Source organism: Chamaesiphon sp., from assembly GCF_041738855.1.
Taxonomy (GTDB): Bacteria; Cyanobacteriota; Cyanobacteriia; order Cyanobacteriales; family Chamaesiphonaceae; genus Chamaesiphon.
Genome location: NZ_JBGSPA010000074.1, coordinates 1 through 41,114, shown reverse-complemented (window position 1 = coordinate 41,114; position 41,114 = coordinate 1). Strand labels below are relative to the sequence as shown.

Genomic DNA, 41,114 nt, shown 5'->3' with positions numbered 1-41,114 from the left:
CAGCCGCAGTAAACCCCGATGTTCTTCAATTGTTACTTTCATGGTGGTAAATATGGTGGTAAATTTCAAACCAACCTGACCACTTCTGAACACTTCAGCAAAACCTTTTGGATCGCAAAAAGGTTCCTCGATCGCGCGATGTGCGTTCAAAGAACCCTTCTGTGTCTTAATTTCAGCCAAGTCGGAACGAGAGGATTTGAACCTCCGACCCCTACTACCCCAAAGTAGTGACAGCTATGATTGAAAGCCTTGCAGCAAAAGGCTTTTAAGCGTTATTCAAAATAAACAGTGGGTGAAACAGTGGGAAGCACCGATTTTATGGCATTTCCTTTTTGATTATATAAGTAGATCGAGCCACTAACTCAGTAAATGTCGAAAAAAAGCTAAAATATCGACATATTAACTCGACGTGTCGATTTGCTCGACATATCCCATACATGGCTAATTTCGATCCCGAACAACCCTACAACGATCTACCCCTACTACCGCCATCGGTCGAGATTGAGACAAAAAAAGTCTTGAAAGCCTGTATTGAAGCTCGTGCGGCAGTAGCGGAGCTAAAACAGTGTGGTGAGTTGATTCCTAACCAAGCGATGTTGATTAACACTATCCCCGTGTTAGAGGCTCAAGCTAGTTCTGAGATCGAGAATATCGTCACGACAGCCGATCGATTGTTCCAGTTTATCAATTCCCCAGATGCTCAAATCGATGCTGCCACTAAAGAAGCATTGCGCTACGGCAATGCCTTATACTCCGGCTTTGAATCACTCAGTACCCGTCCGTTAACCAAACAGACAGCGATCGAAGTCTGCTCGACCATCAAGGGGGTAGATATGGAGATTCGGCGCGTTCCTGGTACCACACTGATTGAAGCCAATAGCGGGCGGGTGATTTATACACCTCCTTCAGGAGAAGCCATCCTGCACGAAAAGCTGACTAACTGGGAAAAGTTTATTCATGAGGCGATCGAGTTCGATCCGTTGGTAAGACTAGCAGTGATGCACTATCAGTTTGAGGCGATTCATCCGTTTACAGATGGTAATGGACGAACGGGACGGATTCTGAATATTCTGTTTTTGGTAGATCTGGGTTTGTTAGAGATTCCGGTGTTGTATCTCAGTCGATATATTATTCATCACAAGCAAGATTATTACGATTATCTGAATCGGATTGCCACAGAGGGCGATTGGGAAAGTTGGATTCTATTCATGCTTGATGCCATTCGGGAAACAGCCCAGTGGACGACTCAGAAGATTCGGGCAATTCGCCAATTAATGGAAATTACCACGGAATATGTCAAAGAAACCCGACCCAAAGTTTACGATCGGGATCTGCTCGATCTGATTTTCGTTCAACCCTATTGTCGGATTGCCAATGTTGTCGATGCGGGTATCGCTCACCGCCAAACTGCGGCGAATTATCTCAAAGAACTCTGTGAGATTGGGGTATTGAAAGAAACTAAGGTCGGACGCGACAAGCTATTTATCCATCCCCGTTTTCTCCAATTGCTGACAGCGGAAAGTCATACTGTGATTCCCTATTAAGAGATAAATTTAATTGAAACCGATAAAAACATTTATAATTGAGGCTTATTATTTTTTAGTTCTGTAAGTGGTAAGCACTTGCCCTTATTTATTAGCAATAGTTAGATCGTTGTGGATCGAACGATTCTCATTCTGAGAGACTGCGTCAACGAGATTCACTCGATCGTTTAGCCGCATCTCAGTTCACCTAAATTTATGCGAAATCTGCTGATTGTTGAATCTGCTGGCAAAATCAAAAAGCTTAGGAGTATCCTCGGCTCCGACTGGGATGTCAAGGCTTCAATCGGACATATCCGCCAACTCGCCAACGATGGAGATGGTTCGTTAGGGTTCGAGCTGGGAACGGACACGATCGATTGTCGCTATATTCCCCGCGATGATCGCGCCAAACAAACGATCGCCGGACTTATTGCCGCAGCCAAGCAAGCAGATCGAGTATTCATCGCCTCAGATCCAGATCGGGAAGGTGAAGTCATCGGCTGGCATATCGCCCAGGTATTGAAACTCAAACAGCCCCAGCGAGTGGTCTATCAAGAGATTACTGAGTCCGCAGTCAAAAAAGCGATCGCTAGTCCGCGATCGCTCGATATGGCTCTAGTAGAGGCAGGGAGATGTCGCGATTGTCTGGATAAATTGGTGGGTTACAAAGGATCGCCCCTGATCTGGCGACTTAACAATGGAGCCAAAAGCGTCGGTCGCGTACAGTCCGCCACCCTCCATCTCGTCTGCCAACGAGAGCGGGAAATTCAGACCTTCATACCCCAAGATTACTGGTCGGTATTTGTAGATTATGCTGAAGGATTCAGAGCCTTTTACAACGGCACTACCCAATCTATTTCACCAGCCCCAGTCGAGGAAACTAGCGATGATGCTGGCGCAACAGAAAAAGTTGCCGAATCGACACGGGTATTGAGTCAATTTGAAGCCGACAGGTTAGTAGAGATCGGAAAATCTCATCCCCATCAAGTTAAATCGATCGAAGGTAAACTCGCTCCCAAAAAGCCTCCCGCTCCATTCATCACCTCTTCACTACAACAAGCCGCAGGTTCGCGGTTGAAGTTCAGTCCCGAACATACAATGTCAGTCGCCCAGAAACTCTATGAGGCTGGGCTAATTACTTACATGCGGACTGATTCGGTCGAACTCAGTCTGGATTTTTGTAAAGCCGCACGGGAATGGTTGTTATCCCACGATCCAGACAATGTGCCGAACAAAGTCTCTACACAGCGCAGTTCCAAAGACGCTCAAGAAGCCCATGAAGCCGTCAGACCGACGGATATCACCAAAGCCTCCAGCGAACTCAAACAGCAGCTTTCCGAGGATGAATTCGCACTGTACCTAATGATTTGGATGAGATCGATCGCCTCTCAATGCAAACCCGCGCAGATTCGGAAAACCACGATCGTTACCCAGTCTGGCGAGATCCAGTGGCAAGCCAGAGGACAAATGCTCGAATTTGCGGGATATGCCAAATATTGGAAAGATATTAGCGGTGATGCCGTATTGCCTAGCTTGCAACCCAAACAATCACTTACCGCAGATAATATCAGTTACGAGCAGAAACAAACCCAACCACCGCCGCGCTACTCCGAACCAAAACTCGTTCAACTGATGGAACGGCGAGGCATCGGTCGTCCTTCGACTTATGCGCCGACAATTGCCACCCTCAAACAACGTAATTATGTGGAGTTAGTCAAGAGCAAAGTGCAACCGACGACTGTGGGTTTGCAAGTGGATGATTTTCTGATGCAAGCTTTGCCAGAGTTGATTCAATCGGAATTCACCGCTGGGATGGAAACTCAACTTGATGCGATCTCGAAGGGTCAGCAGGAATGGCAAAGTTACCTGATTGAGTGGAACCGGAGCTATTTTGCACCAGCATTAAGTAAGGCTACTAAGAATCTACCGGAGCAGGATTATGGATCGTTCCAAGGTAAAGAGCTGGAAAAATCGCGCTCTAAATGTCCGACTTGCAGTAAACCCATGTCCAAAGTACCAACCAAGAAGGTGAAGAAGGGTTATTTTCTCAAGTGTGAGGATGGATGCAAAGATTCTGAGGGAAAAGGATTGGTGATGTTTTGGTCGGATCGATCCAATGAATGGCAGATTCCACAGGCGAAAACCGAACAGTCATCGCTAGCAAAACTAACCGAACATCCTTGTCCAGTTTGCCAGAAGCCGCTAGAAGAATATAGCTACAATAAGGATGGTCAATCCAAGTCGATGTTAAGGTGTTCGGATGCAGTAGCTCGGAGCAAGCCCAAACACAAGGATGTTGCCTATTTTCGCGGCAAGGAGGGGGCGTGGTGGAGTCCGAAATTGGGTAATCTTGGTACAAATGTGGCTTCCTGACAGGCTTGAATGGATGGTAGATAATGAGCGAGCGAACAGATTCAAAAATCAAAAATTGGCGGATAAATTATCGAGATCGAACTGAGTGTTATGATTCTCAGCAAGCGGCTATAGTTGCAGCAGATCTAATTATATCTAGCTGTGAAAGTGGATTTTGGGGGGGGAATTCTAATTTGTACCTGAGTCGCGATTTCGGAGAAGCTACAGACACAGATCTACTTAACAGTCATTACTCCGCTAATGTCCTGCTCCCTACTGGTTTTGATGGCATGTTTCGGATCGATCTGTTTGTTAAAAATAAAGAAGACTGGATCTTTAAGTATGGTTCCGACTTACTTCAACAGTCAATCCTTGCTGGGTATGAATGTAATGATGGGTACTTAGCAGAAAGAGTAGCCCGCGATTATCCTGGCTTTAAAGTTAACGATCGCCAGTACAAAAGGATTGATACTCCTAGCGAACGTTGTCTTTATGCCTGTTTGGGTTATGAAAATGCTTATTGCTCGTCGAATAATAGTAGCTATTATATTACGATCGATAATTTCCTGGGTAAGTATCAACTGATTAAAATCATTAGTGTTTTTACTGAGATAACTAAATTGGATGATCTCGGTGGTGCAGTAGTTGATACTTTACTGAGAAGTACGGATATTAGGCGATACCAATCTTCAAATATCGTTCCAATGGTTATACTAACAAGCTCATTGTTTACAATATTGCTAATTCTTTTATATGCCGCTCGATTGGGATTGCTGTCATAAAGTGTCACGACCGCCTTGCGGCGCGCTTACGCGTTCGAGAACTATTTTCCATGCCTCTCCGAGCGAGATCTATAGTGTCCACTTATCAGACAAACACACCAGGAGATTCTTCAGTTGCACCCCAGGTTTCGCTGACTGGGGTAGTAGAGCGAATTACCTTTCATTCTGAAGAAAGTGGCTACACCGTTGCTCGCCTCCAATCACCCCGCGCTCGTGAATTAACCACGATCGTTGGTAACTTCGCGAATATTCAAGCGGGACAAACCCTGCAACTCCAAGGCATCTGGAAAGAGCATCTTCAATATGGGCAACAGTTTCAGGTTATCAAATATAGCGAAACTAAACCTGCGACGCTGACGGGAATTGAGAAGTATTTGGGCAGTGGTTTGATAAAAGGAGTCGGCCCCGTTACCGCCAAAATGATTGTTGCGCATTTCGCGCTGGATACTCTAGAAATTATCGAGCAAGATAGCGATCGACTCATCGAAGTCCCAGGCATCGGCAAAAAGCGCGTCAAGATGATTCAACGCGCCTGGGTGGAACAGAAGGCAATTAAAGAGGTGATGCTATTTCTCCAAAGTCATGGAGTTTCGACGACTTATGCGGTGAAAATCTTCAAGCAATATGGGGATAAATCGATCGATATTGTCACCAATAATCCCTATCAACTGTCAGAAGATATCTTTGGGATTGGGTTTCTTACCGCCGATCTCATCGCCCGAAATTTAGGCGTAGATCCTGCTTCTACGTTCCGTTATCGAGCAGGGATCAAACACGTTTTGGGTGAAGCAGCGGAAGATGGACATTGTTTTCTCCCGCAGCCGGAATTATTAACAGCGGCAACCATTAAGCTGACGACGAACGAACATACTGCGACTGAGAATGCGGTGTTAGAAGTGTTGAGGGCAATGGGCGTAGAACAGGATTTAATTCTGGAAACAGTCGAGGAAATCCCGTTATATTTCCAACCTAGTTTCTACTATACAGAACAGAATTTAGCTATTTCCATTCTCAAACTTCTCGAACAACCTCAGTCGGTAGATTTACCCCGCGTCCGCAGTTGGATTGACAGATTTACTCAAAGTCACAAGATTACCCTCTCGCCCGAACAACAGCAAGCGGTGGAAATGGCAGCGACGCAACGGGTGATGATTCTCACTGGTGGCCCTGGCTGTGGTAAAACTTTCTGTACCCGCACTATCGTTGCACTATGGAAGGCAATGGGGAAGAAAATCGCCCTCGCCGCACCGACGGGGAGAGCCGCTCAGAGGCTCTCAGAAATGGCGGGAATCGAAGCGAAAACTATTCACCGTCTATTGGAGTTCGATCCGGCGACTAGAGGGTTTAAACGGGGTGTAGATGAACCTTTACCCCATGATGCGATCGTGGTGGATGAGGCTTCGATGCTGGATCTATTCCTGGCGAATTCGCTGATTAAAGCGGTTCGGACTGCTGCCCATTTACTGCTGGTGGGAGATATCGACCAATTGCCCTCAGTTGGCCCAGGCAGCGTGTTGGGAGATCTGATTAAATCCGAGCGCATTCCCGTCATTAGGCTCACTCAAGTATTCCGTCAAGCCCAATCGAGTGGGATTATCCGCGCCGCTCACCAAATTAATCGGGGACAATATCCGAGTATCGAAGCGATTACCGATGCACCGCAGTCGGATTGTCTGTGGCATAGTGGTGGCTTCGAGCCGGAACATGGGGTGCAAGCGATTTGTGAGTTGATTCGAGATTTTATTCCTAGTTTGGGGTTTAATCCCGTTACCGATGTCCAGGTGTTGTGTCCGATGACGAGGGGGATTGTGGGAACACGGAATTTGAACCAGGTGTTGCAAGAGTTGCTCAATCCTCCCGCGCCGGAGAAGCCACAAATTAATCGGGGTGGGGATATTTTACGGGTAGGAGATCGAGTGATTCAACTCAAGAATGATTACGAGCGGGAGGTATTTAATGGGGATTTGGGTGTGGTTGGGGCGATCGATTCCACCGAGCATGAGGTGATGATTCAGTTTGATGGCAGAGCGGTAATTTATGACTATGCAGATTTGAATGAGTTAGGCTTGGCTTGGTCGATTAGCATCCATAAATCTCAAGGTTCGGAATATCCGGTGGTAATTTTGCCTCTCTATATGCAACATTATCTGTTGTTGTCGCGGAATTTGGTTTATACCGGACTGACACGGGCGAAGAAATTGGCGATCGTAGTTGGTTCTAATAAGGCGATCGGGTTGGCTGTTAGACAAAACCAGGTTGGGAAAAGGTATACTCGTTTACCACAGCGATTGGGGTTAATCTCAATTTGACAGGTTTGATTACTGAGCAGTGTGAAAAAACTATCTATCCAATTCAAACCGATCGCTTGCTTGAATTTATTCTGCTTCCCGATCGCAAAGCTCCTACATGTCGATTACTATCGGTAAATTTAGACTGCCAGGATCGGCTTTAAACAACCGTTCGATCCTACCAGAGGATAGGAGGTAGTATAATCAAAGGAGCTAAAAGTTAATCCAGAGCAGTCTTTGGAGGCATTGCAATATGATGACCGACCGAGAAATCATTCAGGCGATCGAGAGTCTCCCTATTGAAGATCGGGATAGTCTACTCGAACGACTCCACCAACAACAAATCGAGCAACAACGGAATGAAATTGCTGCTAATGGCAATCGAGTTCGTCACACCACAAAACTGAGCACGTCTCAAAGCTCTACAAATATCGAAGATTTAAAATCGGATCTAGAAGACTCTCAGGCGGAAGATATCATTCATGCTGTCGATCGAGATGGCAACCCTTTCACCTATACCGTCCGAGACTTATTTTGGAGTCAGGATGCTTATGATTACCTCAAAGAACAAGAAAAATCCTTCGAGGTTCATCTTCCCGAATTAATCGATCGATACGGCGGACAATTTATTGTATTTGAAGATGGACGGGTCATCGATGCCGATCTTAGTGAAGATACTTTGTTAGATCGGATATCTGAAACTGACTTTTTTAAGGATAGAGAAGGAATTCTCTGTACTTTCGTTCCTAATCGAGAAGTTAATGCCTAGTTTTTCATATATTGAGATTGGTGATAAACCTGCAATTCCAGCTACTATAATTTATTTTGTTAATTTTGAAGAGCCTGAAAAAACGGCTGCTAATGATTGTGGAATATTAGACACCGGATCTGATGTAACTGTCGTGTCGATGTCACTGGTATCGAGCATTAAAGCAAGATCTATCAAAACAGAACCTTCTACATTTAAACTGCTGGGGGAAGTAGCTGTTGGAGTTCCCTTCTTTCTGAAATTGAGCTTCGATAATAGTACCTTTATTAAAACTAAAGTATTCGCGGTTCCAGATCGGATTCTTAACGGTGAGGCAATTATAGGCAGGAATGTTCTTAACCGTCACGTAATTACTTTTGATGGTTTAAATAAGATTTTTACAATTGCTTGAAGCAAGAGACTTGTAGCTAAATCACTATATAAACTGCTCGAATCGAATCATGCGATCGATCCCCTAGATTCGAGCGAATCATCTCCACTTTAAGCCGCATTCCCGCCTTCTTCAGTAGCTAGAGTCAAAATCTCACCACACCGCGCCCATCCAAGCAACCTGTTGAAATCCACCGCCAGACGCAATCCCGACTCACGATCGTATTGCAGCACCTAAATGTAGCGATGCCCATGCCTTTAAACAAAAAATAGTATTTTTGTTCTATAATAAGTGTGAAATCTAGTTGCTGGAGATCGAGATGAACACATTTACTATCCATAACGCTAAATCCCAGTTCTCCAAATTATTATCCCGCGTGGAACTAGGAGAAGAGATAATCATCTCCAATCGCGGTGTCGCGGTGGCTAGGTTAGTACCTGTGGAAAATAAGCGATCGCGCAGTCGCAGTATGGGTGTCGATCGTGGCTTATATTACATCCCCTCCAGTTTCAACAATCCACTGCCGCCTTATTTATAAGCCCTCTTCTCCGGTATTTCAGCTAAACAAGAGTAAAGAATCTATCGCGAGTGAAAATACTAATCGATGCTCAGTGTTTTTTATGGTGGTTTGTCGAGCCAGATCGCTTGAGTGCAGAAACAATCGCCGCAATCTCTGACGAAACTAACTCAATCTGGTTTTCACATTCGTCACCGAGCGAGTGGAACACGATCGATCCTAATCTAGATTGGCTAGGGCACTCGAATGTATCGGGAGATATCGAGATCGATACTCGGAAATGATTTGCACCAATTTACTTCAATCGATCGCCTTTTTCCTAGCAAACATTCCTGAGAATTTGCTGAGAGCAGCATAAAAAATTTAGATCTAAAAATTCAGGAAACTATAAGCCTCGTTTCAGGTGTGGCTCAAACCTTGTTGCGATTATATAGGTAATCGAATCGCTCTTACATCTTTTACAAACCAACACCAGGACAAACAACATGAAACTTACTTCTCTTCTCGCTACCACGATCGTTCTCAGCGGCACCGCAGTTTCGATAACTTCTTTACCAGCATTCAACCCTAATTCTTTCCAAGTATCTGCTCAAAGTATGAGTGAAAGCAACAGTGAAAGCCAAGGAAAAATCGACCAAATCCTTGCCGTCAAAGGTAAGCCTGGAAGTGGGGATTTGCTTCGTAAACTATATGAAAAAGATCTCACTCCGATTGGAGTTCAACCAGGTGGGGCGGGTATGGTAGTTAACTTATATAGCAAAAAAGATAATACAACACTATCATTGTGTACGGTTTATGATGTTGTTGTCGCGGCGAAAAAAGGTCGGATTGCTAAGTTCAAACCTGCTGAAGTCAAGTAATCCAATCTGCGATCAAATTAGGAATTCACGATCTCTGAACCAAGATTTATCTATAAAGATTGTGCGATCAATAGCTTGAGGTTTTTATACATTATCCCAAACGAGACAATTCATATTGCCTTACTTGAGGGCTAATTTTCGATAATTTGCCGATCGATTAATTTAATCCTCATTCCTAATCACAATTGAATTCAGTAACATCATTGCCAACTTAACTCGACTCTCGTAGAGAAGATCCACCAACGAGGCATCAAATGACAATCGAAAGTATTAGAGAAATATCCAATCCCATCCTCAGAGCGATCGCGGCTGGCATCGTTGTTGGCAGTTTAGTCACAATTCCGGCTGCACTGGCAGTTCAGTTGGTAAAATCTCCCAAAGATTCTAATGTGGAATCGAACAGTCAATTAGCTGTTTATGCTTCTTTGGCAAGTACGGCAATCGGTGCAGCGATCGGTTTAGGATCGGGAAAACGCAAAGACGATCGCGAGCGATCTCTTGACGATCGGATCGTCCAAACGAATGATTCAGTGGCGATTGCATCCTCAAATAATGGATGGATTGACTGGCGAAAATTTATCGTCATGCGAAAAGTAAAAGAAAGCGATGGCATTACCTCTTTCTATTTACATCCTGAAGATAATGGATCGATTCCTGATTTTATGCCCGGACAATTTCTGACGATTAAACTCGATATTCCTGGACAATCGAAACCAGTAATTCGGACTTATTCACTGTCTGATTACGATCGATCGCTGATGAATTATCGGCTGTCAATTAAACGCGAACCCGCTCCAGCCAATCTGAATGTTTCGCACGGTATTGCTTCCAACTTTATGCACGACAGCATTCATGAAGATTCCATAATTTGGGTGAAACCTCCGGCTGGCAAATTTGTACTCGATCTGCATAGTCCCAAACCTGCGGTATTAATCAGTAATGGTGTCGGGATTACACCGATGATTGCAATGGCAAAAGCGGTAATTCTGCTCAATCCATTGCGACAGATCTGGTTCTTACATGGTGCTAGAGATGGCAGTAATCATGCTTTTCGTGATGAAATTAATGGACTTTGTGCGAGTAATCCTAATTTACACGTTATCTATTGTTATAGCAAACCGACGGCAACAGATACCGGAAATTACCACCAGCAAGGATACGTCGATAGTGCATTAATCCAAAATATTGTTGCACCAGAAATGCAGCAATTGTGTGGCTCGACTGAAGCCGATTATTTCTTATGTGGCTCACCATCATTTATGGACGCACTCAGAACTGGATTGAGAGCATGGGGCGTACCAGACAGTAATGTGTTGTTTGAATCCTTTGCGAAGGCAATGCCAAAAGCCTCACAAGTAGTTGGAAATATAACAACATCAAGTGATGCGGTGGAAGTTGTCTTTAGTAAATCGGGTAAAACTCACACCTGGAATCCAGTCGAAGGGACGATTTTAGACTTTGCTGAAGCAAATGGTCTTAATCCCGATTATAGCTGTCGGGCGGGGGTCTGCGGTACTTGTGCGTGTCGAATTGCGACGGGGGAGGTGGAGTACGAAGAGGAGCCAACAGCCAGTGTCGATCCTGGTTCGGTGCTGATTTGTATTTCTAAACCTAAAACAGCCAGAGTTGTCCTCGATCTTTAGATTTATCTGTTTGGGGTTTTTCCTAATGGTTAAAAACATCATAGTATACGCGATCGAGGCTCTATGCTTGGGCATCTTTATGGTTGTGGCTACTTTAGCGACAGCCGCGATCGAACTGCCAACTTCGCCGATTTATCAAGCGATCTCCGATCCGTTGCTCCGCCGCTTGTTAATTGGCATTTTTGTCGGGATGACAGCGATCTCGATTATCTATTCCCCTTGGGGTAAACGATCGGGAGCACATCTTAATCCGGCGGTGACATTGACATTTTGGCGACTCAAAAAACTTCGCACGATCGACGCGGTATTTTATATCTTGTCTCAATGTCTGGGTGGTATCAGTGGGATGTGGATCGCGGTTTTATTGCTTGGTAAAACTATCGCCGATCCTGCGATTAACTTTATTGTGACAGTTCCAGGTGTTGCAGGTAAATCGATCGCTTTTGGGGCTGAATTTCTCCTCTCCTTGGGATTGATGACTTTAGTTTTGCAGGTGTCAAATCGCCCTCGTCTGTCTCAACTAACAGGTGTATTTAGCGGCATCTTAGTTGCGACATATATCACCCTTGAAGCCCCGTTGTCAGGGATGAGTATTAATCCTGCTCGAAGTTTAGCTTCGGCTGTACCTGCGGGAATATGGAATGGATTTTGGATTTATTGCATCGCCCCACCATTGGGAATGCTATTAGCCGCAGAGATCTATTTTAATAGTAGTAAAAACAAAACAAAAAGGCAAATTTGCTGCAAACTTTGCCCGAACGATACAACTGATTGTATCAGTCCGATCTGCTGTCAAACTGTAAACTCAAAATAGGTATTTATTTATGAAACTGAACGGAAAAGTTGCCTTAGTCACAGGAAGTAGTGGCGGTATCGGTCAAGGTATTGCCATCCGGTTGGCAGAGGAAGGAGCTAAAGTTGTCGTCAACTATCGTTCCAATCCTCAAGGAGCCGAACAAACCCTGGATGCAATTCAAAAAATCGGTGGCGATTGTAAAATGCTCGATGGATTTTGCGATTACGATCGCGGTTATGCGATCGGTGCAGACTTAGGCATGGTTGATGATGTGAAAAAATTGATTGCCGAAAGTATCGAATATTTCGGCGCGATCGATATTCTAGTTAATAATGCTGGAATCGAAAAACATGCCGACTTTTGGGATGTAACCGAGCAAGATTTTGATGCGGTAATGAATATCAATTTCAAAGGTGTTTTCTTTGCTACTCAATTTTTTGTGAAACATCAAATCGAACAAGGTAAGCAAAATGGTCGAATTATTAATATTAGTTCCGTCCATGAAGACTTACCATTTCCCCACTTTACTTCCTACTGTGCTAGTAAAGGTGCTCTGAAAATGATGATGCGAAATCTCTCCGTAGAACTCGGTGCTTTGGGGATTACGATCAATAACGTGGCTCCAGGGGCGATCGAAACACCGATCAATAAACAGTTACTAAATAACCCAGCTCAATTGGAACCTTTACTGAAAAATATTCCCTTGGGTCGGTTGGGGCAACCAGATGATGTCTCTGCCGTAGTAGCTTTTTTAGCCTCAGATGATGCGCGATATATCACGGGTTCTACGGTTGTTGTCGATGGCGGATTATTGTGGAATTACCAAGAACAGTAATTTAGTAGTCGGCGGCTTAAATAGGACATCATCTGACGATAAGCCTCTAGCGATATCGATCGATCCATCCGAATAGTGGAAAAATAGTCAGCAAAAATCATAATTTTTCCAGATCCCCGCCTTTTTGAATAAGGCGGGGATCTGGCCTTTTTCTCACCAAATTTTCAGGAAAATCTTAGCCGATTTGAGCTTCAGGATTGGGGAGATTTCAGATTGTGGGTATTTAATGATAGTCAACCTCAAATATATCAGTTCTTTATCGGGAGATTGACCATGAAACTTTTTAAACTTGCTCTAGGCGTATTTTTGGCGATCGCGTCCAATACTGTCAACCAGCCTGCTGCTTTATCCATCGAGCGGCCGATCTTGTCGCCGATCGTGACCGCTCAAGCAACCAAACCGACTCGCTTTACCGTTCGGATTGAAAACATCTCTACCAAAGATGAATTTACAGCTTCAAATGGGACAAAGTGGACGCTAGATTTCTCACCTGGTGCTTGGTTGGTTTCTAATAAGAATTCGTCACTATTTACAGTCGGAAAAAAGGATCGGGGACAGGGCATAGAAGCGATCGCCGAAGATGGTAATCCCAGCAATCTTGCCAAGTCTTTGAAAAGTCAGCAGGGCGTGAAATCCAGTGGCGTATTCGATACCGCCGTTGCTGCGAACAAGATGGGGGGAATTCGCCCCGGACAAGCATTTGAATTTACAGTGACAGCAAGTCCTGGACAAAAATTGTCGCTGGTGACGATGTTTGGGCAGGCCAATGATTGGTTCTACGCCCCTCGATCGGGTATCGCGCTCTTTGATACCAATGGTCAACCGATTCAGGGCGATGTTACCTCCCAAATTGGGCTGTGGAATGCTGGCACTGAAGTGGATGAGGAACCTGGGATTGGACCCAATCAAGGGCCACGTCAAAAGGCTCCCAATACAGGTGTTGATGAAAATGGTGTGGTGCAAGCAGTGCGAAGTCAAGCAGCCTATGCCAAAACTAGTCGATTAATGCGAGTAACTGTTACTCCAGTAAGGTGAATTAGGGATTAGGGGTTGAAGACTTCAACCCCGATCGGTTATCAATCGCATCAAATTAGGAACACTTCATCATGAAAACATTACTTCATAGCATCGCAGTGACACTGGTACTATTTACCGTTGCACCAAATAATCTCGTCCGAGCGATCAATAGCCAAGATTCGATCGGTTCTCAGGCTCAAGTTGTCAATAAGAAAGCACTAACTTTGGCAGGTGCGAAAACTATCATTACAACTGCCGTTGCTGCTGCCAAACAGAAAAAATCTCCAGGCGGGGCAATCGCGGTTGTCGATGATGGTGGTAAATTAATTGCCTTGGAACGCCTCGACAATACCTTTGGCGCGGCGGCGCATGTGTCGATCGGGAAAGCGCGGACTGCGGCAATTTTCAAACATCCGACTAAGTTTTTTGAAGATGCCATCAAGAATGGTCGGACATCATTAGTGGCGATGCAAGATTTCACCCCATTGCAAGGTGGGGTACCGATCGAAGTCGATGGTCAGATCGTCGGTGCGATCGGCGTGAGTGGAACCGCTAGTGCCCAGCAGGACGAGGAAATCGCGATCGCTGGAGCCAGTGGATTGAAGTCAGCGATCGGGAAAAAATCGGAGGCAAAATAATTATGAATTGGCGAATCTCTTTACTTCTAGTTTCCCTGCTGACAACATTAGTCGCTCAGAGCAGCAAAGTTTCCGCTCAGATCGCCGCCGATCTGACTGCTGCCAATCCGCAAGCGATCGTCGATCTGGCTACTCCCGCTGGAACGAGTCTGGTCAAGGGACAATGGCGTTACCGCAATGCTCAGATCGTTCCAGTTAATTTCCGTCGTCCTGGTGCAGATCGCAAAGCGTCGGGCGCACCAAATCAGACCTATGACATTACGCCCCAAGCAGGTGTCGCCAATTTTGACGATTCGGCTTGGGAGGCGATCGCGCCTAACACCCTAGACCAACGCCGCTGTGCTGGTAAACTCTGCTTCAATTGGTATCGCCTCAACCTAACGATTCCGCCCAAAGTCGGCAATTTCGATCTTACAGGTGCCGATGTGGTGTTTGAAACGGTGGTCGATGACTACGCAGAGGTGTGGGTGAATGGCAAATTACCGCTAGTTTTAGGACAGGTCGGCGGTGCCGCGATCGCGGGTTACAATACCCCCAATCGGGTCTTAATTGCGCGAAATGTCAAACCAGGTCAACAGTTTCAACTAGCAGTATTTGGGGCGAATGGCCCACTTTCTCAGCCGCCAGGGAATTTCATTTGGATGCGATCGGCAACCTTAGATTTTTACAAACCCGCTGCAATCGCTCAAATTCAGGAAAATGCTGGCGGTAAGATCCTCCGACTCGATGGAGCGTTGGATGAAATCGTGCCATCAACTGCCAAAATCGAGAAACTTGCCAGTGGTTTCCAATTTACCGAAGGGCCAGTTTGGGTCAAAGATGGCGGATATTTACTGTTTAGCGATCCCAATGCCAACAAGATTTATCGTTGGTCGCCGGATGGTCGAGTTTCGATCTTTCGCACCAAGAGCGGCTATACCGGAGTCGATGTCGGCGAGTATAAGCAACCAGGTTCTAATGGACTGACGATCGATCGACAAGGCAGACTCACGATTAACGAACATGGCAATCGACGCATCACGCGGTTGGAAAAAAACGGTGTGGTGACAGTATTAGCCGATCGCTATCAAGGAAAGCGGTTGAATAGTCCGAACGATCTGGTGTATCGATCGGATGGCGCGCTCTTTTTTACCGATCCACCGTTTGGACTGCCGAAAGGATTTGACGATCCTCGCAAAGAATTGCCCTATAGCGGTGTTTATTGCCTGAAAGATGGCAATCTCAACCTACTTACCACAGAGTTAACAGGTCCCAATGGCATTGCTTTCTCTCCCGATGAGAAATACTTGTATGTAGGCAATTGGGATGAGAAAAAGAAAGTCGTGATGCGGTATGCGATCGATGCCAATTGCCGCATATCTGATGGCAAAGTATTTTATGACATGACCAAGGCACCAGGAGAGGATGCGATCGATGGGATTAAAGTCGATCGACAGGGCAACCTTTACGTTTCTGGTCCTGGCGGATTGTGGATTTTATCACCAACTGGGAAACATTTAGGCACAATCGTCGGCACCGAGCATCCCCATAATCTGGCATGGGGTGATGCCGATGGAAAAACCCTGTATCTAGCCGCCGAAACCAGTATTTATCGGATTCGACTCAACATTCCTGGCATTCATCCTTAGATCTGACTTTGGCGATCGTGGGTGTAATACCAAGTCCAAAAAGTCGGGCTACAGATCCACATCCAGGATCTACTCCTCCCCTCAGAAAGGGGAGGCTGGGAGGGGTAAAGATCTGTAGCCGTAATTTAGAGAATTGGTGTAATCCATTCGTTGGCATAACCTACCGTAGGTAATCGTTGTGGCAACCCAAGTTTGATACGTCGAGTTAATTAGAAAGATGAGTTGATTTCTTATCAAATTCTCAGCAAACGATCGAGACTATCTCAGGTAAGAGCCTCATAGTAGTAATCAAGTTAAACAACTAAGAGCTTACCACTTATGAAACGCTTTGCACTTGTCGGTTTATCAATTCTCTGCCTATCTTTAGCTGCAACTACATCTGTAAAAGCAGGCACCCGCACCGAACGGATTGCCATGTCAGCAGAGACAGCAACAGTAACTACGATCGATACACAATTCACCTCGTCTGTATTGCCAATCCGAGCAGGAACCAGAACCGAACGTATTTCGATGACAACAGCAACGATCGGTAAGGAACCTGGCAATGTGAAACTCACCCCATTTAGCTTAGTTTCTCTTGCTTATCAAGGTGAGTATCGGAATCAAGGAATTTCTGGATTTGGTTCGTTCCGGTCTGCTGTTACTGGCACAACAATTACTGCTAAAGATCTAGTTAAAGCAGCGATCGCGGCTAATCAACTAACTCCAGATACCCAAACCGATCGCGGTTATCTCAATGCTGTTGAGCAGCAATTGTCGAGTACACGAAATTAATCGATAGAGTTACTGGCAATGAGCGATCGCAAAATTTGGATAATCGGCAATAGGTTATAAACATCGAATTCTGCGGAGTTGGGTCGGACAGGTTCCCCGTTTTTGACCCATACCCAAGCAATTGCGGATTGTCTCATCCAAAATATATTTAAGTAATTGGCAACTTAAACTAACTAATCCCAATCTGAAATATCCGAGTAAATTGTAAGATGAGTATCAAATTTGGGCGAGAAATCTGTGGCGATCTGAGTAGTACTGAGACGCGAGAATGGTTAGTCACAAATGGGATTGGTGGTTATGCTTCCGGCACTGTTGCCGGACTGCTCACCCGTCGCTATCATGGCTTACTCGTCGCAGCATTACAACCGCCTCTAGGTCGAACTTTATTACTTGCCAAACTAGATGAGACGATTGGGCTTTGCCCACACTTCGTGAACGAATATGACAATCTCACCTATGCCCTCCACACCAATCGCTGGGCAGATGGTAATGTAGAGCCGCACGGATATCGCCACATTGAAAGCTTTGCCTTAGAAGGCACTATCCCCACCTGGAAATTCGCTTGTGCGGATGCGCTATTAGAGAAGCGGATCTGGATGCAGCAGGGAGCCAATACAACTTACGTTCGATATACATTGAGCCGCGCTACTCAACCGCTCACCCTCACGCTCAAAGCACTAGTCAATTACCGCGACTATCATGGGAGTACTCAGGGTAACAACTGGCAAATGAACGTCGAGCAAATCGAAGGCGGCATTAAGATCGCTGCCTATGACAATGCTACACCGTTATATTTATCGATCGATACTGGCACTGCCACACCTGCCCATAATTGGCATTACAATTTCGATCTCGCCGTCGAACGATATCGAGGCTTGAGCGATCGCGAAGACCACCTTCACGCCGCCACTTTTGAAGTTACTCTCAATCCTGGAGAATCGCTGACATTTGTAGCTAGCACCGACCCACAGCGCAATTTAGATGGGGCAGAAGCACTAAAACTGCGCCACAACCAAGAGCAAAAACTCATTAATCTATGGAAACTCGATTCTCCCTTGGAGAGGCTCCGCCAACGACCTGAAACCATTAACCATAATCAAGATCGTCCGGATTGGATCGAGCAATTGGTATTAGCCGCCGACCAGTTTATTGTAGATCGTCCGCTCCCCGACGCACCCAATGGTAAAACCATCATTGCGGGCTACCACTGGTTTGGAGACTGGGGAAGGGATACGATGATTAGTCTACCAGGATTGACGATCGCCACGGGTCGATCTGAAATTGCGCGTTCTATTCTGCTCACCTTTGCCAAATATGTCGATAAAGGAATGTTGCCAAATCGCTTTCCCGATGCGGGCGATATTCCAGAATACAACACTGTCGATGCGACGCTTTGGTATTTTGAAGCGATTCGCAGTTACTACGATGCCACCGCTGACGATGATTTGTTAGAAGAACTCTTTCCCGTGCTGGCAGAGATTATCGATTGGCACTGTCGCGGCACTCGTTATAATATTCACCTCGATGCCAGTGATGGGTTACTATATGCCGGAGAAGCAGGCGTACAATTGACTTGGATGGATGCCAAAGTCGGCGATTGGGTAGTGACACCGCGCATTGGTAAACCGATCGAAGTTAATGCGCTTTGGTACTGTGCATTGCGATCGATAGCAAAGTTTGCCCGTCAGCTTGGCAAACCCTACAAAGAATATGAGGCGATCGCCGATCGGACTTTAATCAAATTCTCACGGTTCTGGAACGCCGACACTGGCTATTGCTATGATGTCCTCGATAGCCCCGATGGTGACGATCCTAGCTTACGTCCGAATCAAATCCTTGCAATATCGTTACCAGGAATTGGTATGAAAGGCTATGCACCACTACTCACACCCACTCAACAACGTGGGGTTGTCGATACTTGCGGTCGATCGTTATTAACTTCATACGGCTTGCGTTCGCTGGCTCCCAGTCATCCCCAATATCAAGGACATTATGGCGGCAACCAATTACAACGGGATGGAGCCTATCATCAGGGCACGACTTGGGGCTGGCTGTTGGGTTCGTTTGTGTTGGCGCATTTGCAGGTATATGGCGATCGAACCCAGGCTCGACAATTTTTGGAACCGATCGCACATCACTTGCTAGCGCATGGTTTAGGCACTTGTAGCGAGATATTTGATGGCGATGCGCCGATGACTCCACGGGGCTGTATCGCTCAGGCTTGGACAGTTGCTGAAGTATTACGGGCTTGGATCGCGATCGAACAATAACCCGATATTGAACCATCATTATCCTTTTTTATCTGGCGTTCATCCCTTTTCTGCTTCGATCCTGTCCAAAGTCCAATTCAGATTGATCGACAATTTCTCAGGATTTTCTCAGCAAAATCTCACCACAACTCTAGCAAAAAATCGCTGTTCTTTCAGGAGATTTCTCTACACTAATATCATCGAGTTAGGAAAACCAAACATGAAAAGATCTAAAGTTTTAACCAATAGTTTATTTGCAGGCTTAACCATTTTACATTTGAGTATTGCCGGGATTGCCCAAGCAGATCCCAATGCTGGGCGTGCAAGAACTTATGTTCCCATGATGGATGCAAAATTTCCCGCGATGTCAGCAAAGTTTGGGATGGGTGTCACCCCTTTTAACTTAGTCTTTTTAGCATTTCAAGGCTTCTTTTCCAGTGAGGGAATTCCATCTTCTCAAGGTCTCCAAGAAGCTTATCGAAATGGGACGGTAAACCCACAAACATTAGTTAAAGCCGCGATCGCGATGAATCGACTGCCAGCTAGTTCGATCGATGACAAAACCTATTTGGATCGAGTTAAATCGCAGTTGGATGACTTGACTCGCAACAATTAATGCGATCTGGAGGTTTGAACTTCAGTTGTTATAGTTTCCAATTATTACCGATCGCTTGCATCATTTCATCGAATTCTCATTCTACACTCAGGATTGCTTCAGGACTAGTTCAGGTCGATCGATCATGATTGTGATTGGTAGATGTGATTAAACCTAATTAATCAATTCATCGCTAGTGTGGCGATTTCGGTTAATACACCAGCTATTTCTTAGAGGTTGTTTGAAAAGGGGGATAGGTAGTAAAAAAGCTTTCAGGGGATAAGCTGAAGATACTTAGTCACAGCAACCCCGAAAGAGATATGAGTAAAGCATACTCCAGTAACTTGACCCAATGGCAATGGGAATTAATAGAACCACTAATTCCACCAGCTAAACCAGGTGGTCGAAATCGAGAAGTAGAAATATGGTCGGTGCTAAATGCGATCTTCTATCTGTTGACACAAGGCTGCACATGGAGGAACTTACCAGGAGATTTTCCGGCATGGCAGACCGTATATACGTACTTTCGGAAGTGGAGAAAAGATGGAACATGGGTTGCAATTCATGAGAAATTACGAGATTGGGTCAGAAGTCAGCAGGAGCGAAAACCAGAGCCGAGTGAAGCAATTATCGATAGTCAAAGCGTGAAAACAGCGGCAATGCTCAACCAATCAGTTGGTTATGATGCAGGGAAGAAAATTAAAGGACGTAAACGCTTCTTGACGGTGGATACATTAGGCTTGGTCTTGTCTGTATTCGTCACCGCAGCTAGTCAGACCGAGCGAGAAGGTGGCAAAGTTGTCCTCCAAAGACTCAAGGAAAAAGGCACTCGGATTGCTAGATTACACACTATTTGGGTGGATGGTGGCTTTACTGGTGACACATTTATGATGTGGGTAATGGATCTCTGTCACTGGGTTGTTCAGGTGGTTTTACGACCTCAAGAACATAAAGGGTTTGTACTCCTCCCAAAACGTTGGGTTGTAGAACGCACCTTTGGCTGGCTATCCTGGTGTCGTCGATTGAGTCGAGATCATGAAGGTTTGCCAGAAACGTCTGAGATGTGGATTTATATTGCGATGATTCGTATTATGGTTCGTCGTCTAGCATAATTTCATACCCCTTCCTGACTTTTCAAACACCCTCTCAGGTGCAAAGCAATGAAATTTCAAAAACAACTCAGTCAAATCGTCAACTCTGACGACTCGATCGCCGATTCTCCCGACATCAAAATATTTTCTTACAGTAAAGACTGTAACCATTTTAGTCGCCGCTTACAACAACGCGCAATAAATTGGGACATGATTAGAGTCGCGATCGCCTATGGTAAGTTTCAATATTATGCTCACACTCAAACCTGGACATTGCTAGATAAAAATCTCCACTTCACACCCTATGAAAGATTTATCGATCGATTAAGAGGACTGCGAATTATCGCTAATCAATATCCTGATGACGATTCACTCAGACCAGTTACAGCTTACTGGAAATACGACTTGAGAAGATAACTTCTCCAATTTATTCATCCTCAATTTATCTAAAAATCATGAACCAAATCGTTAACCTTTTACCTACCCTTTTGCTCTCCTTCACCCTCACCGGAGCAGTTACCCTGACAACGACACCACTATTCGCTAAAACCCCAACACCTATTACCGCCAGTCGCATTTACGAACGAGTAAATCCTGCTGTAGTGATGATTCGAGGGAATAACGGACGTGGGAGTGGATTTATCATCAGGGACGATGGTTTAATCGTTACTAATGCTCATGTAGTTAAAGGCGAAGCCGAAGTAGTGACAGTGATGATGGCAGATGGCAAAACCGAAATTCCCGCCGATGTCGTCGGATTTGCGAATAATGGCGTAGATTTAGCACTTCTCAAAATCAATCGATCGGCTAAATTCCCGACAGTCAGCTTCGGTAATACTGGTAGTATTAAAGTTGGCAATCCCGTCTATGCCATCGGTACGCCACTGCAAGAGCTAAATCTCAATACTTTCACCAGTGGGATTGTCAGTGCGATTCGGACTGGAGATTTGATTCAACACAATGCCGCAATTAATAGCGGTAATTCGGGCGGGCCATTGCTCAATGACAAGGGACAATTAATTGGCGTGAATGTTAGTTTATCAGTCACCAGAGTCATTGATGGTAATGGGCGAATTATTGGCATCGCTACTGGAAATGCAGGTCTTGGCTACGCCTTGAGTGTAGATTTAGTGCGTAAATTGCTCGTGGACTTCGCTCAGGGTAAAATTTCCCCTGTTTCCACTATTAAGTGATTTCGACAAATTTCTATAAATTTCTGTCAATAAGTGCATTTTCTCTAACTAGTTGCCCGATGAAGGGGATATGACAACCGACAATTACCATCCAACTGACAAATCATGAAAAATATCCTGCTGACTGTGCTGATGACAACTGGATTGGTGAGTGCTAATCTCGATCGAGTATCCGCTCAAATCATTGCTCAAAGCGGATCGCCGGAACTACAAATTTACTGCGGACAAGCTAAAGATCCCAGCAGTAAAAGCAACGTACCCGCCACCCTTGCCAAAGTAGCCGGAAAAGCAGAGCCGACAGCCCTGATCCTGTGGAAAAGTGAGTTTTTTGGCAAGAATTTTACGCCTCAAGAACGGTGTGAAAAAGTCTCGCCCAAATTCCAAACTGCGTTCCAGGAGAAACGCACTTTTCTGACCGTAGGTTTAGATAAACGTACCGGACAAGGGATGCTCTGCGGCGTAGCAACTAAAGAGGGAGTGTGCGATCGATCTCAAATGCTATTTACACTCAAATCCTATCAAAATGCGACAGACACGATCGAGAAGTTAGCTAATTTAGTCGGCGGGAAAACCAACATTCCCATTTACCAAAGTAGCAGCGGTAAATATGTAGTCAACTTACAAGATCTATTAATCCAGAAATAACAAATAGTCAACAATATGAAAACTCAACTCTGTCAGGTCGCTTTAGTAATCATTAGTACTGCTGTAACCTCATCACCTACCCTCGCCCAATCCCCAGCGGTGGCGTTCTACTGCGGACGCACCACCCAAAATGAATATGCGACTAAGGTGCAAGTAAAAGGTAGCGAAAGAGATCAAACGATCGTAGTCTGGAAAGATGGATTGCGGAATATGTCTGCTAAAAAACGCTGTGACATTGTTTCTGAAAAATTTCAGACAGCTTGGAAGCGGAGCAACTTTAGGTTAGTTCCTCGACCAGAGCCTAAAACTGGACGAGGCATACTTTGTGCTCTGTTGACAGAGAAACAGGTATGTCAGGACAAAGATATATTATTCAGTGTCAACAATGCTGCTCAAGCTGATAGTATCGTTGCGGATTTGTATCGAGCTATGAGTCCAAAAGTTAGTAGACCTATCTATCAATCTAGTTCGGCACAATCGATCGACATGCAGGAGCTAATTAAATCTATTAGCGAGTCAGCAGAAAAATAAGCAATTCTACAGGTGCCATCTACTTCAATAGTAGATCTTTCCATCAATCACTTTTTAATAAAGAGCAGGAGCGATGGCTCCGCTTGGTACATTTTCATGGATGGGAAACCCGTCCATGAAAATGTACCAACTAAATCCCCATTTAAACAATCAATTATCAATTCTCAATTATCAATTCTCAATTATCAATTAATTTAAGTATGTTTGAATTCACCGCAAAACGTCAAAGAACGATCGCCTCCTTCTTTTGTTTATCACTCTCACTTGTCATTATGGTAAGCTGTACGGCTCCTGTTGTAACTATTGCAAGAATAAGTCAGAGGGCTGATGTACTGATTGGCTTACTAGAGCTTGCCAAGCAAATATCAATTGAAACTTCTAAATCTGTTAATACTTCGTATCAAGATCTAGGTGGATATCTCCGCAGTGAAAATTTCTCTAATAGTACTATTGAGACAATGGAGTCACAACACTTAGATTTATCGACAAAACACAATAAACTAACCGATACGCTCAATAAAACAGAGACAGAAGCGGGTGAACTATTCTCTCTGCTCAAAACTAATGCAGATGCAAATACGACACCTGAGTTAAAAGCCAAGATGTCAAACGATATTAGCGTCAAGAAACAGGCATTTGAGGAGAGAATCTCCATCGCTCAAGGAGTTTCTACAAAACTGAAAACATCAATTCAGAAGTATAGAGATATCCTGGGATACCTTCAAAATAAGGCGGGAACGGAGATGATCCCGTCATATATCAAAGAAGTCGATGGATTTATCGCTCAAGCTGAATCTTTGAATCAAGAGGTGCAAACAGCCCTTGACGAAGGACGACAAATTATTAAAAAGATCGATAATACTGCCGATTCAGGCTCTGTTGGGACAACTATTACCCCTACCCCCGACCAAACTACTCCCCAACCGGAGGAAATCCCCGTGCCAACCCCACGCACATCAACTTTACCTTCTACATCTGGTGAAGCTCCAACCCAACAGCAAGTACAACGTCCTTTCTTAGGAGTGGAGATGGTAAATCTGACATCAGAACTACGCCAGAAAATCGAGGCAGATCCTAAAACTGCTGGTATTAATATCGATATTAATGAAGGTGTTCTAGTAACTAAGGTAGTTGAAAATTCTCCTGCTGCTACGGCTGGTATCAAACCAGGTGATGTGATTGTGGCAATTGATGGTAAGGCTGTGACTGAATCTAATGAGATCTCTGCCGATATTGGAAAATCACAGGTTGGTGCAGAGTTACCATTGCAAGTACATCGCGATCGCCAAACAGTAGCGATTGTAGTACGGCTTGGCGCAAATCCAAATCCATAAATAATTATCGATCGGGGAGCATCATACTTAATATTTACATCGTATCGATCTTTGGCGATCAAGTAGGAGCCGGATCGTGGTGATTGTGATGCTGGCGATCGATTAAAATAGTCACAGCAATTTAATTCTTACATGACCCGATTCCCTCACGACCAGTTCGCCAAAGACTTTCTGGAATCTTTACTATCCCCATTAGGGCAAGTCCAAACGTCCCTCAAAATTAGCGGAGAAGTCCGCGAAATGGATGTGTTCTTTACCCCCGATCCCAATTTACCCCCCGCGTCAGATTTGGGACTACTCAGTCAGTGTGCCATTACTGCGGCAGTGTTTGAACCTTATCGCAGTTCGGTCAAGGTGCCCCAGATTCGGGCTTGTATGTCCAAATTGTTCGATTTGCACAGCCATCTGATCCGCGAAGCCAAACGGCAAGATCGCCCCGAATTAGAGGACGATAAGTTACCGATGTTATGGATTTTGACACCCACTCTCTCAGCAGAACTGCTAGAGAGTTTGGGAGCCAAATTAGATCTCGAAACTTGGGGCGAGGGCGTATATTTACTAGCTCCAGCCTTGAAGACGGGGATAATTGTCATCCACCAGTTACCAAAGACACCAGCAACTATATGGTTTAGACTAATGGGTAAGGGGAGGGTGCAAGAACGCGCGATTGCTGAAGTTGCAGCATTACCAGCGGACGATCCTTACCGCCAGAATGCCTTAGATTTGTTGGGAAATCTCAAAGTTATCTTGGAAGCTAGAGCCACTATCGAACCAGAGGAGCAGGAGTTAATTATGCAGTTATCGCCACTATATTTAGAAAAGATTCAAGCAGCGGAATTGGTCGGTGAAGAACGCGGTCGTCAGGAGGGTCGTCAGGAGGGTGAATCTGAACTCGTGCTGCGACTATTGAAGAAGCGGGTGGGAGATATTTCACCAGCAGTCCAGGTGCAGATTAAGGCTTTACCGTTGGCGCGGTTGGAAGCTTTGGGTGAGGCTTTGTTAGATTTTACAGGTGCGATCGATTTAGAACGATGGTTGGATACTTAAATATGCAGTTATCGCCACTATCGAACTAATCACCCGATCGATCTAATTTGACAAAATATTCGATCGAGGATCTAACTCAATGGTTTACCTGACTTTTCACGTTAAGTCTCTAATCCACCAAATAGCAAAGGTTTTAGCCAATTACGTGTTGTCAACAAGCGTAGATTATTGACAACACATTACGAGAAAATAAGTGTTTGGGATAGGTGTATATCAAGCGATCTCTCGATCGAAAAGATAACGGGAAAAGTCAGAATGGTTTACAACCGATCGATTGGCAATTGCTAATATCAATGAGGTAATGAAATGATGACTTTTCAAGAGGTAGTAGCAGCGATTGAGACTTTATCGATAGAAGACCGCGATCGTTTATATGAATTAATCCACCACCAAAAAATTGCAGATCGAGAGGCAGAAATTTTGGCTAGTCGTCAAGAGTTAAAACAGGCGATTGCTGATGGAACAGCTAAGAAGGGAGATGTTCGGGATCTGATTGCCGAACTACTAGGAGATGATGATGCAAGTTCTCTGGAGTAGTGGCTTTACACGATCTTTTAAGAAGATAACTAAGAAAAATCCCCAATTAAAGGAGCGAATTACTGAGATATTAATACTGTTGGCAAACGATCCTTTTACCCCATCTTTAAAATCTCATAAGTTAACTGGTAATTTAGATGGTTTATGGTCTTGTTCTGTTACTTATGATTGTCGAATTATTTTTGAATTCTCCGAAAGCGAGGAAGTGTTAGAAGTATTTATTCTACTAATTAATGTCGGTACTCACGATGATGTCTATTGACAGAACAAGATTGCGAACTCAAACAAGTTTTCGATCTAGATTTTATCACTATCTGTTCGATCGAGTAGAGTATTCGTTCGGTAGCGATCGATATGATAATTTTTAGCCGCTCGATCTATCCGATTTGGTAGAACGATCAATATCAAGATACAATCCAATCAGCTCGAATCTAGAACTAGATCGACTGTTGAATAGTCGCTCGATAATACAAACTGACTCGATATTTATGAGGTATGTTTAGTAGCTGCTTCTAGTTTTTCAATTAATTGCTGATATTTTTGATAAGATTCCTGATTATACTTTTTCAAAAAACTAGCCTGTTTCTTCCAATCTTCAATTAGTTTTGGATTTATTTTTAAAGCTTGTTTGTAGTCAACCATTGCCCCCTGTTTGTTTCCAAACATCTCTTTGATGAATCCTCGACAAGCGTAACTTTCACTCTGGTTAGCATCAAGGGAGATGGATCGTTCGAGATCCGGCACTGCTTCTCTCTCTTTTCCCATGATAACTTTAAGGAATGCGCGATTATTGAAAGCAATAGCATTATTAGGACTAATTATAATCGCTCGCTCTATATCTATTAATGCGGCTAAATTGTTACCCAACTCAAATTTATTATTACTCCTTCCTATATAAGCTGTCACTAATCTAGGATTAATAGATAACGCTTTATTATAATCAGCGATTGCTTCTTTCTTTTGACCTAGATCTGATTTTGGAGCAGCGCGATTGTTGTAAGCACTGGCAAGATTAGGATTGATTGTATTAGGATTGATCGTATTAGAAATGAGTGAAATAGCTCGATCGTAATCAGCAATCGCTTCTTTGTTTTGATTTAACCGATACTTCAAAAAGGCACGATTGTAATAAGCATAAGTAAAATTAGGATTGAGTGAAACAGCGCGATCGTAATCAGTAACTGCTTCTTTTATTTGTCCTAATGCTACTTTTAAATTCCCTCTATTAACGTAAGCCTCTGCATAATTAGAATTAATCGATATCGCCCGATTGTAATCAGCAATTGCTTCCTTATATTTCTCTAAATCATATTTTGCGACACCCCGATGACTGTAAGCTTCAGTGTAGCTAGGATTAAGTGAAATAGCTCGATCGAAGTCAGCGATTGCCGCTTCTCTTTGACCCAATAAGTATTTGAAATGACCTCTGCCATAGTAAGCATATGCTTCTGGTTGCTTGCTACTAATCAAATCATAAATAGCGATTGCTTCTAGAGATTGTTTTCTCATTCCAAATAGTACTGCCTTTTCATTGAGTAATCTTAAATCGCTTGGTTCTAATTTAATAGCTACATTAATTGATTTCAGTGCAGAATCATACTTGCCTAATTCTCTAAAAACAACACTTTGATACTTCCATAAATAGTAATATTCTTTTTTTTCGCTTGCTCCTATGAATGATATTGCTCCAGAAATTGCCGCTAAAGCTTGATAATAATCTTTATTTCCGAACAAGGCTGATGCCTTACCATAAGTCCCTGCCAATTTATATTGCTGACCTCTATTAATTGCTTGCTCGAACGCTAATACTGCATCAGAATATTTATCAATCCTATATAGTTGATTGCCATACTGTAGCCATTGTTCGCCATTACTATCATCTTGGGGCTTGGCAATATTATCCCTGACAGCGATAACTGTTGCTAGATCCGCTCGATTTAAGTTTACTGATGGGTTAGTACTAATTTTAAACTGATTGGGAACTTGTAATCGATCGCTTACTCCGATAAAAGTTTTGATTGATATACCTAAGCTGTTGCCTAAAAGTGCATTATTAATTTGCTCTGCTCTACCATGTATCCCAATTACTCTGCCATCAGTATCAAATATTGCGCCACCACTCATACCTCCATAACTGATAGTGGTATAGATCAGGTCGTAACCATTCGAGAACGATTGAATATCCTGAGCTAGAAATTCTCCCCATTTTTTATCCGCAACCTTTCCAGGATTAAGTTGCCATTGCCACAGTGGACTATCAATTTTATCTCGTCCTGGATATCCTGCCGCAAATATTGTTGCTCTATCATTTGGACTATAGTTTCCTAATTTAGCCACAGGATAATCAACCTTACTAGTAAACTTAACTACTGCTAAATCCAACCCCTCAGCCAACCTAATATTACTCGGCTCAATGTCATAAATCTCCTGCTCGTGAGTAATAACCTTAATCCCCGTATGCAGTTGCTTTGGTTCTTTATCCGTCGCTGGAGTTTCCAAAACGTGCTTCGCTGTCAGCACATAATAAGTATCCCCCTGCTTCGCTACAATTACCCCCGAACCATTGCCCGCATTTGCAGTTTCGATTCTCACCGTCTGTTGACGAGTTTCGCGGTTGAGTTTTGCCATATATCCCGTCGGTGTCACTTGCCGCTGTACCTTCGGGAAATTGTCATAGTTATAGAGGATATTCGCATCGAGTTGAGTCAGGAAATTATAGATCGGTATCCCCCAATTTGCCTGTTGATATTGCACCGCTCTTTGGGCGGTGGGTTTGCTACCGTCAAAGTAGGTATAACTCGGTAACAGCGGATTTGAACCGACAGTATTGATGCCGATAACTAAGCCCCCAGCATCGATAATCGGCCCCCCACTCATCCCCTGACGGAGTTCCTTTTCGCCACGATCGATCGTATAGCCGATTTGGGTACCATCTTCCAGCGGGACATCCGAGAGTTGGGAAACCTTGCCATTGCTGAACCGGAGTCGTTCCGAGTCAAAGGGAAATCCCGCACTATAAATCGCTCTGGTGGGATCTAGAGGGGTAACACTACCACCACCTTCCTCCTGGCTATATTTGAATTTTGCAAGCTGATATTGTTTACTGCTAGTAAACTGGAGCAACGCCAGATCGTATTTGGGGTTAATTCCAGTATTGGGCACCAGTCGCGCCGCGTGTTTTTGTCCGTCGCGGGTTTGGATCTGAAACTGAGTATCCCGCCCAGTGACGTGTCTATTGGTGAGGACGAGATAGGTAGAGCCTTTTTGAGCGACAAGCACCCCAGAGCCGCCATTCTGCGCCGAAGTGACGCGGACGGTGATTTGTTGAGCGGCGGTTTGAACCTGTTGAGGTGTAGGGCTATCGTTGAGCGGATCTGATTGAGCGAGGCGGGTAGTAGTAATCGGTGGGAGATCGCCTCGATTTTGCTCGGCATCCGATCGGATTGCCAGGGTGAGCGGCAGTAGCAAAGTAATCAGAATGGAAGTTGAGAACAGATGCGGTTTCATAAATTATTCAGGTGAGAGTCCGATCTCGATAACTTATCCCTATATTAATGCTGACGATCGAATTTAATCTCGTTTGTAGTAAATATTTGCTCGTCTGTGGTGGATCGAATTTGGCGATCGAACATCCAGTTTCTAGCATCAAATTCGAGCGAATTTAATGCTAGCTCCCCAACTTCTCCAAGAAGTTGGGGAGCTGTTCGCAGCAGTTACAGAGACTACAGATTAATGCCCGATCGCCTGACCATGACGATCGCCATAAAAGGGAGAAATCGGTGCAGTTGTAGGGGCAGGAGCAGGCTCAGTTTGAGGCTCTTGGTACCGAGGCTCAATTTGCGCTGCTGTTTCATCGTCTGAAGTAGAAGAACTCGATGACGAGCCATCATCGCAGCCCACCAGCGAGATCGAGACTAGAGCTACCAGAGCCAAAGCTGATAAGCGGGTCATCAATTTGATGGAATTATTGACTTTCGAGCCGAGTTTGTTTGAGTTAATCATCGATCGTTTTATTGTTAGTTGTAAGTGGGAATGATTTGTTTTCCCTTGCTGTTTTCTAGTTCGGGCAGGTGTGAGAAAATAATGCACTAAATCCTCAATTAATTTGTCGAAATTCTCGCTCGATCGGTTAAATCCGCTTTCTCAGCTTGTTTTAGCGATCGATTCTAGAGATCTATAACTGTCTACATCGCCGCTCGATGAGAGAAATCATCAGGTGCTCTCGACCCATCGGGGTAAACTTCGTTGAGCAGAGTGACTAAGTTTTTAACCTGCCCCATCTTGGCAACGTCATCAGCTAGCGGGAGTTGCAAATGAAACCAAGAAAAAGTTTGCTATCCTAAGAGCAGCAATCTTAGACTAGGAATAGATCGTGGTTAAAATAAATTTGATCGAAGAGATTTTCTATAAAGAAGGCGACATCATCCCACCCCCGCCGCGCACCTACACCGAGGAAGAAGAAGCCCAAAATATTGAGGATGAGAAACTAATGGCTAAGGTTGACATGGAAGGATGGGCATACGAGCGTTCTTATCGCTCTGAAGACTATGACGATTTAGGCGATATGCTCGCTGACGGCATCGACATCGACGATATTCCTGAGTCCTACTATACGATCAGCAACAACAATCCGAGAGAACCACTTGGTTTTCCTGCGACGTTCATTAAAACTGTACCTGATGTAGAAGAAGATATCATCCACTTCTAGAAACTATCCTCATGCTCCAGTTTCAAGAATTCGATTTAAAGACTGGTAAAGACCTCACCGATTTTGCACCAGAAGGCAATCGAATGCCAAGGGTAAAATTGGTGGAGAATTGTTACTTAGAAAAGTGGCTCCAAACGCATCGGATCGAGCCGCAGAGATTGCATGTAGCTAACTTCTACAACGGAGTAAATGACTCAGATCGGATACGATTGGAAGTTCAAGGGAAATATCTAATTTGCACCAGTGGCAAATCTGGGTACTTTACAGATCGGACGACTGCCAATCTGATTGCTAAAGGGGACAAGAGCCGCAACATCCGATCGATTTATGCAGATGGCAAACGCAGTGCCCACAATGCAGTTGCCTATGGCTCGCTGGTTGTCAGCGATGGTAAGTCAACCACACAGACAAAATCAGGCAATTCAAAGATCTTAATTATCGATGACGAGCAAAGGTCGAGTGGTGCAGTTCCACTCATAGACCGCGAAGGACGGAAAGTACCAGCCAAAGAATTAGCTCACCTTTACGACAAGATGGGCGACGGGACGATGTTGGCATCGACCAAACTCTTGCGCGGACTGTTGTTAGATAAGGAGGTGCTACTCGCTATAGATCGCGGCTTGCAGCACAGTGAAGATATTGCCGATGACGAGTTGGGGGATTTAGGAGAGTGGATTCTCCAAAGGAGAGGCTCCGCCAACGACACAGCATTTGGAGATCGTTACGACCCAGACTTAGCCGGACAACTGCTCGAAGAATATCAGCATACGGGCAGAATCTCTAACTATTATGTTGACCTGCAAACCGCCCAAACGATCGAGAAAAAGATTGACAGGCTAGCTCGCAGTGCCGTACTCCAATTTCGTGCCGCCACGCCGGATTTACCTGGAATTGCCAAAGGGACGGTAGCTACTAGCTCCTGGTGCGAACGTTTAGGAGTAGATGCGATCGTCTCAACCAACGACATTAAGGGCGACGACGGCAGACTCAAAGAGCCAGGAATTATCGAACTAGACAGCTTTTTATGGGTAAACCGGAAGATTAAAGCTGAATACTCCAATCAATCGGTGGGTGCCCAAGTCAAAGGCACGATCCCCAATGCCACCCTCAACGAACTCAATCCCATGATGGCAGCCAAAGCCGCCGAGCTAGCCGACGTTGCGATCGATAATTGGCAAGTAGCAGATAAATTCGTAGCCAAAGAAGAAGCAAGACGCGAGCGCGAGCTAATGATCGATACACCCGAAGGCATTGATGGTGTGGAAGATGACGAACCGCGCAACAATCGATCGACACTTGCCGCACTTCTGAAAGCCGACCATTACGGACAGCTCAATCAACTCCCAAACATCAGCCGCCAGCTCAACAAATCGCTCAGACGCGACAGGTTAGATGTAGCTACTAGTGGGATCATCGTCCCTGCGGCGATCGCCCAACACCATAGTAAATTAGAGCCGTGGGAGATCTGCAATCGCGACCTACCGCACGGTGCGATCGTTGCGTACTATCGATCGCCATTTCCCAATGTCGGTGCGGCGGCAATTGCTATCAATAATTTAGAAGTACTGCGAGATCGCGACCGTGAAGCGTTTGCCAAACAGGGCGTGGTCTACTTGAATCCCTGGACAGCAAAACACATTGCCATTACTGACTTCGATGGCGATCGTAATGGCTTCTTCGTCGGCTACTTAGCAAATGACAATCTCCCCAGTCAACTCCGAGAGCGACTGAGCCATTTACCCCTCACAGGAAGCGAGCGATATGAAGTGGGTAGAGAAGTTCTCGCCCAAATAATCCTTCAGCCAAATTTAGAAGGGGGTAAATTCCCGCTGGCAGTCAAGGAATTTATCGAAGCTAATGCGCTCGATTGTAAGCCCTTACCGATCGCCAAAGCCAAGAAAGCACACCACCCTTGGCATGAGGGCGAGTCGTTAACTCAAGCTATTTGGCGATCTTGGGATATTACCGCTAACAACCCAACTGGAAAAGTTGCCAACCAGTCGATAATCCTACAATCCCTCGCATCCGAGACAGTTTATATCGAACCGCAGCGAAAGATCGGTTTACTCAAGCAAATTGGGGCTGCTTACAGTGAGATTTTGATCGAGGAGATTCCCAGCGATGAGTATCTGGTGGAGCGTGGTCTGCCGCCGATGCAGCTAGCACAGAAGGTCGAGAATATCGTCCAGGCGAGCAAACAACTCGATCGATTACCAGCAGCGGAGCGACTGGCATTTGCCGAGCAGAATTTAGGTAACATCAATCGACTTATCAAAAACTATTGTGACAGTGCGGTTGCCAAAAATCTGCAAACTGCCGTCGATACAGCCAAAAGTAGCGTTGGCATCGACGAAGAGATTCACGAATTTGGCGAACGCCTTCAATACAAGTCTCATCAGCTTCGCCAGAACGTTAAAAAACCCGATATCTATCTCAGCCGCGACCTCCCCACCAATACTCAAGAACCGATCGGCTGGGCGGTGGAGACTGCAAATCGATTTTACAATGGTGGGCAGCAGCAGAACCAGCATGAATTACAGGAGATCGAGTCAGATGATTTAAACAAGAGGTTTCGTTCGCTGGTGCCGATTACCCATAATGATGGTCAAAAAGCAGTTGTAGACGACTTTGCGCGGCGATATCGTAACTGTACTAAGGCGATCGGGGAGATTAGAGAGCGATTGTATCGGGAGTTACCCCAAGACCAGCAGCCGACCTTGACGATCATGTCCTGTAGCGGCAAGAGTCTGGTGGTTCAGCGGTTGTGCGATGCTGATGTTGCTGGTGATTCACCAATTTGGGATTTGGGTGATGGTGAAAGTAATGCAAAGTTTGAGATTTACCGCGATTTCCCAAAGGGAACGCTACGCGAACGGGAAAATGATGGTCGAGAATATTATGGCGTTTATTTAGTCACGGATGAATCGAAGCAAGTCTTAATTGGTAGGGTATCACCAGAGTCAGCCAGAGCCAATCAACTTGATAAATTTCCAATTAAAGAAATCGGCAGTACGAAATATTTATCCATATCAAAATCGACGCTAGATTTTCATCCGCCCTACGCTCTAGACAACGATGTCGATGCGGTATTTGCCAGTGCAGACAAAGTACTGAGCGAGCTGGAAAGCTCGATTCCCAACGACAAACGGATGGAGTTTGCGTCCGCTGCATGGCATTCCAGCGCAGGGATGGGCATGGCTACCAAAATCTTTGCTAACGAAATTAGCCAACACTTAGCTAAAGTACCGCCGATCGCGCTCAATCGTCCTACGGCAGCCGCACTAGAGTTACGAGATGGGGCGGAGCTGGCAATTAGGTTCGAGCGCGACCTGCACGTTAGCGCAATCTCCCCAGATGGCCGCACGATCGACTTGGGCTTGAGTACTTACGGGGATTCACCACTGCTTACCCCTGGCACGGTGGTAGCTGCTAAAATCGTTCAACCTCTCGATCCGAAAATTCACATCCGTACCGAGCTAGGAGAATTCGTCGTCAATCCTGCCCCCGCTATTAGCAAGATTCAGATCGAAGACTTCGCAGGTAAATTCGCATTCGACCGTCGGGGCCAAGATATTTCAGTCGATTATCTTGGCTCTGGGGGACGGCGCATAACGATCGGGGTGCTAGGTCGAGAGTTAATCAATAAAGAGTCTAAAGCCAAGCTCAACAGTGGCACTCATCTACTCAAAGGAACGTTATCGCGTGGCTCGAACGAGAAAATTCTTGAGATTCAAGTTCGATCCCTCATCGACCATCACCCCGTCGCCAGGATCGATCGGGGTGAACTCATCCCACTACCGCAGCAATCTACACCACTGGAGCGGGTCGATCCAGCATCTTCATCAGAGCGACGCTACTTGCCAACAGCAGGAGAGCTGCGGCAGCTCTATCAAGCTTCCGAGTCGGCTGGAGACATTGCGAAGATGTCGGAGATAAAGAGCTTGGGAGTACTGCTTAATGACATTTACCCCGATGACGATCGGGCACCGGATGATTTTTCTCATTGGGCTGTAGAAATTCCCGTGCCCGAACGAGAAATAACTGCAACTCCATCTAGATTGACAGATCGAGAACCAACTGTAATCGTACCCGTTAACAGAGCAAAGAATTCTCTCGTAGTAGACCGATCGCCAATTGAAAATATCGTTGGCGAAGCCTACCGGAGGTAATCGATCGATGTGACACTTCACTCATAAATAGATTGCTGAAGATTGTCACTTTGTCCGCTATACCTGACTAAATCTCCAATTTTAAATCGACGCAGACGATCCGAAGAGGTCGAGCGGGAATTTTTATTTTCAGTATCGTCAGCAAATCTCGAAACCCGCTCGTGTTCTGCCGTTCGATGGCTGACAATATTTTCAGCTTTATCGTCAGCAATTGAAATATCGTCGGCAATATCGTCAGCCCTAAGAGCGTTACCCTGACTAGTTTCTAGCGAAGGCAGACCCTCAACTGACGATACCGACGATAAAATTACGAGTTTGTCTAACACGATCGTCTGAGTTCCCGCTTTTTTTAAGTCGATCCTCTCGGACTTCGCTTCCCAAGTCCCTGAGAGCGGGCGATTACCTCACAGTGCGGCTACGCCAACGAGGTTTGTTAACGCTCGAACCTCCCCGATCGCCAGAGGAGTTAACTAATTTATTGGGCGGCATAGCCGCATTTAACTGAAGCAGCGCGAACGATTTTGCGCTACTTCAGTTATTTATTTGGAGCAATTATGCACATCGAAGCCGATTTACTCACCGAACAGCCGCTCGAATCCCCAGAATACTTGCAACTGGTTGAGGAATTAATGCTCGAAATTTGCGAGTCATCTCATAACGATCGCCAAGACTATTATCATTCCGACCCACAGTACTAATCGCTAATTATCCAGTTCTTAAAATCCAAATAAATTATGACTTCTAGTTCTTTAAATACCTGCGAATTTCAACACGAACTCTCCCTCTTTAACGGCTCAGGAAATTCATACTCCTACCAAGCACTCGTCGTGGGGCGTGTCGAATATACGGATGGCATTCGCTTTCTGCAACAAAATGGCTGTTGCTGGCTTATCGATGCAATTGCCAGTTACCAGACCCACGAATTCAAATTGGCTGATGAGTGCCAATTCTGGAAGCTATCTGTCGATCTCGAAACCCAGCAAGCTAAATTGATTTGCGACGATGGCAACGGCAATATCCGCATCACCCAAGAGATTGACTACACCGATTTTCCACTGAGCAAACTCGATATCTATGTCGAGATTCGCGATTGTGTCTTTATGTGTCTGATGTCCGAGTACTGATTTCAATAAACCTTGAGTGCGAGGCAGCTACTTCGCACTCAAACATCTCAATAAAAACAAATCTCATGATAGCACTACCTACTCCTCAAACTTGTTGTGAATGCCCGATGGCGCGACCGCTGTACGAAGACCGATTTTGCTGTGGCAATAACCTATCCAAAGTCGTTCGCGGTCGATTTCCGGCAACTGCTGAATGTCTCGATGCTGTGACGAACCATCCAGAACGATACTTCCAGCCGTTACCGCTCCCAGACTTACACGGACTAGAGCCTGAGTGGGTGTGCGATCGCATTCATCTCAATCTCAACTGGCTTGATGTCCATGATGATGAGCCAGGAGCCGATGGAGATCTCGCAATCGAAGTCTGTCATCAACACCTACGCATCGGTTATCTGCGCCGCGATGCCGATGTCTATTATTGCGAACGGCTAGTTGGTACGCGATCGCCAGATCCTTATTGGTTGGCACTGCATTTAATTCATCCCGACTACTTGTATCGAGTCCCTAATGAGATCGTCATCGATCAATCTCTCGTCCCCGATTACTTCTAGTTTTTGGCACTTCCGAGTAATTACTTGGAACTGCCAGCTTTTTCCGATCGATCTTGAGAAAGTCATCGGCAAAGCCGAATTTAGATGAGCGTTAAGTCGTTCGTTCGCTCTTTAGAAAGCCAGGAGAAACCAATATGTTCGCTCGTCTAATTTCTGCCTACCACCACTTCATTTGTTTGCGTTCTGGTGAGTTTGAATCCCGTCAATTTTCAGCTAGTGAAGCAATTATTGAGGTCTACTACGAGTTTTTTGCCTAAAATTATCGACTCTCTATCCTGCTCACAGATCCCTCGATTTGCGAGCTGTTTTGTGTGGTTTCGGCAGAGCCGTATCTATCCGACCGATTCATTCTCTTTAGGAGTTTTTATGATGACAAATTCTCAACCCGTCCGAGATCGCTTTGCCTCACCCGAATATTGCAATCCCGATGCCAAGCTGCCATTCATTCAATCGTTGCGGGGCGAAAATCCAAGTGAGTGCGGGTTCTTTCTCAGTCTCGACCAGATGGCAAAAGCGAGCTGGTTAAATGTGCCCAAAACATTGGACAGTTATACCTTCTCCAGCGGGGCAGTCGAGCGAGGCTTAATATTCCGTCAGCCTCGGATGCTGGTAGTCCCCAAGTCAGGGCTACTCGCGGCTCGAACTGTCAAAGCCGAAAATGGCAACTCGGAGCTGGAATTGCTTGGTAATTATCGCGACTTCAAAGGTCAATCTGGTGTTACCAATATCCAGATCTTTGAAGTGCTATTGCTCGATCTCGATAATTATCCCCTGCACGAGATCCCTTTGCAGTACATCGCTAAAGGTTCTACGCAAGCCACTTTTGCAACGCACTATCAGCAGTTTCTCCTGGAGATAACTATGTGCCACGCCCAAAGTAACGGGATCTCGGCACGTCCGAAGACGCTGGAATTTAATGCCCTGTGCGTGTTTCAGTTCGAGGTCGTGCGCGAGCTGGCAGGTAACGGTCAGAAAGCTTTTGCCTGCAAGGTTGCCAGTCATACCAAGCCCACGATCGATAACTGGACAGACTTCTTTCTCGGTCGCAATGACGAACTTGCCGATCGCACTTTGCAATTGCTAGCTATTCCCGTCGAGCCAGCAGTTTTTGCCGCTGCCAAGCCCATCGCTCAGATCGCTCCAGCGATCGAGCCAGTCGTCCACACCCCTGCTGTGGATGACAGTCAGGACGAAAACATCCCGTTCTAGCCATCTGTTTCTTCGACCTTACCTACGAACTTCCCTAGAGTTCGCAGGTATTTTCATTAATTGGAGTTATTTATGTATTCAGCCACAGCCGGAGTCGGTTCGAGTTTACAGCGGTTAGAAAGATTTCCCGACTATCAAAATAACCAGTTATTAATTCTGGCAGGTTTAGAAATGACCATCGCTTACAGTTTGTTGGAAGCTCGGTGGAAAATTTGGCACTCTATTTTCTGGAAGCGGAGCCATAGTGCTACTAAGTTTGCCGTTAGTAAAAAGCTGGAAGGCATCGCCTTCGATGCTAATACATCGATTATTAATGCTGGCAAATTTCTTAATGAATATTACGACCTGCATGGAATTAGCGATCGAGATCGAGATGCTTGGATTGAAATTATTCGCTCTCTGACAAGTGCCAATCGTTGGCTTAACGAGCAATTTGGCATCAATTGTACTGCCAAACAATTAAAGATAGATCTCTAATCGCTCGCCAACTTTCTAAAACAATCCAGTTTAGAGGAAATATGAACGCCAAAGAACTAATCCAAAAGCATCTAATCCGCCAAGTCAATTTAAGTAATGATGAAATAGCGGACATCTTGCCCCCGCGATTCGATTACGAGAATGCTTGCATGAGCGTAGAAGGCAGAGAATTTCACGTCGATCTTGACATCGCAAATGATAAATATTTCTGGTGGGAAGCCATTTCGATCGAAGTATTTTTAAAACCCGATCTCAAAGCCGCAGATCTCAACAATGAATCGCACCACGTATCCTCCACCGCTCGACAGGCTTGGGAAGATTGCGCCCAGGCAAATAACATCATCCCCGAACGTCTCGAGGTGATGGAAGTCTGGCTGGTTTCTGACTGGCTTTACAACAAACTCGACTGCCAAGACGAATCGGTTGTTACCTGGAAAGGACTGCCTCTGTGGGGGAGAACTGGTACGGGTTTTCTTGTGGAGCGAGAAGATGCGATCGAAGTAATTGCCAGACTTTGATGTTTTACCTCGCAACTTCCCCCAAACCATTTAAGGTTTGGGGGCTTTTTCTAGACTCAATTTCCATTATGAACCAACCCAATTTCAGAAAATTCAGAGCTAATATTGGTGATTTTAAATTCATTTGCACGATCGAACATTGTCCGATTCCAACCAAAATTGTCACTCTAGCTGATGTGCTATTGGAGTGACAGCGCAGACCATCGGCAAAGCCGAATCTGAGTTAAAGCAGTATTGCTTCAACTCACTCATCTTTTGGAGGATTTTGGCTCATGCAAGTTATGATTTCTGGCTCGATCGGTCGCGCTCTTCAATCTTTACCCCAAACCACAGATGGTTTACCAGTCCTCGAAGCTGCCCTAGCGGTGCCGACTAGCGATGGTAAGGATTGGTTTGCGATTCAGTTCGTGGGCACAGATCTAGTCGATGCTGCCCAAATCATCCGTAAAGGCGACACGATCGCCGTCACTGGCGAGCTGACCTTTGAACAATTACCGGATGGTGCTTTCACGCCCTTTAAGCCTGTGGTTGCTGTTTCAGATTTGCAATTGTGCGACTCACCCATCGCGTACTAGGTTCACATGCCGGATTGCAGACACAGATCCAAACCTCTGGGCTGTGTCCGATTTGCTTCGATTTCCATTCCATCACTCACCCTATCTTTGGAGAATTTTCATGAACTTTGCTACTGCAAATCTCATCATCCTGACCGCTGAAGTTAACGAAGACAAGATCGTTGGTACTGCGATCGATAGCGATATTAAAGTGCTATTTGCAGTTGACGCAAGTGAAGTCAACCAGCGACTATTCTTACCCTCCGCCAATCTCGTCGTCAGCGGTAAGTTTCGGCTCGGTCGCGATGCTGGCACTGTTGGCATCTCGATCGCGAGTGTCATCGCCGTCGTCTCTCTACCTGTAGCAACTTCCAGCAGCGCAGCCCCAGTCAAGCCAGTCGCTCTCTCTGGTGATGCTACAGCTAAATCCAAGCGCAAAACCTCGACGACCTCTCGAAGTAAGAAGGCGGCGAAGATTCCAATTGCTGCTTGATATCGCGCCGCTCGAACCCTTGCCGCCAAATCCAGATGAATTTGGCGGCTTTCTCATATCTATAACTACTCTTGAGGTCAAAAAATGTCCGCACGATACATCTTCAACCCAGATAATTTCGATGGCACCTGCCTGACCACGATCGACACCAACACTGGCAAGATCGCTTACACCCAATTAAATTGGGATGAATACAACGCAGCTCACGGTGGCAACCTTCTTGCCCTGGAATGGGATGATTTTTACCACAACTGGATTAAACCGCACGAACTCAAACTCCAAGGCGAGTGGATCGAATGCACTGAAGCAGATTATGACGAAATGCTAAACATTCTGCCACCGCTCAAGTATCGGGAAATTAAAGGCTTCTCAACTTTCTTTGTCGGTGAAGCTACGACTGGGACACTATACCAAATGTATGCTTGCACAAATGGCAAATACTGGACGGCTTTGCGGGATGCTACACGCTCTCCTGATGATTTAGGTAAAGAACTTTTGGAGTTAATCAACGTAGATTTATCGCTCGAACGGCTTGCCGTCTGCGACAGCAATCGAGACGCGGCATAGCCGCAGTTATTTGGAAGTTCACTTATCTTGCCGCCAAATCCAGATAGATTTGGCGGCTTTCTCGTATCCATCCATAACTATTCTTGAGGACAATATCATGAAGACTGGTCTTACTCTCGTCCAACTCGCCGAAGAACTCACCGCTCAACAAGAGTCCAAGCGCGACTTCCACGCTCCAACCCAAAGTTTGAGTATGCTCGGCAATGGCAACTTTCATCTCGAAACCAACAATGGTGGTGAAATCATGCCCGCTACCGACTATGCTCACGCGCAGATGGCGAGCCGCTTGTCGGTTCCAAAGCCCTATTACGATCGGATGCGCGCCCAAAGTCCCAATCTGTTGTCCGCCAATGTTAATCATTGGTTACGCGAAAAGCAAGGTGAAACCTCTCTTATCCGTACTTTGCGGGGTCAGGTACGAGCGTTCCTGAGCAATCGTTATCGGATCGTAGACAACCACGAGATTCTAGCGATGGTAATGCCTGAGCTGGCTGAAATGGGTGATGGCATTCGGATCGCGAGCTGCAACGTTACCGAAGAGAAAATGTACTTGAAAGTTATTAACACCAACATTGAAGCTGCTATCTCGGTTGGCGACCCAGTTCAAGCGGGATTCGTGCTGTCGAATGGCGAACTCGGTTATCTCATACAAATATTTTATATTAAACAACAACAACAGCGACTCTCTTTTTTTATCTAGTATAAACATAGGTTAATACAAACTTTAATC

Annotated in this window: 44 protein-coding genes; 40 read left to right on the top strand and 4 right to left on the bottom strand. The window is 45.3% G+C overall.

Annotated features, from left to right (window positions below):
* Nucleotides 1-437: 437 nt before the first annotated feature.
* The 6 genes from fic to ACEW9I_RS07705 all read left to right on the top strand — a co-directional run bounded on the left by fic (nt 438) and on the right by ACEW9I_RS07705 (nt 8,105).
* Nucleotides 438-1,544 (top strand): protein adenylyltransferase Fic, encoded by a 1,107-nt coding sequence (fic, locus tag ACEW9I_RS07730; RefSeq protein WP_373539774.1) that lies wholly within the window; start codon nt 438-440, stop codon nt 1,542-1,544.
* 195 nt (nt 1,545-1,739) lie between these two features.
* Nucleotides 1,740-3,896, top strand: coding sequence for a type I DNA topoisomerase (gene topA / locus ACEW9I_RS07725; protein ID WP_373539773.1), 2,157 nt, complete (start codon nt 1,740-1,742; stop codon nt 3,894-3,896).
* Nucleotides 3,897-3,919: 23 nt separating this feature from the next.
* Nucleotides 3,920-4,657, top strand: a complete 738-nt coding sequence (locus tag ACEW9I_RS07720; protein ID WP_373539772.1) for a hypothetical protein — start codon at nt 3,920-3,922, stop codon at nt 4,655-4,657.
* A 50-nt stretch (nt 4,658-4,707) separates the two neighbouring features.
* Nucleotides 4,708-6,966 carry an ATP-dependent RecD-like DNA helicase gene (locus ACEW9I_RS07715; RefSeq protein ID WP_373539771.1) on the top strand — a complete coding sequence of 753 codons (2,259 nt, stop codon included), beginning with the start codon at nt 4,708-4,710 and terminating at the stop codon, nt 6,964-6,966.
* A gap of 232 nt (nt 6,967-7,198) precedes the next feature.
* Nucleotides 7,199-7,714 (top strand): hypothetical protein, encoded by a 516-nt coding sequence (locus tag ACEW9I_RS07710; RefSeq protein WP_373539770.1) that lies wholly within the window; start codon nt 7,199-7,201, stop codon nt 7,712-7,714.
* Nucleotides 7,707-8,105, top strand: a complete 399-nt coding sequence (locus ACEW9I_RS07705; protein WP_373539769.1) for a hypothetical protein — start codon at nt 7,707-7,709, stop codon at nt 8,103-8,105. Before ACEW9I_RS07710 ends, ACEW9I_RS07705 begins: the two co-directional genes overlap by 8 nt.
* Before the next feature lie 89 nt (nt 8,106-8,194).
* Here ACEW9I_RS07705 and ACEW9I_RS07700 read toward each other — a convergent pair whose 3' ends face one another.
* Complete coding sequence (locus ACEW9I_RS07700) at nt 8,195-8,317, bottom strand: hypothetical protein (RefSeq protein WP_373539768.1); 123 nt, start codon at nt 8,315-8,317, stop codon at nt 8,195-8,197.
* 86 nt (nt 8,318-8,403) lie between these two features.
* Here ACEW9I_RS07700 and ACEW9I_RS07695 point away from each other — a divergent pair, with 86 nt between their 5' ends.
* From ACEW9I_RS07695 to ACEW9I_RS07595, 21 genes are all read left to right on the top strand, one after another.
* Complete coding sequence (locus ACEW9I_RS07695; protein WP_373539767.1) at nt 8,404-8,622, top strand: type II toxin-antitoxin system Phd/YefM family antitoxin; 219 nt, start codon at nt 8,404-8,406, stop codon at nt 8,620-8,622.
* Nucleotides 8,623-8,672: 50 nt separating this feature from the next.
* Nucleotides 8,673-8,885, top strand: a complete 213-nt coding sequence (locus tag ACEW9I_RS07690; RefSeq protein ID WP_373539766.1) for a hypothetical protein — start codon at nt 8,673-8,675, stop codon at nt 8,883-8,885.
* A gap of 201 nt (nt 8,886-9,086) precedes the next feature.
* Nucleotides 9,087-9,461, top strand: a complete 375-nt coding sequence (locus ACEW9I_RS07685) for a hypothetical protein (protein ID WP_373539765.1) — start codon at nt 9,087-9,089, stop codon at nt 9,459-9,461.
* A 254-nt stretch (nt 9,462-9,715) separates the two neighbouring features.
* Nucleotides 9,716-11,104 carry a 2Fe-2S iron-sulfur cluster-binding protein gene (locus ACEW9I_RS07680; RefSeq protein WP_373539764.1) on the top strand — a complete coding sequence of 463 codons (1,389 nt, stop codon included), beginning with the start codon at nt 9,716-9,718 and terminating at the stop codon, nt 11,102-11,104.
* Between the two features lie 25 nt (nt 11,105-11,129).
* Nucleotides 11,130-11,918: an aquaporin gene (locus ACEW9I_RS07675; protein ID WP_373539763.1), complete on the top strand. Its 789-nt coding sequence runs from the start codon at nt 11,130-11,132 to the stop codon at nt 11,916-11,918.
* Between the two features lie 10 nt (nt 11,919-11,928).
* On the top strand, nt 11,929-12,735 hold the full coding sequence (locus ACEW9I_RS07670) for an SDR family NAD(P)-dependent oxidoreductase (RefSeq protein ID WP_373539762.1): 807 nt from the start codon (nt 11,929-11,931) through the stop codon (nt 12,733-12,735).
* A gap of 273 nt (nt 12,736-13,008) precedes the next feature.
* Nucleotides 13,009-13,770 carry a spondin domain-containing protein gene (locus tag ACEW9I_RS07665; protein WP_373539761.1) on the top strand — a complete coding sequence of 254 codons (762 nt, stop codon included), beginning with the start codon at nt 13,009-13,011 and terminating at the stop codon, nt 13,768-13,770.
* Between the two features lie 71 nt (nt 13,771-13,841).
* On the top strand, nt 13,842-14,390 hold the full coding sequence (locus ACEW9I_RS07660; protein WP_373539760.1) for a heme-binding protein: 549 nt from the start codon (nt 13,842-13,844) through the stop codon (nt 14,388-14,390).
* 2 nt (nt 14,391-14,392) lie between these two features.
* Complete coding sequence (locus ACEW9I_RS07655) at nt 14,393-16,018, top strand: SMP-30/gluconolactonase/LRE family protein (RefSeq protein ID WP_373539759.1); 1,626 nt, start codon at nt 14,393-14,395, stop codon at nt 16,016-16,018.
* A 318-nt stretch (nt 16,019-16,336) separates the two neighbouring features.
* On the top strand, nt 16,337-16,792 hold the full coding sequence (locus tag ACEW9I_RS07650; protein WP_373539758.1) for a hypothetical protein: 456 nt from the start codon (nt 16,337-16,339) through the stop codon (nt 16,790-16,792).
* A 209-nt stretch (nt 16,793-17,001) separates the two neighbouring features.
* A complete protein-coding gene (locus ACEW9I_RS07645; RefSeq protein ID WP_373539757.1) occupies nt 17,002-19,062 on the top strand; it encodes an amylo-alpha-1,6-glucosidase in 2,061 nt (686 codons plus the stop codon).
* 199 nt (nt 19,063-19,261) lie between these two features.
* Nucleotides 19,262-19,657: a hypothetical protein gene (locus ACEW9I_RS07640; RefSeq protein WP_373539756.1), complete on the top strand. Its 396-nt coding sequence runs from the start codon at nt 19,262-19,264 to the stop codon at nt 19,655-19,657.
* A 299-nt stretch (nt 19,658-19,956) separates the two neighbouring features.
* The gene (locus ACEW9I_RS07635) at nt 19,957-20,748 is read left to right on the top strand and encodes an IS5 family transposase (protein WP_373539755.1); all 792 of its coding nucleotides are present in this window, start codon (nt 19,957-19,959) and stop codon (nt 20,746-20,748) included.
* A gap of 48 nt (nt 20,749-20,796) precedes the next feature.
* Nucleotides 20,797-21,144 carry a DUF4258 domain-containing protein gene (locus tag ACEW9I_RS07630; RefSeq protein WP_373539754.1) on the top strand — a complete coding sequence of 116 codons (348 nt, stop codon included), beginning with the start codon at nt 20,797-20,799 and terminating at the stop codon, nt 21,142-21,144.
* A 38-nt stretch (nt 21,145-21,182) separates the two neighbouring features.
* Entirely contained in the window at nt 21,183-21,920 is a 738-nt protein-coding gene (locus tag ACEW9I_RS07625; RefSeq protein WP_373539753.1) for a S1C family serine protease, read from the top strand.
* A 105-nt stretch (nt 21,921-22,025) separates the two neighbouring features.
* Nucleotides 22,026-22,565, top strand: a complete 540-nt coding sequence (locus tag ACEW9I_RS07620; protein ID WP_373539752.1) for a COP23 domain-containing protein — start codon at nt 22,026-22,028, stop codon at nt 22,563-22,565.
* A gap of 15 nt (nt 22,566-22,580) precedes the next feature.
* Nucleotides 22,581-23,096, top strand: coding sequence for a COP23 domain-containing protein (locus ACEW9I_RS07615; protein WP_373539751.1), 516 nt, complete (start codon nt 22,581-22,583; stop codon nt 23,094-23,096).
* A 200-nt stretch (nt 23,097-23,296) separates the two neighbouring features.
* Nucleotides 23,297-24,430 carry a S1C family serine protease gene (locus ACEW9I_RS07610; RefSeq protein ID WP_373539750.1) on the top strand — a complete coding sequence of 378 codons (1,134 nt, stop codon included), beginning with the start codon at nt 23,297-23,299 and terminating at the stop codon, nt 24,428-24,430.
* A 132-nt stretch (nt 24,431-24,562) separates the two neighbouring features.
* Complete coding sequence (locus ACEW9I_RS07605; RefSeq protein ID WP_373539749.1) at nt 24,563-25,477, top strand: DUF4351 domain-containing protein; 915 nt, start codon at nt 24,563-24,565, stop codon at nt 25,475-25,477.
* Between the two features lie 306 nt (nt 25,478-25,783).
* Nucleotides 25,784-26,014, top strand: a complete 231-nt coding sequence (locus ACEW9I_RS07600) for a hypothetical protein (RefSeq protein WP_373539748.1) — start codon at nt 25,784-25,786, stop codon at nt 26,012-26,014.
* Nucleotides 25,995-26,276 (top strand): type II toxin-antitoxin system YafQ family toxin, encoded by a 282-nt coding sequence (locus ACEW9I_RS07595; RefSeq protein ID WP_373539775.1) that lies wholly within the window; start codon nt 25,995-25,997, stop codon nt 26,274-26,276. The genes ACEW9I_RS07600 and ACEW9I_RS07595 overlap by 20 nt, the downstream gene beginning before the upstream one ends.
* 224 nt (nt 26,277-26,500) lie before the next feature.
* On the opposite strand, the gene ACEW9I_RS07590 is transcribed toward ACEW9I_RS07595, so the two are convergent.
* Nucleotides 26,501-29,521 (bottom strand): trypsin-like peptidase domain-containing protein, encoded by a 3,021-nt coding sequence (locus ACEW9I_RS07590; protein ID WP_373539747.1) that lies wholly within the window; start codon nt 29,519-29,521, stop codon nt 26,501-26,503.
* 222 nt (nt 29,522-29,743) lie between these two features.
* Nucleotides 29,744-30,016 carry a hypothetical protein gene (locus ACEW9I_RS07585; protein WP_373539746.1) on the bottom strand — a complete coding sequence of 91 codons (273 nt, stop codon included), beginning with the start codon at nt 30,014-30,016 and terminating at the stop codon, nt 29,744-29,746.
* A 370-nt stretch (nt 30,017-30,386) separates the two neighbouring features.
* Here ACEW9I_RS07585 and ACEW9I_RS07580 point away from each other — a divergent pair, with 370 nt between their 5' ends.
* Both ACEW9I_RS07580 and ACEW9I_RS07575 read left to right on the top strand, forming a co-directional pair.
* Nucleotides 30,387-30,722 (top strand): hypothetical protein, encoded by a 336-nt coding sequence (locus ACEW9I_RS07580; RefSeq protein WP_373539745.1) that lies wholly within the window; start codon nt 30,387-30,389, stop codon nt 30,720-30,722.
* Nucleotides 30,723-30,733: 11 nt separating this feature from the next.
* Nucleotides 30,734-34,891, top strand: coding sequence for a hypothetical protein (locus ACEW9I_RS07575; RefSeq protein WP_373539744.1), 4,158 nt, complete (start codon nt 30,734-30,736; stop codon nt 34,889-34,891).
* A gap of 17 nt (nt 34,892-34,908) precedes the next feature.
* Here the strand turns inward: ACEW9I_RS07575 and ACEW9I_RS07570 are convergent, their stop codons facing one another.
* A complete protein-coding gene (locus tag ACEW9I_RS07570; protein WP_373539743.1) occupies nt 34,909-35,217 on the bottom strand; it encodes a hypothetical protein in 309 nt (102 codons plus the stop codon).
* A gap of 228 nt (nt 35,218-35,445) precedes the next feature.
* Here ACEW9I_RS07570 and ACEW9I_RS07565 point away from each other — a divergent pair, with 228 nt between their 5' ends.
* From ACEW9I_RS07565 to ACEW9I_RS07515, 11 genes are all read left to right on the top strand, one after another.
* The gene (locus ACEW9I_RS07565; protein ID WP_373539742.1) at nt 35,446-35,589 is read left to right on the top strand and encodes a hypothetical protein; all 144 of its coding nucleotides are present in this window, start codon (nt 35,446-35,448) and stop codon (nt 35,587-35,589) included.
* A gap of 36 nt (nt 35,590-35,625) precedes the next feature.
* Nucleotides 35,626-36,015, top strand: coding sequence for a DUF6876 family protein (locus ACEW9I_RS07560; protein WP_373539741.1), 390 nt, complete (start codon nt 35,626-35,628; stop codon nt 36,013-36,015).
* A 65-nt stretch (nt 36,016-36,080) separates the two neighbouring features.
* Nucleotides 36,081-36,566 (top strand): hypothetical protein, encoded by a 486-nt coding sequence (locus ACEW9I_RS07555; protein WP_373539740.1) that lies wholly within the window; start codon nt 36,081-36,083, stop codon nt 36,564-36,566.
* Nucleotides 36,567-36,700: 134 nt separating this feature from the next.
* Nucleotides 36,701-36,823 (top strand): hypothetical protein, encoded by a 123-nt coding sequence (locus ACEW9I_RS07550; RefSeq protein WP_373539739.1) that lies wholly within the window; start codon nt 36,701-36,703, stop codon nt 36,821-36,823.
* Nucleotides 36,824-36,932: 109 nt separating this feature from the next.
* Nucleotides 36,933-37,775: a DUF5895 domain-containing protein gene (locus ACEW9I_RS07545; RefSeq protein WP_373539738.1), complete on the top strand. Its 843-nt coding sequence runs from the start codon at nt 36,933-36,935 to the stop codon at nt 37,773-37,775.
* Nucleotides 37,776-37,847: 72 nt separating this feature from the next.
* Nucleotides 37,848-38,252 carry a hypothetical protein gene (locus tag ACEW9I_RS07540; RefSeq protein WP_373539737.1) on the top strand — a complete coding sequence of 135 codons (405 nt, stop codon included), beginning with the start codon at nt 37,848-37,850 and terminating at the stop codon, nt 38,250-38,252.
* Between the two features lie 41 nt (nt 38,253-38,293).
* Nucleotides 38,294-38,770, top strand: a complete 477-nt coding sequence (locus ACEW9I_RS07535) for a hypothetical protein (RefSeq protein WP_373539736.1) — start codon at nt 38,294-38,296, stop codon at nt 38,768-38,770.
* Nucleotides 38,771-39,042: 272 nt separating this feature from the next.
* The gene (locus ACEW9I_RS07530; RefSeq protein ID WP_373539735.1) at nt 39,043-39,345 is read left to right on the top strand and encodes a single-stranded DNA-binding protein; all 303 of its coding nucleotides are present in this window, start codon (nt 39,043-39,045) and stop codon (nt 39,343-39,345) included.
* Between the two features lie 100 nt (nt 39,346-39,445).
* Complete coding sequence (locus ACEW9I_RS07525; RefSeq protein WP_373539734.1) at nt 39,446-39,817, top strand: hypothetical protein; 372 nt, start codon at nt 39,446-39,448, stop codon at nt 39,815-39,817.
* 84 nt (nt 39,818-39,901) lie between these two features.
* The gene (locus ACEW9I_RS07520; RefSeq protein ID WP_373539733.1) at nt 39,902-40,384 is read left to right on the top strand and encodes a DUF1419 domain-containing protein; all 483 of its coding nucleotides are present in this window, start codon (nt 39,902-39,904) and stop codon (nt 40,382-40,384) included.
* Nucleotides 40,385-40,481: 97 nt separating this feature from the next.
* Nucleotides 40,482-41,084, top strand: a complete 603-nt coding sequence (locus ACEW9I_RS07515) for a hypothetical protein (RefSeq protein ID WP_373539732.1) — start codon at nt 40,482-40,484, stop codon at nt 41,082-41,084.
* The last annotated feature ends 30 nt before the right edge of the window (nt 41,085-41,114 follow it).

Coding starts and splice junctions, on each gene's coding strand:
- fic (WP_373539774.1), top strand. CDS start 438: ATGGCTAATTTCGATCCCGAACAACCCTACAACGATCTACCCCTACTA.
- topA (WP_373539773.1), top strand. CDS start 1,740: ATGCGAAATCTGCTGATTGTTGAATCTGCTGGCAAAATCAAAAAGCTT.
- ACEW9I_RS07720 (WP_373539772.1), top strand. CDS start 3,920: ATGAGCGAGCGAACAGATTCAAAAATCAAAAATTGGCGGATAAATTAT.
- ACEW9I_RS07715 (WP_373539771.1), top strand. CDS start 4,708: ATGCCTCTCCGAGCGAGATCTATAGTGTCCACTTATCAGACAAACACA.
- ACEW9I_RS07710 (WP_373539770.1), top strand. CDS start 7,199: ATGATGACCGACCGAGAAATCATTCAGGCGATCGAGAGTCTCCCTATT.
- ACEW9I_RS07705 (WP_373539769.1), top strand. CDS start 7,707: ATGCCTAGTTTTTCATATATTGAGATTGGTGATAAACCTGCAATTCCA.
- ACEW9I_RS07695 (WP_373539767.1), top strand. CDS start 8,404: ATGAACACATTTACTATCCATAACGCTAAATCCCAGTTCTCCAAATTA.
- ACEW9I_RS07685 (WP_373539765.1), top strand. CDS start 9,087: ATGAAACTTACTTCTCTTCTCGCTACCACGATCGTTCTCAGCGGCACC.
- ACEW9I_RS07680 (WP_373539764.1), top strand. CDS start 9,716: ATGACAATCGAAAGTATTAGAGAAATATCCAATCCCATCCTCAGAGCG.
- ACEW9I_RS07675 (WP_373539763.1), top strand. CDS start 11,130: ATGGTTAAAAACATCATAGTATACGCGATCGAGGCTCTATGCTTGGGC.
- ACEW9I_RS07670 (WP_373539762.1), top strand. CDS start 11,929: ATGAAACTGAACGGAAAAGTTGCCTTAGTCACAGGAAGTAGTGGCGGT.
- ACEW9I_RS07665 (WP_373539761.1), top strand. CDS start 13,009: ATGAAACTTTTTAAACTTGCTCTAGGCGTATTTTTGGCGATCGCGTCC.
- ACEW9I_RS07660 (WP_373539760.1), top strand. CDS start 13,842: ATGAAAACATTACTTCATAGCATCGCAGTGACACTGGTACTATTTACC.
- ACEW9I_RS07655 (WP_373539759.1), top strand. CDS start 14,393: ATGAATTGGCGAATCTCTTTACTTCTAGTTTCCCTGCTGACAACATTA.
- ACEW9I_RS07650 (WP_373539758.1), top strand. CDS start 16,337: ATGAAACGCTTTGCACTTGTCGGTTTATCAATTCTCTGCCTATCTTTA.
- ACEW9I_RS07645 (WP_373539757.1), top strand. CDS start 17,002: ATGAGTATCAAATTTGGGCGAGAAATCTGTGGCGATCTGAGTAGTACT.
- ACEW9I_RS07640 (WP_373539756.1), top strand. CDS start 19,262: ATGAAAAGATCTAAAGTTTTAACCAATAGTTTATTTGCAGGCTTAACC.
- ACEW9I_RS07635 (WP_373539755.1), top strand. CDS start 19,957: ATGAGTAAAGCATACTCCAGTAACTTGACCCAATGGCAATGGGAATTA.
- ACEW9I_RS07630 (WP_373539754.1), top strand. CDS start 20,797: ATGAAATTTCAAAAACAACTCAGTCAAATCGTCAACTCTGACGACTCG.
- ACEW9I_RS07625 (WP_373539753.1), top strand. CDS start 21,183: ATGAACCAAATCGTTAACCTTTTACCTACCCTTTTGCTCTCCTTCACC.
- ACEW9I_RS07620 (WP_373539752.1), top strand. CDS start 22,026: ATGAAAAATATCCTGCTGACTGTGCTGATGACAACTGGATTGGTGAGT.
- ACEW9I_RS07615 (WP_373539751.1), top strand. CDS start 22,581: ATGAAAACTCAACTCTGTCAGGTCGCTTTAGTAATCATTAGTACTGCT.
- ACEW9I_RS07610 (WP_373539750.1), top strand. CDS start 23,297: ATGTTTGAATTCACCGCAAAACGTCAAAGAACGATCGCCTCCTTCTTT.
- ACEW9I_RS07605 (WP_373539749.1), top strand. CDS start 24,563: ATGACCCGATTCCCTCACGACCAGTTCGCCAAAGACTTTCTGGAATCT.
- ACEW9I_RS07600 (WP_373539748.1), top strand. CDS start 25,784: ATGATGACTTTTCAAGAGGTAGTAGCAGCGATTGAGACTTTATCGATA.
- ACEW9I_RS07595 (WP_373539775.1), top strand. CDS start 25,995: ATGCAAGTTCTCTGGAGTAGTGGCTTTACACGATCTTTTAAGAAGATA.
- ACEW9I_RS07590 (WP_373539747.1), bottom strand. CDS start 29,521: ATGAAACCGCATCTGTTCTCAACTTCCATTCTGATTACTTTGCTACTG.
- ACEW9I_RS07585 (WP_373539746.1), bottom strand. CDS start 30,016: ATGATTAACTCAAACAAACTCGGCTCGAAAGTCAATAATTCCATCAAA.
- ACEW9I_RS07575 (WP_373539744.1), top strand. CDS start 30,734: ATGCTCCAGTTTCAAGAATTCGATTTAAAGACTGGTAAAGACCTCACC.
- ACEW9I_RS07565 (WP_373539742.1), top strand. CDS start 35,446: ATGCACATCGAAGCCGATTTACTCACCGAACAGCCGCTCGAATCCCCA.
- ACEW9I_RS07560 (WP_373539741.1), top strand. CDS start 35,626: ATGACTTCTAGTTCTTTAAATACCTGCGAATTTCAACACGAACTCTCC.
- ACEW9I_RS07555 (WP_373539740.1), top strand. CDS start 36,081: ATGATAGCACTACCTACTCCTCAAACTTGTTGTGAATGCCCGATGGCG.
- ACEW9I_RS07550 (WP_373539739.1), top strand. CDS start 36,701: ATGTTCGCTCGTCTAATTTCTGCCTACCACCACTTCATTTGTTTGCGT.
- ACEW9I_RS07545 (WP_373539738.1), top strand. CDS start 36,933: ATGATGACAAATTCTCAACCCGTCCGAGATCGCTTTGCCTCACCCGAA.
- ACEW9I_RS07540 (WP_373539737.1), top strand. CDS start 37,848: ATGTATTCAGCCACAGCCGGAGTCGGTTCGAGTTTACAGCGGTTAGAA.
- ACEW9I_RS07535 (WP_373539736.1), top strand. CDS start 38,294: ATGAACGCCAAAGAACTAATCCAAAAGCATCTAATCCGCCAAGTCAAT.
- ACEW9I_RS07530 (WP_373539735.1), top strand. CDS start 39,043: ATGCAAGTTATGATTTCTGGCTCGATCGGTCGCGCTCTTCAATCTTTA.
- ACEW9I_RS07525 (WP_373539734.1), top strand. CDS start 39,446: ATGAACTTTGCTACTGCAAATCTCATCATCCTGACCGCTGAAGTTAAC.
- ACEW9I_RS07520 (WP_373539733.1), top strand. CDS start 39,902: ATGTCCGCACGATACATCTTCAACCCAGATAATTTCGATGGCACCTGC.
- ACEW9I_RS07515 (WP_373539732.1), top strand. CDS start 40,482: ATGAAGACTGGTCTTACTCTCGTCCAACTCGCCGAAGAACTCACCGCT.